We start from the raw sequence: 57671 nt of genomic DNA on the forward strand, positions 1-57671 counted from the left end.
TCCAAAACAAGCTTGCATACCTGGATTTTGAAATCCCTGGTGTACATTTTTAGACTCTTCATAAAAGACGCTCCTTTCTCCAAGAAAGTCTCGCTTCATACTGTCTAAATATATGATACACCTTTCCACGGTCTCGGGTCTCGAGTCTCGGGCCGATGGATAGAACCCGTCCCAAACGGACGGGTTCTTTTTTATTGGGGAATACGGCAGTTGAAAGGAGGGCATCCGAACGATACTTCTCATTGTCAGTGCCAGTAAGGAATCCGGATAGAAAGGGCAGGGACGGTGCAGGCGGATGGGGCTGTTCTGTTTTGGAGATGGGGGAATACACTTTAGTATGGAAAAGAAAGAATCTGCAATTTTCTGTTAAAATCAGCAAACTATGTTCTTGCTGCAGAACCAAGGAGACTGGAACGAATTGGAGTGGAAAGTCGGAACAAAAAATGAAAAATATCCCGAGAATGTCCGCATAAAATGGACTTTTCTTCAGAAAATTATTTTAAATTCAACAATTTTGTCCTGGTTTCTGATATAATATGGGAGAAATCTTGTAATATTCTTGACAATGTCTCTGAATTTCTTTTCAGAGAACATCCGGATCCTTTTGGAAAAAGAAAAATGTTGTCTCTTTCCAGTGGAACCGAAACAAAGGAGGACTCTCAATGGAAACCAAGAACGCAACAAAAAACAGTCTGTTGGACCGCTTCCTGAATACGGTAGAGCGGGTCTGCAACAAACTGCCGCCCCCGGCCATTCTGTTCTGCATCCTGTTTGTAATCACCGCCGTGGTGGGGGCCATCTGCACCCAGGCAGGCTTCGCTCTGGAAAACCCTGCTTCCCACAAAATCGTAACCTCCCAGAACTTCTTCACCACCGCCGGCATCCAGTGGCTGCTGACTACCCTGGTGAAGAACTTCACCGGATTCGCTCCTTTGGGCCTGGTAATCACCATGACTCTGGCCATCGGATTCTGTGAAGAATCCGGTATGCTGGCGGCTCTCCTCCGCCGGTGCATGAAAGGGGTGCCTCCGTCCCTGGTGCCCTTTATTGTGGCCTTCCTGGGGGTCTGCGGCAACATCGCCTCTGATACGGCCATGGTGGTAATCCCGCCCCTGGCGGCTGTGGCATATATCGGGGTCCGGAAACATCCTGTAGTGGGGATGATGGTGGGCTTTGCCGGTGCGGAAGCCGGTTTCGGGGCCAACCTGATGATTGCCGGCACCGACTCCCTGCTCCAGGGGCTCACCAACCAGGCCATTGACGGGTTCTTCGGCAAGGCCGGGGTCTTTGCGGTGGATGTGACCTGCAACTGGTACTTTATGTTTGCCTCCACCTTCCTGTGCGCTTTTATCATCGCTCTGGTTTCCATCAAGATCGTGGAACCCCGGTTCGGGGTCTATGACGGTCCGGGAGCCGATGAGGAACTGGGAGAAGTGAAGCCCATCGAAGTGAAGGGGCTGAACCGGGCCGCTTTGGTTGTGGTGGCCTACATCCTGGTGCTGGTGGCCGGATTCTTCGCCGGAGTCCTGTCCAAGGACGGGCACACCTTCGTAGGATCCCCTCTGCTGAAAGGGCTGATTCCCCTGCTGTTCGTCATGTTCAGCCTGGCCGGGCTCACTTACGGGTTCACCACCGGGTCCTTCAAGACCATCAAGGATGTAAACAAGGCCATGGTCCATCAGATGAGCGGCATGGGCGCCTTTGTGGTGTTCTGCTTCTTCTGCGGCCAGTTCCAGGCCCTGTTCAGCTGGACCCATCTGGGGACCCTGCTGGCCATCGGTGGGGCTGACTTCCTGAAGAATGTGGGCTTTACGGGCCTGCCCATGTGCGTGCTGTTTGTATTGATTACCAGCCTGGTGAACATCTTCATGTCCTCCGGGTCCGCCAAGTGGGCCATCTTTGCCCCCATCTTCATTCCCATGTTCATGCTGCTGGGGTATCATCCCGGCTTTACCCAGCTGCTGTACCGGTTGGGGGATTCTCCCACCAACTGCTTTACCCCTATGAATCCCTATCTGTGGATGATCCTCAGTGTGGCTCAGGAAAAATACATGCCTAAGGCGGCCATCGGCACCCTGGTGTCCAACCTGATCCCCATTGCCGTCTGCCTGCAGATTGCCTGGATCATCTTCCTGATTGGCTGGATGACCCTGGGGCTGCCCATCGGGCCGGGGGTGGAAATGGCCCTGCCGGCGGGAGTGCTGTAAGAATAGAAAAAATGCTGTACCGTTGATGGGGGCTGTTGCATGCGCAACAGCCCCTTAGTCTGAAGTCTGAAGTCGGAAGTCTCAGGACAGGATCCGTCTGGCTGGACGGATCCTTTTGATTCTGTAAAACCAGAATCGCAATCAATCTGAGAGATTATTTCGTCCAAAGGTTCTACACATTCAAAAAATTTGCCTGCAAATTTAACCTTCGGCTCCAGACTTCAGACTCCAGACTTGAGCCGCTATGCGGCTCTACAGCTAAGGGGGTGTTGCACGGAACGTGCGACACCCCCCTTTATTATTGACTGATTCCGGTAAACAAAGCTATAATTTAACTTTATGGAGGAAGTTATGGAACCGATCATTGAAACGAAAAATCTCACCCATACCTATGTGGATGGGCAAAATCAGGAAATGACCGCGCTCCAGGGTATCGATCTGTCCATTGCCCCCGGCGAATTTGTCGCCATTATCGGGACCAACGGCAGCGGCAAGTCCACCCTGGCCCGTCATTTCAACGGTCTCCTGACCCCTACCAGCGGACATTGTCTGGTGGGCGGTCTGGATACCGCCATAGAAGAAAATCTCTGGCCGGTGCGCCAGACGGTGGGCATGGTGTTCCAGAACCCGGACAACCAGATCGTGGCGGCCATTGTGGAAGAAGATGTGGCCTTCGGGCTGGAAAACATCGGGGTTCCCGGGCCGGAGATCCGTCCCCGGGTGGAACAGGCCCTGGCGGCAGTGGACATGTTGGATTACGCCAAACGGGCCCCTCACAGGCTGTCCGGAGGACAGAAACAGCGGGTGGCCATTGCCGGGGTGCTGGCTCTGGAACCCCGGTGCATCGTTTTTGACGAACCTACCGCCATGCTGGATCCCAAGGGCCGGAAGGAAATCGTCTCCACCGTGCTGAAACTGAACAAAGAGAAGCACATTACCATTGTGTACATCACCCACAAAATGGAGGAGGCCATCCTGGCGGACCGGATCATCGCCATGGAAAAGGGGAAAATCGTCCTGGAAGGGACTCCCAAGGAAGTCTTCACCCAGGTGGACCGGATCCGGGGCCTGGGGCTGGAATGTCCCCTGGCGGCAGAAGTGGCCGATGCCCTGGACAAACAGGGGCACCAGCTGCCGCCCATCATTACCCACAAGGAGTTGTGTGAAGCATTATGTCCATCCAAGTAGACCATATCTCCTATACCTATATGACCCACACCAGCCTGGAAAAGAAAGCCCTGGATGATGTGTCCTTTACCTTGGAAAAAGGGGAATTCGTGGCTCTCATCGGCCACACCGGCAGCGGCAAATCCACCCTGGCGGAACATCTCAACGGGCTGCTCCATCCCATGGCCGGGAAAGTGCTGGTGGACGGGGTGGACCTGGCCGCCAAGACACCGGAAGCCAAAGCCGCCCGGAACCGGGTGGGTATGGTGTTCCAGTATCCGGAGCACCAGCTGTTTGCGGAAACCATTTATGAAGACATTGCCTTCGGTCCCCGGAACCAGGGGAAGACGGAACCGGAAGTGGAAGAAGCCGTCCGCAGCGCCATGGAATTCGTGGACCTGGATTTTGACAGTTTCGCCCAGCGGTCCCCCTTCCAGCTGTCCGGGGGACAGATGCGCCGGGTGGCCATTGCCGGGGTGGTGGCCATGGAACCGGATTACCTGATCATGGACGAACCCAGTGCCGGTCTGGACCCTATCAGCCGGGACAGCATTTTCGGCCAGCTCCGGAAGATTTTCGAAAAACGGAAAATGGGGGTGCTGCTGATCACCCACAGCATGGAAGAAGCAGCCCAGTACGCCAGCAGGCTCCTGGTCATGAGCGACAGCCGGCTCCAGCTGGACGGCCCGGCCCGGGAACTGTTCACCCATGAACGGGAAAAACTGGAAGCTCTTTCCGTGGATGTGCCGGAAAGCGTGAAATTGGCGGAAGAACTCCGGCAGCAGGGACTCCCCATTGAAGGGACGCCCATTACCAAAGCCGAACTGATCCGGGCCATTGACAAAGCAAAGGGGTGGAAAGCATGCTGACAGACATTACCCTGGGACAGTATTATCCCGGGAATTCCTGTATCCACCGGCTGGATCCCCGGACCAAGATCCTGGCGGTGCTGTTTTACATGGTCATGGTGTTCCTGGCCAATTCGCCCCTTTCCTACGGGATCCTCATCGGGTTCATCGTGGTGGGGGCGGCCCTGGCCAAACTGCCGGCCGGACTCCTGCTCCGGTCCATCAAGCCCTTGTGGATCATCATCCTGCTTACCATGGTGATCCATTTTGTCACGGACCCGGGGGAAGTGCTGTGGCAGTGGAAATTCATCACCATCACCAAAGAAGGGATCGTACTGGGGGTGAAGATGTCCCTGCGGCTGGTGCTGCTGCTCCTGGTGTCTTCCCTGATGACCTTCACCACCTCGCCCATTGTGCTTACTGACGGCATCGAGGCTCTGCTCCGGCCCTTCAAGAAAATCGGGGTGCCCGCCCATGAACTGGCCATGATGATGACCATTGCCCTCCGGTTCATCCCCACCCTGCTGGAAGAGACGGACCGGATCATGAAGGCCCAGATGTCCCGTGGTGCGGACTTTTCTTCCGGGAACATCATGAAGCGGGCCAAAAACATGCTGCCCATCCTGATCCCTCTGTTCATCTCCTCCTTCCGCCGGGCCGACGAACTGGCCCTGGCCATGGAAGCCCGGTGCTACCGGGGCGGAGAAGGCCGGACCCGGATGCATGAACTGGTCTACGGCAAAGGGGATGCTCTCACCGGTCTGGTGATGCTGGGACTCTTTGCCCTGCTGGCCTTCCTGAGATGGGGGCTCCCTGCATGAAGCGGACCATCAAAGCTACGGTAGCCTATGACGGGACCAACTACCAGGGGTTCCAGCGGCAGAAAAACGGGGTGGGGGTCCAGCAGGTGCTGGAAAAGGCCCTGACAGAGGTGCTGAAGGAGCCCATCCTGATCAAGGCTGCCGGCCGGACGGACGCGGGGGTCCATGCCCTGGGCCAGGTGATTTCCTTTGCCACCGAATCCCGGATCCCTCCGGAAAACTACCGCCGGGCCCTGGAGCCCCATCTGCCGCCGGATATTGCCATCCGGGAGGCGGAAGTGGTCCGGGACGATTTCCACGCCCGGTTCGATGCGGTGGACAAAACCTACCAGTACAAAATCTACTATTCCCCCCTGCCGGACCCTACCCAGCGGAACACCACCTGGGAGATCCGGGAGAAACTGGATGTGGAGGCCATGAACCGGGCTGCGGCCCTGCTCCTGGGAAAGCACGACTTTACCTCCTTCAAGAACCAGGGGAGCCAGGATACTTCCCCGGTGCGGACCCTGACAGAAGCCCGGTGGGTCCAGGAGGGGGACCTGTACACCTTTACCATCACCGGGGATGGGTTCCTGTACCGGATGGTCCGGAACATCGTAGGCTGCCTGGTCCGGGTGGGCACGGGAAAATGGGATACAGAAGACTTCGCCAAAGTCCTGGCCGCCAAAAACCGGAAACAGGCCGGCATGGCCGCTCCGCCCCAGGGGCTGTATCTGGTAAGGGTAAGGTATTAGGGGCCGCTGACAGAGGGAGGATGCTGGACGCAATGTACAGAATCCTCCCTCTGCTATAACTTAAACCTATAGCAACCCATAACTTCCTCCTATTGGCGGGAAGTTCTTTTTTACAGTACACTGTTAGGTGAATATTTCGTGAAAAAGAAAGGAAGTTTTAAGATGAAGAAAATTTGGAAACGGAAAGTGACCGGGGCCGTTCTGGCTGCGGTGACGCTGGGGAGTACCGGGGTGGCCTGGGCTGCAGACGCACCGGAAACCGGCAAGGATGAAACCATCGTGATTACCGCCAACCGGCTGAAGAACACCAAGGCAGATACTCCTGCCGATGTAACGGTCATCACCAGCCAGCAGATCACCGACCGGGGCTACCGGACCGTTACCGACGCCCTGGAGGATGTGCCCGGGGCACGGGTCCTGGATGCCAGCGGTCCGGCCTTTGAACGGCGGGTAATCCTGAACGGGGACGACCGGGTGGTTGTCATGGTGGACGGCCGCCGGGTAAACAACAGTATGGGACTGACCAGCGGGAAATCCACCTTTGATGCCAACACCCTGCCCGGGGTCAGCATGATCGAACGGATCGAAGTGGTGAAAGGCGGGGCTTCCACCCTGTACGGGGCCGATGCTGTAGGCGGCGTCATCAACATCATCACCAAGACCCCGGAAGAAACCACCGGGACGGTCCATGTGGGCTACGGTTCCTGGGGAACCCAGGACCTGGGGGTTTCTTTCGGCGGGAAGCAGGACAAGACCGGGTTCCAGGTAGGGGTGAATCGGAACAAGGCTTCTTACCTGAAGTACAAGGATACCAACGGGGATACCAAAAGATGGGACGGCCAGTCCGATTACACCCAGGATGCCATTTCCCTGAAACTGACCCAGGACTTCACCAAAAGTGACGGCCTGACGGTGAACTACGATTACTCCAATCTGGATGGGAATTTCCATTCCGGGCTGTACACCTATGGCATGCCCAATATGGACCAGCGTCATGCAACGAAAAAGACCAACAATGTGGGCGTGCGGTATGACTGGAACCGGGATGCCGGGAACTCCGGCTATGTGCAGGCTTACAGAAATTACTACGCATACAGCAATTTCGGGACATTCTCTTATAATGACGGGGATATGAATGAAACGGACTGGGGTCTGGAAGGACAGCAGAATTTCGTCCTCAGCGATACCAATACCCTGGTGGCTGGGCTGGAATACCGGAATGCAAAAGTGGACCACGTGGGCATCTATACGGATGGGAAATACAACAACAAAGCCGTATTCCTCCAGGATCAGTGGAAATTTGCTCCCACCTGGCAGCTGAACACCGGCGTCCGGTATGATGACCACAGCAAAGCCGGCAACCGGACCACTGGCAGTGTGGCCGTGAACAAAAAGTTCAGCAAGGACAGCAATGCCTATATCAGCTGGAATTCCGTGTTCAGAGCCCCGACCACCGATGATCTGTTCTATCGGGATTCTTATGATTTCATGCGGGGAAATGAAAACCTGAAGCCGGAAACCGGGAATGTGTGGAGTGCCGGGTACAACTTCAAAATCGATCCAAAAACCGATGTGGGCATCACCGGCTTCTACAGCCAGCTGAATGACGCCATTCGGTGGGCCGACTATGGGTACTACTGGCAGGCGGAAAACATCAACAAGCAGAAGAAACGGGGTATGAGCCTGTCCGTGACCCACCACCTGAACAAGCTGTGGGAACTGAATGCCGCTTACACCTATGTGAAGGTGGAAGACGACAAGAACGACGGCAAGGGCTATGTGAAGGATGTAAGCTATGCACCCAACTACTACCAGGCCGGTGTCCGGTACCATGACACCAAATGGAATGTGTCCCTGACCGGCCGGGGTGGTTCCGGTCTGTCCGGCGAAAAGTACGGGGAACACAATTATTTCACCCTGGACCTGGCTGCCCGGTACAAGTTCACCCACAACTGGACCGGCTTTGCCAACTTCTACAACCTGAACAACGCAGCCTATGCAGAATACAGCGGTGTATTCAACAACCAGGATATCTATCCCATGCCCGGCCGTCGGATCATCGTCGGGGTAGAATATTCGTTCTGACAACAAAAAAGGAAGAGTACAGAGTGAAGAGTACAGAGCGGGACGGAAGGAATTAACGGTCCATTGCTGAAATTTGCCTGCAAATTTTTTCCTTTGGCTGGAGACGAGAGACTAGTGCAAGAAGGGGGCCACTCTGTGGCCCCCTTCTTGCATTCCCTCCCAGATATGATATAATAATCCCGAAACAACAGCATAAGTTTTGTCTTTGGGGAGGGGTGCGATTCCCTACCGGCGGTAAAGTCCGCGAGCCTCGGCACGAATCGGTGGAATTCCGATACCGACAGTACAGTCTGGATGAGAAAAGACAGTTTCGGAAAAGTGTATTTGCCGTGCTATCCTCCCCTGGATGGCATGGCTTTTGTTTTTACTGTAATCTTGAAAGCGGGTGAACCTGTGACAGACGAAGAATATATGCAGATGGCCCTGGATCTGGCGGAAAAAGCCCGGGGCTGCACCAGTCCCAATCCCCTTGTAGGCTGCGTCATTGTCAACCCGGAAGGGAAGATCATAGGGAAGGGCTACCACCACAAGGCTGGCCAGCCCCATGCGGAAATCATGGCCATGCGGGATGCGGGAGACCAGGTGGAAGGCTGCACCGCCTATGTGACCCTGGAGCCCTGTTCCCATTACGGCCGCACCGGCCCCTGCTGTGAAGCCCTGATCAAGGCGGGCATCAAAAAAGTGGTGGCCGCCGCCGATGATCCCAACCCGAAAGTGTCCGGACGGGGCTTTGCCCGGCTCCAGGAAGCAGGGGTGGAAGTGGTCCGGGGGGTGCTGGCGGACAAAGCCAACCGGCAGAACGAGGTGTTCATGCACTGGATGAAGACGGGCCGTCCTTTTGTGGCCCTGAAATACGCCATGACACTGGACGGAAAGATCGCCACGGCTTCCGGGGATTCCAAATGGATCTCCAATGAACAGTCCCGGACTTATGCCCATCGGCTCCGGAGCATCTACGACTGCATCCTGGTGGGGAAGAACACGGTGCTCAACGACGATCCTTCCCTGACCTGCCGTCTGGTGGAAGGGAAGAATCCCCTTCGGATCGTCCTGGACAGCCATTGTCAGCTGCCTATGGACCGGAAGGTGTTCACTGATGGGGAAGCCAGGACCCTCCTGGTCACCTCTCTGAAGGCGGACCGGGAAAAGGTGGCGGCCTTCCAGGCCCTGGACCAGGTGACCGTATGGCAGATCCCGGAAAAGAATGGGGCCCTGGATCTGGGAATCCTGCTGGACAGACTGGGCCAGCAGGAAAAGACCAGCCTCCTGGTGGAAGGGGGCAGCCAGGTCCACGGTGCCTTCTTTGATGGGAAACTGGCCCAGCGGATCTATGCCTTCATTGCGCCCTGCCTGATCGGGGGAAAACGGAACCTGAGCCCCATCGGAGGCCGGGGCGCCCGGAACATGGACCTGCGGGTGACCCTCCTGGAACCTCACTACGAGGCCTTCGGCACGGACCTGATGGTCACCGGTCTGTTGGAAAGGAGCTGATCCCATGTTTACGGGACTCATTGCGGAACTGGGCAAGGTGGAGGACCTGCGCCGGGAACAGAATTCCTACCGGCTGACCATTGCCGCCCAGACCATCCCGCCCCTTCTGAAAATCGGAGAAAGCGTCTGCTGCAACGGGGCCTGCCTGACGGTGACGAAATTCGACAGCCAGCGGTTCACGGTGGACGTAATGCCGGAAACCGCCCGCCGGACCACCATCGGTTCCCTGAAGAAGGGGGACCGGATCAACCTGGAACGGACCCTCCATGTGGGAGACGGTCTGGACGGCCATATTGTCAGCGGCCATGTGGACGGGGTAGGGACCATTGTGAAGATCCGTCCTGAAGGGATCGCCAAGGTCACCACCATCAGCTGCAGCCCGGACCTGCTCCGGGGCATGGTCACCAAAGGCTCCATCGCCATCGACGGCATCAGCTTGACCATTACGGAAGTGACGGACACCACGTTTTCCGTTTCCCTGATTCCCCTTACCGTCCAGTTCACCACCCTGGGCTTCAAAAAGACCGGAGACCGGGTGAACCTGGAAACGGACATTTTGGGGAAATATGTGGAACGGATGCTGGAAACCAGAAAAACCGGGGGCCTTACCAAGGAAACCCTTTTCGAAAATGGATTTTTTTAAGGAGTGAAAACCATGGATAAAAAATTTCAGTTTGATTCCATCGAACAGGCCATTGCGGACATCCGTGCCGGCAAAATGGTCCTGGTCACCGACGATCCCGACCGGGAAAACGAAGGGGATCTGATCATGAGTGCGGAGTATGTGACTCCCGACGACATCAACTTCATGGCCACCCATGCCAAGGGCCTGATCTGCATGCCCTGTGACGGGGCCATCCTGGACCGGCTCCAGATGGAACCCATGGTGGCCAACAACACGGACAACCATGAAACCGCCTTTACCGTATCCATCGACCACAAGGACACCACCACCGGGATCTCTGCCGTGGAACGGGCCTACACCATCAAGAAATGCGCCGACGAAAGCGCCAAACCGGAAGACTTCCGGCGGCCGGGACATGTATTCCCCCTCCGCAGCCGGGAAGGCGGGGTGCTCCGGCGTACGGGCCATACGGAAACCACCACGGACCTGTGCCGTCTGGCAGGGCTGAAACCGGTGGGCATCTGCTGTGAAATCATGAGCGATGACGGCACCATGGCCCGGACTCCGGAACTGATGGAATTTGCCAAGAAGTTCAATCTGACCTTCATCACCGTGGCGGATCTGATCGCCTACCGGAAAAAGACGGAAAAAATGGTCCACCGGATCGCCAATGTGGCCCTGCCCAGCAAATACGGTACCTTCCGGGCCATCGGCTATGAAAACGACCTGGATGACAAATGCCATGTGGCCATCATCAAAGGAGATGTGGCCGGCAAAAAGAATGTGCTGGTCCGGGTCCATTCCGAATGCCTGACCGGGGACGCCCTGGGATCTCTCCGCTGCGACTGCGGGGACCAGCTGGCCACCAGCCTGAAGATGATCGAAAAGGAAGGCTGCGGGGTAGTGCTGTACATGCAGCAGGAAGGCCGGGGCATCGGCCTGGCCAACAAGCTCCGGGCCTATGAACTCCAGGATCAGGGAATGGATACGGTGGACGCCAATGTGAAGCTGGGCTTCAAACCGGATATGCGGGATTACGGCATCGGGGCACAGATCCTGGCGGACCTGGGGCTCACCAGCATCCGGCTGATGACCAACAACCCGGCCAAACGGGCAGGCCTTTCCGGCTATGGAATCACCATTACGGAAACAGTGCCCATCATCATGAAAGACAACTGCTACAACCATCGGTACATGGTCACCAAACAGGTGCGCATGGGCCATGAATTACATGAAGATGTGGAGGATGTAAAATGAAAATTCTGGAAGGACAACTGTTAGCGGAAGGGCTGAAAATCGGAATCGTGGTATCCCGTTTCAACGAATTCATCACCAGCAAGCTGCTCAGCGGGGCGGAAGACACCCTGCGCCGGCATGGGGCCAATGGGGATGACATTACCGTGGCCTGGGTGCCCGGGGCTTTTGAAATCCCTCTGATCGCCAAGAAAATGGCCAAAAGCGGCAAGTATGACGGGATCATCGCCCTGGGGGCTGTGATCCGGGGTGCCACCAGCCATTACGACTATGTATGCAACGAAGTGTCCAAGGGGATTGCCCTGGTGAACATGGAAACGGAAGTGCCCACTGCCTTCGGGGTGGTCACTACGGAAAACATCGAACAGGCCGTGGAACGGGCCGGCACCAAAGCCGGGAACAAGGGCTCCGATGCGGCCATGGCCGTGATCGAAATGGTCAACCTGGCCAAACAGCTGTAAGAGGTGCCTATGGAAGATGTGTTAGTCAAGGCCACCGCCGGGGATGCCCGGATCTATGCCGTGACCACCACCCACCTGACCCAGCACATGAATGAGATCCACCACTGCAGCCCTCTGGCAGCGACAGCCCTGGGCCGTACCGCCGCCGGAGCCCTGCTGCTGGCGGCCACCATGAAGGCCGGGGAAGCGGTGACGGTCCGGTTCAAGGGGGACGGCCCCCTGGGCCAGGTGATGGCCGATGCCCGGGATTATCAGGTCCGGGGCTTTGTAATGCACCCGGAAGTGATGCTGCCTCTGAAAAACGGCAAGCTGGATGTAGGCGGCGGGGTGGGCCACTATGGGGTGGTCACCGTTACCCGGTGCCCTCTCCAGGGAGAACCCTTCACCGGGGTCTCCACCCTGAAAAGCGGGGAAATCGCCGCGGATCTTACCCGGTACCTGGCGGTATCGGAACAGACCCCTTCCAGCGTGGCCCTGGGGGTACTCATTGAGAAGGACGGCTCCGTGGCCGTTTCCGGCGGATACTTTGTCCAGCTGCTCCCTGATGCTTCGGAAGAGACCATCAAGACCCTGGAAGACAACATCCTGACCCTGCCCTATGTGACGGAACTGCTCCAGACCGGTCTGGATGCCGAAGGAATGATCCGGAAGGTGGCCAAGGGGCTGCCTGTGGAGATCCTGGAATCCCATCCGGTTTCCTTCCACTGCGGCTGCAGCCGGGACAAAGTGGCGGGCATGCTCTGCGGCCTGCCCAAAAAGGATTTCGAAGAAATCCTCCAGGACCCTCAGACCGAGGTCCACTGCCAGTACTGCAACAAATCCTACGTGTTTACCCAGCAGGAATTGAAAGATCTCCCCAGAAAACCTTGACTTTACGAACAAATGTTTATATACTAAATAGAAGCAACTGCAGTACAAGGAGATGATACCATGAGTTTGGATGCGGATAAGAATAAAGCGTTGGATGCGGCTCTGAAACAGATTGAAAAGGACTTTGGCAAAGGGTCCATCATGAAGCTGGGGGCTGCCAGCGCCAAAATGAACATTGAAACCATTCCTACTGGGGCCCTGTCCCTGGATATTGCGCTGGGGGTAGGGGGGATTCCCCGGGGCCGGATCATCGAGATCTATGGACCGGAATCTTCCGGCAAGACCACCGTGGCCCTGCACATGATCGCCGAGGCCCAGAAACGGGGCGGCTACGCGGCCTTCATTGATGCGGAACATGCCCTGGATCCGGAATATGCCCGGCACCTGGGCGTGGATATCGACAACCTGCTGATTTCCCAGCCGGATACCGGGGAACAGGCCCTGGAAATCTGTGACGCCCTGGTGCGCAGCGGTGCCATAGACATTATCGTCATCGACTCCGTAGCGGCCCTGGTGCCCAAAGCGGAAATCGAAGGGGATATGGGGGATTCCCATGTAGGGCTCCAGGCCCGGCTTATGAGCCAGGCCCTCCGGAAGCTCACCGGGGTCATTGCCAAGTCCCGTACGGCGACCGTGTTCATCAACCAGATCCGTGAAAAGGTGGGGGTCATGTTCGGGAATCCGGAAGTGACCACCGGGGGCCGTGCCCTGAAGTTCTACTCCACCATCCGGATGGATGTGCGCCGGGTGGAAAGCCTGAAGAGCGGCAACGACATCATCGGGAACCATACCCGGGTGAAAGTGGTGAAAAACAAGGTGGCGCCTCCCTTTAAACAGGCGGAATTCGACATTATGTACGGGGAAGGGATTTCTCATGAAGGATGCCTGGTGGACTTGGGTGTCCAGTACAACATCCTGAACAAGAGCGGTGCCTGGTATTCCTACGGAGACCAGCGGATCGGTCAGGGGCGGGAAAACACCAAGACCTTCCTGAAGGAACATCCGGATATGGCTGCTGAAGTGGAAGCCCGGATCCGGGCAGCAGCCGGCCTGCCGGCGGACGGGAAACCGGTCCAGGCACAGGATGGCGCCCAGGAACCGGATGAATTGGTCATGACTCCGGAAACGGACGGAGACCATGTGGAGTAAATCCAAAAAGCTGCTGACCACCCATGCGGAAGCCTACAACTTCTGCCTGGACAAGCTGGCCCTCCGGGACCACAGTACCCGGGAACTGCGGCAGAAGCTGGGGGAACGGGGCTGCCCGGAAGAACTCCAGGACCAGGTGCTCCAGAAACTGGCGGACCATCACTTTGTGGATGATGCTCGGTGTGCCCGGTCGGTGCTGGATGCCTGGCGGCGGAAGAAGTTCTACGGAAAGCAGTATCTCCGGCTGATGCTCACCCGCCGGTGCCTGTCCGGAGAGGACGCCCGGGAGGCATTGGGGGAAGTCACCGAAGAGGAAGAAACGGACCGGGCTCTGGCCCTGGCCCAGGCCCAGGGGGACAAGATCCGGCGGAAATATCCGGAAGACCCCAGAAAGGCCAAAGCCGCTCTGGCCCGGATGCTGGCCAGCCGGGGCTTCGGCACCGGCCCCATCGCCATGGCCCTGGAAGATTTTTCAATGGAATTCCAGGAACCCGAGACCGGGTTCCCTCCACTGGCTAGAGACTAGGGACTAGTGATTAGAGACTAAAAAGGGACTGTTGCCCAGGCAACAGCCCCTTTTTATTGACACCTCTGTGAAAATACTATAAAATATTTCTGTCCAATCGCGTTCATTGGGTGTTAAGGCGACCTCTGGTTGCCTTATTTGTTGTATGAGTAGGGTTTTATGAAAAATTCGCAAAAGAGGAGGTGCTCATCATAGATCCCATGAGTGTAGTTATTGCTGTAGTCCTTTGTTTATTAGGCGTTGGAGGGGGATATCTGGCTCGTAAAAATGTAGCTGAAGGGAAAATCGGCTCTGCAGAAGAGACAGCCAAACAGATCCTGGAAGATGCCAAGAAAGCAGGCGATGCCAAGAAGAAGGAAGCGCTGCTGGAAGCCAAGGAAGAAATCCACCGTCTCCGGTCCGAAATGGAACGGGAAAATAAAGAAAGAAGAGCGGAACTCAGCAAAAATGAACGGCGTCTGGTCCAGAAGGAAGAAAACGTCGACAAAAAAATGGATGCTTATGAAAAGAAGGAAGAAAAACTTCTGGAACAAAGCAACCGCCTGCGGGAAGCCCAGGCCAAAGTCGATGCCCTGTACGACCAGCAGATGGTGGAACTGGAACGGATTTCCGGTCTCACCAGTGAAGAAGCCAAGCAGGAACTCCTGGACAATGTCCGGGAGGAAGTCAAACATGACAAAGCCCGCCTGATCAAGGAAATGGAACAGGAAGCCAAGGATACCGCGGACCAGAAGGCCCGGGAAATCATTTCCCTGGCCATCCAGCGGTGCGCTGCCGACCAGGTGGCGGAAACCACGGTCACTGTGGTGCCTCTGCCCAACGATGAGATGAAAGGCCGGATCATCGGCCGGGAAGGCCGGAACATCCGGACCCTGGAAACTCTCACCGGTATCGATCTGATCATCGACGACACGCCGGAAGCGGTGATCATTTCCGGCTTCGACCCGGTACGCCGGGAAGTGGCCCGGATCGCCCTGGAGAAACTGATCAACGACGGCCGGATCCATCCGGCCCGGATCGAGGAAATGGTGGAAAAAGCCCAGAAGGAACTGGATCAGAAGATCAAGGAAGCCGGGGAACAGGCTACCTTCGAAGTGGGTGTCCACGGCATCCATCCGGAACTGATCAAGCTGCTGGGCCGTCTGAAATACCGGACCAGCTACGGACAGAACGTGCTGAAACATTCCACCGAAGTGGCTCATCTGGCCGGCCTGATGGCCGCCGAACTGGGGGTGGACGTGAACTCGGCCAAACGGGCCGGGCTGCTCCACGATATCGGCAAGGCCGTGGACCACGAAGTGGAAGGGTCCCATGTGGACCTGGGGGCGGAAGTGGCCAAACGGTATCACGAATCCGATATCGTCATCAACACCATCATGTCCCACCACGGAGACTGCGAACCCACATCCGTCCAGGCAGTGCTGGTTTCCGCCGCCGATGCCATTTCTGCGGCACGGCCGGGAGCCCGTCGGGAGACCCTGGAAACCTATCTGAAACGGCTGACGCGGTTGGAAGAAATCGCCGAATCCTTCGACGGCGTGGAGAAATGCTATGCTGTCCAGGCCGGACGGGAAATCCGCATCATGGTGAAACCGGAAAAGGTGGACGACGATGCCGCCACCATCCTGGCCCACGATGTGGCCAAGAAGATCGAAGAGGATATGGAATATCCGGGACAGATCAAAGTGGTCATCGTCCGGGAAACCCGGGCAGTGGATTATGCGAAGTAGAAATAAAAAAGGGCTGTTGCATGGGCAACAGTCCTTTTTTATTTGTGGGTCACAGCCCTATGCTTTTCTCCATCACCCGATACAGCACCACTGCCAGCACCACGGACACCACATTGCTCACCGCCATGCTGACGGCGCAGTTTATGGCGCTTACGTAAGCGATTGGTTGGGGCAGGCCCAGGATGAACACTTTGAAACTGTAGCGGATCAGGGGCTCGGTGATCACGTTCACCATGGAACCGAAGATGGAGGCCAGGGCCGCGGCCCGGAGCCGGGCTCTGTCTTCCGTGAGCCGGTCCAGTTGGCACAGGTGCTGAGCCGCCCAGGCAGTGGACCAGCCCAGGAGAAACTTGGCCAGGAAGGTGGGTGGGGCGGAAGTGGTGTACCCGGCCAGCAGGTCCGCCAGAGCCAGGCCAATGGCCCCGGACAGGGCTCCGTATCTGGCCCCCAGCACCAGGGCGGACAGCAGGATGAAGGCGTGGCCCACGTAGATTTTCCCGGTCAGTCCCAGACCCATGGGAATCTCGATCCGGAGATAGGAGAAGCAGGCGAAGGCCAGTGCGGCGAACATCCCTGCCAGTGTCAGTTTGCGTATTTGCTGTTCCTGCAATTTCATCAACTCCCTTATAGCTTTTTATTATAGCGCCGGCCCTCCTGTGAAAAAATACACGGTTTGAACGTTTTTGAAAGAAAAATGTGCTTCTTCCGGAACTTTTGTTTCTCCTTCATCCACTCCTTGTGGTATACTGGGGATAATGACGTTGGAAGGAGAGACAGAAATGGCCAATACGCGCGAAGAAGCTTGGGAACTGCTGAAAGAATACAACCAGGAACCCTTCCATCTCCAGCATGGACTGACGGTGGAAGGCTGCTTGCGGTACTTTGCCCGGGAACTGGGCTATGGGGATGAGGAAGACTTCTGGGGCATGGTGGGCCTGCTCCATGACCTGGATTTTGAGAAATATCCGGAACAGCACTGCCGGAAGGAAGCGGAGATCCTGAAGGAAAAAGGCTGGGACGACCGGCTGATCCATGCGGTGGCCAGCCACGGATGGCCCCGGTGCAGCGATGTGGAACCCAGGGAGGAAATGGAAAAGGTCCTCTATGCGGTGGACGAACTGTCCGGGCTCATCGGGGCAGCGGCCCTTATGCGCCCCAGCAAAAGCGTCCAGGATATGGAAGTGAAGTCCCTGAAGAAAAAATTCAAGGACAAGCATTTTGCTGCCGGCTGCAGCCGGGACGTGATCCAGCAGGGGGCGGACATGCTGGGCTGGGATCTGAACAAACTGTTCGAACAGAGCATCCTGGCCATGCGGTCCTGTGAGGAAACCGTGCGGGAAACCATGGAAAAAGAAGAAGGAAAGGCCTGAAGGGCCAAAAACAGGGGGAGCGGGGCCTTGAACAGGGGTCCTGCTCTTTCGTATAATAAAGAGAAAGAGAACTGCAACCAAGGAAGTGATACCATGGATCGTCATTATGCGGAACCTCATGAAGTCATGTATCATACCCAGCTGTCCCGGGAACGGCTGATGGGAGCGGATACGGCCCTGCTGCCCGGGGATCCGGGACGGGTCCGGTCCCTGGCGGAAGCCATGGGTCCTACGGTGGATCTGACCAGCCACCGGGAATACACCAGCTGTCTCACCCAGGTCCAGAACCGGCCGGTACTGGTGTGCTCCACCGGCATGGGAGGACCTTCCACCGCCATCTGCCTGGAAGAACTGGCCCGGCTGGGGATCAGACGGGTGATCCGGGTGGGGACCACCGGCTCCATCCAGGACGGCCTGGAACTGGGAGATGTGGTGATCATCAAGGCCGCGGTCCGGCTGGAGGGCACCAGCTCCCACTATGCCCCTCTGGAATTCCCGGCGGTGGCGGATTTTGAACTGACCCAGCTACTGGCCTATGCGGCCCTGGTGGAAAATGTGCCCCATCAGGTGGGCATCTGCTGCAGCTCGGATACCTTCTGGCCCGGCCAGGAACGGTACGACAGCTTCACCGGCTATGTACTCCGCCGGTTCCAGGGGAGCATGAAGGAATGGCAGCAGCTGGGGGTCACCAACTACGAAATGGAAACCGCCCCGGTGTTCGTCACCTCCCAGGCCCTGGGCCTGAAGGCGGCCAGCTTGTGCGGGGTGGTGGCCAAACGGACGGAAAGCGAAAGCATTGCCTTGCCGGAAATCTACCGGCTGGCGGAGAACCGGTTCCAGACCATTGTCCGCCGGGCATTGAACGAGTTGTTGGGAAGGGAGGAAAAGAAATGAAACGGTGCATCATCCTGATGATGGATTCCTTTGGCATCGGGGGCGCCCCTGATGCGGCAAAATTCGGAGACGCCGGAGCGGATACCCTGGGCCACATTGCCCGCTGGTTTGCCCGGCAGAAGGAGCAGGCCCCGGGAGCGTCCTTCCTGGCCCTGCCCAACCTGGCCCGGTATGGGCTGGAACTGGCCCACAAAAGGAGTACCGGGGAGGACCTGGCCCATTCCATCGGCAGTCCGGAACCCCTGGCCGGGGCCTATACCTATGCCAAAGAGATCAGCAGCGGCAAGGATACCCTCAGCGGCCACTGGGAACTGACAGGAGTGCCGGTGATGTTCAACTGGGGCTATTTTCCCGACAAGCCCCACTGCTTCCCGAAGGACATCATTGACGGGCTGATCCGGGAAGGCCATCTCCCTGGTGTGCTGGGGGAAAAGCACGCTTCCGGCACGGTGATCATCCAGGAACTGGGAGAAGAGCACATGCGTACCGGCAAGCCCATTGTCTACACTTCCGCTGATTCGGTGCTCCAGATTGCCGCTCATGAACGGACCTTCGGACTGGAGAATCTGTACAAACTCTGTGAGATTGCCTACAGACTTGTCCAGCCCTACCACATCGCCCGGGTCATCGCCCGTCCCTTTGTAGGGGAAAAGGCCGGGGAATTCACCCGTACCGGGAACCGCCACGACTATGCAGTACCGGCGCCGGAAAAGACCCTGCTGGATGAAGTGTACGAAAAAGCCGGTGGGGTCTATGCGGTGGGGAAAATCGCAGATATTTTCGCCCACAGGGGGATAACCCGGGCCTGGCATGCCACCGGCCTGGACGCCCTGTTCGACGCCACCCTGGAGGCCCTGGACGCTGCCGGAGACCGGAGTCTGGTGTTCACCAACTTCGTGGATTTCGATTCCACCTACGGCCACCGGCGGGACGCCAAAGGCTACGGGGAAGGGCTTATGACCGTGGACCGGCGGCTGCCGGAACTGGCGGCCCGGCTCCAGCCCGGAGACCTGGTGCTGGTCACTGCGGACCACGGGTGCGACCCCACCTGGAAAGGGACGGACCACACCCGGGAACACGTGCCCATGCTGTTCTTCGGACCGGAAGTGAAGCCCGGGCCCTTGGAACCCATGGATACCTACAGTGATGCAGGGCAGATCCTGGCCCATCATCTGGGACTGGAACTGGCCCGGGGGAAAGCCCAGGAGGTGCTGAAATGAAAAGATTCCAAAAGCTGCTGCTGACCCTTTGTTTCGTCCTGACGGGCCTGTTCCTGATGGTGCCGGCAGAGGCGGCAGAACAGGCGGCCGCCCCTGACCTGCTGGATCGGAAGACCATTGCCTTTGTGGTCTATGACCATACGGGAGAAGCCACTGCCTCCATGAAGGAAGTGTGGAAGCGCCAGGTACGCCAGGCCTATCCCCGGGCGAAGTATGTCTTCCTCCCTGATGCCCAGGCGGCGGAAGGGGCCAATGAGGTGCTGCTCCAGTTCGGAGGAGACGGGTACCCCATTGAAAAGGAAGTCCTGGATAAGATTGCCGACAAAACGGGAGCCACCGTGGTGTCCCTCCTGGTGGTCCGGGCCATGGACGAATTCTACATCCAGCCCATGTTCCTGGGAGGCTGGGACGATGACGGACCGGATACCCTGCTCCGGGTGGTGTCCGGGGCGGATATGTACATTTATCGGAAGGATCCGGGGAAGTACATGAAGAAAAAGCTCCGGAAGGTGGAAACTACGGATATCGCCCTGGCAGTCCATCCGGAAAAAGAAATCCAGTACGCCCTCAGCAACCTGGCCATGACCATGGAGGGGAAAGATTTGATTTGAAGGAGGTGAATGATGATCAGTCCTGAAGTTTGGAAAGGGATCCTGATCCCTTTTGCCGGAACCAGTCTGGGGGCCGGCTGCGTGTATTTTATGAAGGAACAGCTCCACCGGAATGTCCAGCGGGGGCTCACCGGCTTTGCCGCCGGTGTCATGGTGGCAGCGTCCATCTGGAGCCTTTTGATCCCGGCCCTGGAGGAAAGTGCCGGGCTGGGGAATTTCGCCTTTGTACCGGCGGTGGTGGGCTTCTGGGCGGGAATCCTGTTCCTGCTGCTGCTGGATGTGGTGATCCCCCATCTCCACATGAACACCGATGAACCGGAAGGGCCCCGGAGCCATCTGGCCCGGACCACCATGATGCTGCTGGCGGTGACCCTCCACAACATCCCGGAAGGGATGGCGGTGGGGATGATCTACGCCGGGTTCCTCACTGATCCCGGATCCATTTCCCTGGGCAGCGCCATTGCCCTGTCCCTGGGGATCGCCATCCAGAATTTCCCGGAAGGGGCCATCATTTCTCTGCCTCTCAAGGCGGCAGGGATGAACCGGCACCGGGCGTTTTTGGGCGGGGTACTGTCCGGCATCGTGGAGCCCATTGCGGCGGTGGGGACCATCCTGGCCTCCGGGGTCATCGGCCACCTGCTGCCCTATTTCCTCAGTTTCGCCGCCGGGGCCATGCTCTATGTGGTGGTGGAGGAAATGATTCCGGAAATGTCCGAAGGAGAACATTCCAATATTGGAGTCCTCACCTTCGCCCTGGGGTTCACAGTGATGATGACCCTGGATGTGGCACTGGGGTAGAGAAAATCATAAAATTTTCTATGCGTTGTTTAAACAACGGATTCTTTTCCTGCTCCGGACTATAATAAAGCCATCGAGTGAGAAAACAATCTGTTGAAGTTTTTATAAGAAAAGGGGAGTATACCTATGGAAAACAAGATGTTCTGTTATCAGTGTCAGGAAACTGCCGGCTGCAAAGGCTGCACCGTTGTCGGGGTCTGCGGCAAGAAGCCGGAAGTGGCTGCCATGCAGGATCTGCTGATCTACGCCACCAAGGGTCTGTCCGCTGTGACTACCGCCCTGCGTGCCGCCGGCAAATCCGTCAGCCGGAACGTGAACCATCTGGTGACCGTGAACCTGTTCACCACCATCACCAACGCCAACTTCGACCGGGAATCCATTATTGCCCGGATCAAAGAAACCCTGGCTGTGAAAGCTGATCTGCTGACCCAGCTGGATGACACTTCCAGCCTGCCTGCTGCCGCTCTGTGGAACGGGGACGAAAGCGAATTCGATGCCAAAGCCAAAACCGTAGGCGTCCTGGCCACCGAAAACGAAGACATCCGGTCCCTGCGGGAACTGATCACCTACGGCCTGAAAGGCCTGTCCGCCTACAGCAAGCATGCCAACGTGCTGGCTCAGGACGACGAAGAAGTGGACGCTTTCATCCAGCGGGCCCTGGCTGCCACTCTGGACGACAGCAAGAGCGTGGATGACCTGGTGGCTCTGACTCTGGAAACCGGGAAATACGGCGTACAGGGCATGGCTCTCCTGGACAAAGCCAACACCACCGCTTACGGCAACCCTGAAATCACCACTGTGGACATCGGCGTCCGGAAGAACCCGGGCATCCTGATCTCCGGCCATGACCTGAAAGACCTGGAAATGCTGCTGGATCAGACCGAAGGCACCGGCGTGGATGTATACACCCATTCTGAAATGCTCCCTGCCCACTACTATCCGTTCTTCAAGAAATACAAGAACTTCGCCGGCAACTATGGCAACGCCTGGTGGAAACAGAAGGAAGAATTCGAAAGCTTCAACGGACCCATCCTGATGACCACCAACTGCATCGTTCCCCCCAAAGACAGCTACAAGGGCCGTCTGTGGACCACCGGTGCCACCGGCTTCCCGGGCTGCCGTCACATTGACGCTGACGAAAACGGCCACAAGGATTTCAGCGAACTGATCGCCCAGGCCAAGACCTGCCCGGCTCCCACTGAAATCGAAACCGGCAGCATCGTAGGCGGCTTCGCCCATGAACAGGTCTTTGCCCTGGCTGATAAAGTGGTGGATGCTGTGAAATCCGGCGCCATCAAGAAGTTCGTGGTCATGGCTGGCTGCGACGGCCGGATGAAGAGCCGTGAATACTATACGGAATTCGCCAAGGCTCTGCCGAAAGATACGGTGATCCTCACCGCCGGCTGCGCCAAATACAAATACAACAAACTGAATCTGGGTGACATCGGCGGGATTCCCCGGGTGCTGGATGCCGGTCAGTGCAACGACTCCTACTCCCTGGCTCTGATCGCCCTGAAACTGAAGGAAGTCTTCGGCCTGAAAGATGTCAACGAACTGCCCCTGATCTTCAACATTGCCTGGTACGAACAGAAAGCCGTCATCGTCCTGCTGGCCCTGCTGTACCTGGGTGTGAAGAACATCCATCTGGGACCCACCCTGCCTGCCTTCCTGTCCCCCAACGTGGCCAATGTGCTGGTGAAGAACTTCGGCATTGCCGGGATCACCAACGTGGAAGACGACATGAAACTGTTCTTCGGAGCCTGATCAGCCATGATCAAACTGTACGATCCGGATACCTGCCCCTGCAGCCATACCCACTGCCCCCGGTACAAGGACTGTGAGCCCTGCATCGAATTCCACCACAATTCGGAGGAATATCCCCTGACCGCCTGTGAGCAGGTGGCTGAGAGGGAAAAACGGCAGGCCCGCTGACAAGAAAGAAGGCTTTTCCATGGGAAAGCTGCAAGTAAAACGGATTTACGAAGCCCCCGCTGAAACGGACGGCAGCCGGTTCCTGGTGGACCGGCTGTGGCCCCGGGGCATTAAAAAGGAAAACGCAGCCCTTACCGGCTGGGACAAGGAGATTGCTCCCACCAACGGACTGCGCCGGTCCTTCGGCCACGATCCGGAAAAGTTCCCGGAATTCGCCGCCGGCTACCAACAGGAGCTGGAAGCCAATCCGGAAGCGGGACCCTTTGTGGAAAAAATAAAAAAAGCCCTGGCCCAGGGCAACGTAACCTTGCTGTACGGAGCCAAAGACCAGGAGCATAACAATGCGGTTGTGTTGAAAAAGTGGATAGAGAAAAAAGAGACTGGTGCCTGAGCATCAGTCTCTTTTTCTCTGTCAGCGGTCAATGGTCTCCTCGATCCACTTCCCGATCACCCGGGCCAGTTCCAGCCGGACGGTGTCCAGGGCGTGGTTGCTGGGGAGGATCACTTTTTTGTGATGGCCGGTACCCGGAAGGGCTTCCAGCTCTTTCCACAGGGGCTCCACCATCCATTCCGGAGGGGCCACTGTATCCCGGCTGCCTCCGATCAGCAGCAGGTTCCGGTCCTGGAACCGGTGGGCGTTCTGGACGAAGCTCCATTGCCGGGCGTGCTGGACGCTGTCCTGCCACAAATCCTCAAACCGCCCCACATGGAGCACGGCGGCCGCCTGGGCAAACAGCTCCTTCAGCTGGCTGTGAGGCACGTGTTCCAGCCCCGCCTGGTGGTCGTAGGGACAGAAGGCCACGGTGCCCCGGAGAAAGGGCAGGAACCGGGAAGCGTTCAGCACCGTGTTCCCCCCATTGGAATGGCCCACCAGGAAGATGTTGGCCGGATCGATGGCGTAGGCTTTGGCCACCTCTTCCCGGGCCCACCGGGCCAGGGCCACTGCGTCTTCGATGCAGTGGGAGAAGGAATAGGTACCTTCGCTGCCCCAGGCTCCCCGGTGGTAGGGGCGGATCACCACACAGCCCATCCGGCGCAGGCACTGGGCCAGGTCGTCATTGTTGTTGGTGCCCGGGATACCGTGGCACAGGACCACCGCCGGGTGGGGTGCCTCATAGATCCCCGAGGGCAGGTAGATTTCCCCCAGCACCCGGTCCCCGTCAATGGGCAGGTCCAGTTCCAGGGAATCCGGCAGGGGAGCATCCTGGTAATCGGGCTCTTCCAGCACATAACGGGCATCAATTTTCATAAGTCAAAGCTTCCTTTCCAGCAGCGTCTCCGTTGAGATTCTTTTTGTACCAGTTTTTTCCGTGGAAGATCCGGGTAATCAGCATGGATACCACCGTATCCCCGCAGGAGTTCAGCAGAGTGCACCCGGGGTCGAACAGTTCAATGACCATCAGCAGGATGGGGAAGGCGCTTTCCGGCAGGTGGAATACGGAAACAATCATGGTTTCCCCGGCAGCCCCGCCTCCCGGTACGGAGGAAGTGGCCACGGAAGCGGCAACCCCCAGGAACAGGGCCAGGATGAAGTCAAAGCCCGCCAGGGGATGGCCGAACAGGGTGGTGGCCAGCACTTCCGAATAGACCACGGCGATGCAGGCACCGTCCATATGGCAGGTGGCTCCCATGGATACCACTACGGAAGAAATGTCCCGGGGTACCCCCAGCTTGTCACAGGCTTCCATCTGGAGCGGGATGGTGGCGGCGGAAGAACGGGTGCCCAGAGCCGTCAGGGCCGGAGCCAGGATCACCCGGAAATAGTTCTTCACGCCCCAGGTGCCGGCGGCCAGCCAGGCATAGAATCCCAGGAACACGAAGAAGTATACAAAGACCACGGTGTAGAACACCACCATGGCACTGCCGTAGGTCTTCAGCAGGTCGATGCCGTAGGTGCCGGTGAGATCCGCAAAATAGGCGCCCAGGCCGATGGGAGCCGCCTTCATGAGAATGGCCACCATTTTATAGCACACCAGGCTCATGGCGTTCATCCATTCCACCACCGGTTTGGCAGGTTCCCCGATCAGGGAAACGCAGATGCCGAAGAAAATGGTCAGGATGATGAGGGGCAGCACATGGAACCGGGAAATAAGGAGCGGCAGATCTCCCACCGTAAGGGTGTTGACGATCTGGTCCGCAATGGTCACCGGTTTGGCCGCTGCCTGGGTTGCTGCCGCCGCAGGAGCTGTAAAGGAGGTGGGCACTCCGGTGAAATGGGTCACCAGCAGGATCAGGCCACCGGAAATGGTGGCCGTGAGAACGAAAATGATCAGGGTATAGCCGATCATTTTCCCCACCTTACCAGTATCTTTGGTAGCGGCAATGGAGCCGGCAATGGAGAAAAAGATCAGTGGTACGATGAGACAGAACAGCAGGTTCAGGAAAATCTGTCCAATGGGCTTCAGGAAGGAAGCCTTGTCTCCCAGTACCAGGCCCAGAATGGCCCCCAGGATGCAGAAGGTGATCAGGATAATGGGATCCCGATAGTTGGCCAGGGCGGAACGGCCCGACCGGTTTGCGGTTGTCATAAAAAGTCCCCCTAACTGAGTATGAATAAGAACATGAACAAATTATAGAACTTTCCTTCTTAAAATACAAGAAAGAGTCAGATTCTTTATCAAGTGTCCCTCCAGGACGTATGAATTTCTGCTTCATGGATTTTACGTTAACCCATATATAAAAGAGGTTGAACAATCCGCCCAAATCCGGTACACTGGAACCATTATGGAAGAATACACCGAAGGATACATCAGAGCCCTGGGCCAGTTCCAGGGCAGCCGCTATGACCACAGCTTCATTGCCCGGATCCATTATGCCAGGGTCCGGCAAGCCGGGCCGGACTGCCGGTTCCGGTGCGTCTGTCTGAAGGACCGGACCCGGAGCCAGCTGCTCCAGGCGGAAGCCTGGGAGGGAGACCGCCAGGTGGGGACATTACAGGTAGAACTGCTTTTTGCCGGCTCAAAGGTAAACCATACGGAAAAAGTAGGTTTACTGAAACAGGACTCCGGACCTCCGGAAGGGTACCGGCCCTGGCGGGCCTTTTCCCCGGAAGAAGTGAGGGAGTTTTCCCGGCGCACCGGGGATACCAATCCCATCCATCTGGAGGGCCGGCCGGTGGTCCAGGGGCTGCTCCTGTGGCAGAGCCTGTTCCGGCACCTGGGAGAACCGGAAAGCATCCATATGTTGTTCAAAGCCCCCGTCCACGGGGGAGAAATGATTTACTGCAGGGAGGAAACAATCAATGAGCGAAATGAGAGAGAATTTGCATCCGTCTGTGGCCGCAACCGGCAGCCGGGAACAGATCCGGTTCATGACCGGCAGCGCCGTCTGTGTAGCGCTGCTGGCAGTGTCGGCGTACATTTCTTTTCCGCTGCCTTTTACCCCGGCCATGGTGACAGCTCTCACCATTATGGTGAACCTGGTGGCCTTTATCATGAAGCCGAAACAGGCAGCGATCATCCTGGGAATCTATCTGCTGCTGGGAGCCGTGGGGGTTCCGGTGTTCGTAGGGGGCACTTCCGGACTGCACAAGCTGATCGGACCCACCGGGGGCTTCAATCTGGGCTTCCTGGCGGCAGCTGTGGCCATGAGCGCCGTCCGGGGGAACACCCGGTCCTTTAAGAAGCTGGTGGCCATCGGCATCTGTGTGGGCATGCCCATCATTTATGTGGGGGGCTGCCTGAGCATGTATCTGGTGGCCAAAGTAGGGGTCTGGAAGACCCTGGTGATGGCCGTGTTCCCCTTCCTGATCGGGGATACCCTGAAAGTGGTCCTGGCTGCCTTCCTGGCCAACCGGCTCCAGCGCTATGGGTTCTGAGAGACGGGTCCAGGACGTGTTCCTGGTGGGAGGCCTCCGGAGCCATCTGGGCCTCCAGAACGGAATCTTTAAAAATGTACCGCCGGAGAAACTGGGTGCTGCCCTTCTCCGGCAGCTTTGTATCCGCTGTCCGGCAGCCCGGGAAGCCCAGCTGATCCTGGGAGGCAATGCCGTAGGCAGCGGGGGGAACCTGACCCGGCTTATGGCCCTCACTGCCGGATTCCCTGTGGAAACGCCGGCCCTTACCCTGGACATGCAGTGCGCTTCCGCTCTGGGGGCCCTGTCCCTGGCCTGGGGGAAGATTGCCAGCGGCCAGCTGGATGTGGTCCTGTGCGGGGGGGTGGAATCTTCCTCCATGCAGCCCCGGCGGGTGTACCAGCCCTGGGACAGCCGGTACACCCCGGAAGGCTACATGACCGCCCAGTTCTCTCCGGATACCCACAGCCCCCGGGCCATGCTGGAAGGAGCGGAACGGACGGCCCAGGTGTATGGGGTGCCCCGGGAGGAACTGGACAGCTGGGCCGTGCGCAGCCACCGGAGGGCGGCCCAGGCGGCGGAAGAAGGCCGGCTGGGACCCTGGGTGGTGTCCCTGTTCGGCAGTACAAGAGATGAAAGCATCCGGCCCCGGATGAACGGGAAACTGGCCCGGCGGATGCCCACCCTGTTCACCCGGGAGGAAACGGCGGCCCTGCTGACCCCGGAAGAACGGAACCTGGCGGGAGACTGTACCCCCACTCTGACTGCGGCCAATGCCTGCCTGACCCAGGACGGGGCAGCCTTCCTGGTGCTGGCTTCCGGTCGGCAGCGGGCTGCCTGGCGCCGGGCCGGGAAACCGGTGCGGCCTCTGGCCCGGATCCTCCACGGTACGGAAGCGGGCGTGGATCCCCGGTTCAGCCCTCTGGGCGCCCTGACCGTGGGAGAAAAGATCCTGGAAGAAACCGGGCTCCCGGTGGAAGCCATCGACGATTTTGAATACAATGAAGCCTTCGGGGTGATCTCCGCCCTGTTTGCCCGGCAGTATCCCACCTGTACCGACCGGTACCTGCCTCTGGGGGGTGCTCTGGCCTACGGCCATCCTTATGGATGCAGCGGTGCTGTGCTGGTGCTCCATGCCCTGGCAGCTCTGGAGGGACAGGAAGGGAAAAAGGCCCTGTGCGCCATTGCCGGGGCCGGAGGCACAGGAGCCGGAGTGCTCCTGGAAACTTTGTAGCAGAAAGAAGAATCAGCCATGGATTATGGAACGATACTGGAACAATGGGCCCGGGTCCAGCCGGATAAAGCCTGCCTGGTGGAAGAGGAGCAGGTCTTTTCCTATGGGGAAATGGCCCGGAAGGCCCGGGTGTACAGGGACAGCCTGAAGCAGCTGGGGATTCCCCGGCAAACTGTTCTGATCATCCGGCCCAGACCGGCGGCTCAGCTGGAAGCCTTTTTGGGCGCGGAACTGGCAGGCTGGGTGCCGGTGTTGGGCCATCCGGACCTGTCAAAAGAGGCGGCGGACGAACTGGCCCGGGTCCGGCAGATCGGGTGGATCGACGACGGAACCCTGCGGCCCGGATGCCTGGAGGCTCCAGTGCCGGCCAGGGAACTGTGCATGGGGGTCCTGAGCAGCGGCTCCACCGGGCTGCCCAAGCTGATGTTCCGGACCTATGGCAGCTGGGGGGATTTCTTTCCGGAACAGGACCGGAAGTTCCAGGTGGACCGGGACACGGTGGGTTTCTGTGAAGGGAGCATGAGCTTTACCGGGAACCTGAATGTGTGGGCCCAGCTGCTCCATGCCGGTGCCACCCTGGTGATGGCCTCCAGTCTCCGGAGCACCCGGTGGAAGGCTCTGTTGGACCGGTACCCGGTGACCCTGCTGTACCTGGTGCCGGTGAAGCTGAAGCTGCTGTTCCAGGTGCTGGAGCGGTCCTATCCGGCTATGAAGACGGTGCTGGCAGGGTCCCAGCTGCTGGATGGGGAAACAGCCCGGACCCTGAAAGCGCATTTTCCTTCCAGCCAGGTCCTGCTGTATTACGGGGCCAGCGAACTGGACTATATCACCTGGCTCACCTATGAGGAGCTGTTGGCCCATCCCCAGAGCGTGGGAAAGCCCTGCCCCGGGGTGAAGGTGGAGCTCCGGGAGGGGATGATCTGGATCGATACGCCTTACCATGTGGCTGGTCTGCCCCGGCCCTGTACCCTGGAGGATATGGGATATTTCGATAAGGACGGATATTTGATCTTCCTGGGTCGCCGGGGTCAGGTGATCAACAAGGGAGGCCTTACCATCAGCTGCAGCCGGGTGGAACAGGCCCTGCTGCAGGTGCCCGGGGTACGGGATGCCTGTGTGGTGCCCGTCCGGGACGAAAAGCGGGGAGAAGACCTGGGCGCTGGTGTGGTGCTGGAACCGGGGATCACCCTGCCCCAGGTACGAAAAGCCCTCCGGAAAACCCTGCTCCCGGGAGAAATCCCCGGCCGGTGGGAACAGCTGGACCAGCTGCCCCTTACGGGAGTGGGGAAGGTGGATTACAAGAAGGTGAAGGAGAGTCTGGCGTTCTCATACCCTCATTCGTGACAAAAGGGTGCCATCGTTTACGGTGGCACCCTTTTGCGGTATACTATATTATGTAGAAGTATATACAGGAAAGTAGGGATTCCCATGAAAAATTCCAAGATTTTAACATTGGCCATCCTGGCCTCTTTGCTGTCCACCCCTTGCGCCTGGGCGGCCCATAAGACCACGGCGGCTGCTGCCGCCACTTCGGCCCAGACGGAAACGGCGAAACCGGCCAAGGCCGAAAAAGCCGCTGCCAAGGCGGAAAAAACGACTGAAAAGACTGCACCGGCGGAAACGACAGTTGCAGAAACCACGGCGGCAGAACCGCTGCCGGCGGATAATTACAGTGCCGCCAAGATGGTCAGCGGCGAAAAGACCGCTCTGGCTGACAGCTATGCGGCTCTGGTGGCGGACGAAAGTGCCCTGCTGGTGAAGAACGGGGCGGACGTGACCCTGTCCCATGGGGCCATTACCAAAAGCGGCGCCACCACTGACGTGCTGGGCAGCAAGTTCCACGGCCAGAATGCGGCAGTGCTGGCTGCAGACGGAGCCCTTGCCATGGACGGGTGCACCATCCGGACGGAAGCGGACGGGGCCAACGCCGTGTTCGCCACAGGGTCCAAAGGCAGCGTGAAGCTCCACGATTCCAACATCCGCACCACCGGGGCTTCTTCCCGGGGCCTGGATGCCACCGAAGGGGGTACCATTACGGCGGACAACATCAACATCGGTACCACCGGTATCCGGTCTGCGGCCCTGGCAACGGAACCTTCCGGAGCCAGCGTGACAGTGAGCAAGAGCACCATCAACACTTCCGGAGAAGGCTCTCCCCTGGTGTATTCCAAGGGAACCATCAAGGTCAGCGAAGTAAAGGGCACCGCCGGAGCCAGTGAAATCGCCGTGGTGGAAGGGAACAACTCCATCCATCTGGAATATGTGGATCTGTCCGGCAACGGCAGCCACGGGGTGATGCTGTATCAGAACAAGACCCGGGACAACGGCCCTGACGGCAAGGCCCTGGGCCGGTTCGCCGCCAAAGGGTCCGCTCTCCGGAGCCTGAAGGAAGGCCCCCTGTTCTACGTGACCAACACCGCAGCCCGGATCTATTCGGAAATGACCACCATGCAGTATCTGGGGGGCACCCTGATCCGGGTGGAAGCCAACCAGTTCGGGGACGCCGGGACCAACGGCGGTGACCTGACCTTCATGGCCAACAACCAGGGGCTTTACGGCAATGTGTCCGTGGACGCCAGCAGCACCATCCTGATGGACCTCCAGAACGGCAGCCACTGGTCCGGAGCCATCAATACGGATAACACCGGCAAGAAGGTGGACGTGAACCTGGACGCCTCCTCCAGCTGGTCCCTGACCGCTGACAGCCATGTGGACGGGTTCACCGACGGGACCACGGCCCTGACCAACCTGAAGGGCAACGGCCACACCCTGTACTACAACAGCAGCAGTGCCGCCAACGCCTGGCTGGGCGGCAAGACCTACGAACTCCAGGGCGGCGGGTATCTGAAGCCGGAGAAATAAGAGTGCAGAGTGAAGAGTAAAGAGTGAAGAGGGTCTGATCATGAAACAAACGAAAAAAATCACGGCGTCTCTGCTGGCGGCTCTGGCTTTGACGGCTCCCTGCTTTGCCACGGGGGCTGCGGCCCAGTCGGCCAGTGATAAAACGGCCCAGACGGCTCCTCTGACCAAAGAAGACCGGGAACGGGCGGAACTGCGGACCAAGACCTACAAGGCCCTGCTGGATCTGTACAAACGGAAACCCCAGTCCCGGAAGGCCATCCAGAATGCTTTTGGCTATGCAGTGTTCGTGGACACCAGCTACAGCGTGGGTCTTTTAGGTGGGGGCCACGGCCGGGGACGGGCCATCAACCAGCACAGCGGCCGGGAAGTGTTCATGAAAATGGGCGAGATGAAAGTGGGTCTGGGCCTGGGGGTCCGGCAGTCCAACATCATCTTTGTGTTCGGCAATGAAGACGCCTTCAATTCTTTCATTACCAAAGGATGGACTTTTGGTGGTGAAGCGGTGGCTGCTGCCGGAGACGGGGTCAACGGGGATGCCCTGGAAGGTTCCTTCCAGGTGGCACCGGGCATGTGGATGTACCAGGTGACCACCAAGGGACTGGCCGCTGATCTTACCGTAAAGGGCACCCGGTTCTATGTGGATAAGGACCTGAATGTGAACACGGTGGTGAAATGACGGAATTGCAAACTCAGGAACAGGGCCTCCTGACCCTCCGGCCGGTGGCCTGGTACCGGGGCCTGCTGCCGGAAAAATTCGGCTTGCCCCGGCAGAGCGGCCTGGTGCCGGATCTGACAGGACGGGTGGAAATGGCGGAAGGGTTCCGGGAACGGGAAGCCCTCCGGGGCCTGGAAGGGTTCTCCCACCTGTGGCTGATCTGGGGCTTTTCCCAGAACCACACCTGGTCGCCTACCGTGCGGCCGCCCCGGCTGGGAGGCAATACCCGTCTGGGGGTCTTCGCCACCCGGGCCCCCTTCCGTCCCAATCCCCTGGGCCTGTCCCTGGTGGAACTGGACAAAATCATCTGGGAGGGCCCCCATGGCCCGGAACTGTGGGTGAAGGGGGCGGACCTGATGGACGGTACCCCCATTTATGACATCAAGCCCTACGTGCCCTACGCCGATGCCCGTCCTGACGCACGGAGCGGCTTCGCCCAGGGGGCGGACAGCACCCTGGAGGTCCGGTGTTCCCCGGACCTTCTGGCCAAACTGCCGGAAGACCAGCGGGGGCCCCTTTTGGGGATCCTGTCCCAGGACCCCCGGCCCCATTATCAGAAAGATCCGGACCGGATCTACGGTATGGCCTTCGGAGCATGGAATGTAAAGTTCCGCATTGCAGAAGAAAATGTAACTGTAATTTCCATTGAAAAGATTCAATAATCATCAAAATAAGAAAAAAAGAGCTGTTACCTGTATTTTACAGAGAACAGCTCTTTTTTTATCTGTCTTGCAATTCCCTCTTCCGACCAGATGCGGTTGTTTATCCAACCGCATCTTTTTATGTTATACTAGGAATATTAAGGAAAAAAGGAGCGTGGAACCATGTTTAAAAAAGCGGCTTTGGCGGCTCTGGCCCTTTGTTTCAGCCTGTCCGTCCCGGCTTTTGCCGAGGTGGAAAGCCAGCAGGCCCAGGTGGGGAACCTGGAAATGACCTGGCCGGTGGTACATACCAAGAACAAAAAAGCGGATACCATGATCAACAAGGACATCAAGACCTTTATGGATGATTTCCGGGCCGGGTTCGTGGACCGGAAGTTCACCTCCGGCCGGACCTGGTATGAAACCAAATACGAGGACAACCAGCTGGTTTCCCTGGTGCTCAGCGATCTGCGGACCCAGGGCAGCGACAACAAGGTCCGGACCAGTGCCGTGGTGTATGAACTGGCCAGCGGCCAGCGGCTGCCTCTGTCCGCCTTTGTACGGGTGACGGTGGCCGACCTGAACGGATACCTGGCCAACCAGTGCTACAACAGCAGCGATGTGAAGATCCATCCCATTAAACAGGTGACCCGGGTGCCGGAAGATTTCTTCCTGAACCAGGACGGGAGCATTTCCATCCTGTTCCAGACGGACGAACTGGGAACTCTCTTGGATGGTCCGGTGTACATCCGTCTGAGCCAGCCGGACCTCCGGGACCTGAACACCCGGAATCCCCGGGCCTGAGATGGTCCTGAAAAGAAATCAAGGGGGATGGCTGGTCCGCTTTCTGGCAGCCGCTGCCCTGCTGGTGCTGCCTCGGGCGGCCTGGGCAGCCTCTCAGCCGGCGCCGGACCGTCCGGTGAAGCAGGCGGCCATGACGGCCATGGCGGCGGCCGTGTGCGCCGGCAGCTATCACCCGGAAAACAGTGAAGAAGTCCGGTATCTGGAAGATTACGGCTGGAAGCTCACTCCCTATACCCTGAAGGACGGGAAAACGGAAGTGAACTTCACCCTGGCCCGGAAACCGGATCCCATCCGGGGGAAAATCTGGAATGTGCTGGCCTTCCGGGGCAGTGCCTCCAAAGGGGACTGGAAGCTGAATCTCCAGATGGAGACGGTGGACTATCCTTCCGGGAAACCGGCTGCCGGAGAAACGGCCAGCCCGGCAGTCCACAAAGGCTTCCTCCAGTACGCCCGGACGGCTCTTTCCCAGCCTCTGGATGTGGATGGGGACGGGAAGACGGAAAATCTGGGGGACTACCTGAAAACCCATCCCAGGGAACGGCTGCTGCTCACCGGCCACAGCCTGGGCGGAGCCGGGGCCACCCTGGTGGGAGAAGAACTGGCGGCCCAGGGGGTATCCCGGGCCCAGATCCCGGTGATCACCTTCGGGGCCCCGGCGGTGGGAAACCGGGCTTTTGCCCGGGAATACGGAACGAAGATCAGCCTGCTCCGGGCGGTGACCTCTCTGGACCCAGTGCCCGGGGCGCTCCAGACCGTGACCCGGTCCGGGTATCAGCAGCTCGGAGAAAAGAAAGAATATGCCCTATCGGGAAAATACACGGACTACCAGCATCCCATTTCCTATTATCTGGACCTGGCGGTACGGGATTATTATCAGGAACGGCAGAAAGCAGTGGAAGCGGGAATCTGGCCCCCGGCACCCCGGGAGCAGCGGGAGGGTACCGGTCCCTTGACGGCCCTGGTGATCCTGAGCCGGGACAACGGGGCGGATACCCGGTATTCCCCGGATCTGGGCCAGTTCCTGCTGGATGAATACCGGAGCCTGCTGCCCCGGTATGTGGTGCTGGAGTACCGGCACACCGCCGGCAGCGAGGACCTTTGGTCCCAGGAAGAGATCCGGCAGAAAGCCCGGCAGGCCGGGGCGGACATCCTGGTGGTGGCCCAGGTGGAACGGCACCGGGTGGGCCAGAGCGACAAATGGTCCATCCAGCTGGGCCAGGAAGTGCTGGGTCTGGGGACTGGCGGAGTCCACAGGGTGACGGCAGGCAGTACCCGGGTGCGCTTCGAGCAGGGAGTACTCCAGAGCCTGCTGACCCTGTGGGAAGAACAGAAAAAAGAAGTACAGAACGTCCTGCCGGAAGCCAACAGGCAGGAACCATTGTGGATATTTTTGCGGGAAGAGGGGAATTTGAATGAAAATCATTGACGGCCATATGCATTTTTTCCGGTATGAAGGCTTCGACCAGGTGGCCAAAGCCGCCGGCCATGAAAATACAGTGGAGAACTATTTGAAGGCCTGCCGGGAGAACAACGTGGTGCTGTCGGTGGCCATGGGCAACGCACCTCTGGGGCCCAGCCGGTTCGGAGGGGTGGTGCCCCGGGTGCCGGATCTGGCGGGCCCCTGCACCCTGGATCCTTACAACCAGCCGGCGGAAATCGCCTTCTGTGCCGGGCTGGAAAGCAACGCCCTTACCAAAGAGAACTGCGAAAAGACTGCCCAGGAATTCGAACCGGTGGTCCGGAACCCCCACTGTGTGGGAATCAAGATCTACACCGGCTACAACCAGGTGTACGCCTATGATCCAAGGCATTTTCCCCTGTATGAACTGGCGGAAGCCTATCAGGTGCCGGTGGTGTTCCATACGGGAGATACCGCCGGGGGCCACGGGCTTCTGAAATATGCCCATCCCCTCACCATCGACGAAGTGGCGGGCCAGTTCCCCCGGGTGAAGTTCGTGATCGCCCACTGCGGCAATCCCTGGATCTTGGATGCCATGGAAGTGGTGGCCAAGAATCCCAATGTGTATGTGGACCTGTCCGGGCTCCTGGAAGGGAAGTTCGACGGGGCCATCTTCTACGAAAAGCACCGGGATTATTTCCGCTATATCCGGATGTGGCTGGACTATGTGGACCGGTACGACAAGGTGATCTACGGCACCGACTGGCCGCTGATCAACATCCACAGTTACATCGACAACATGAAGCTGGTGGTGCCGGAAGCCCACCACGAAGAATTTTTCTACAGGAACGCCCTGCGGGTCTACACCAAGCTGCTGGGGCTCCTGCCTAAGGAGGAGAACGCATGATTACAGGAAATCTGGACCATCTGGACCGGCTGGCAGGCCAGCTTACCGGGCCGGTGAAAAAGGCCCTGGAACTGCTGGCGGAACGGGATGTAACGGAGCTGCCGGTGGGAAAGAAACTGCTGGCCGGAGAAGACATCTTTGCCAGCGTCAACGAGTATGAAACGGAACCGGCCCGGGACCGGCGGCCGGAAAAACACTTTCAGTACATCGACATCCAGATCCTGGGTGTCGGACGGGAAGCCATCGGCTACACCGACGTGGAAAACGCCGGAGAGATCACCGAAGACCGGCGGGAAGCCAATGACGTGGTGTTCTACGGTCAGGTGAAAAAGGAAAACGTGGTGAAGCTGGAAAAACGGGATTTCGCCATTTTCTACCCCTGGGAAGTCCATCGGCCCAACTGCCATTTTGACGGGAAGGCGGAAAAGGTTAAAAAAATCGTAGTCAAGGTACGGATGGATCAATAAAAGCAGGGAGTCAGCCTGCTTTTTATGTGAAAACCCTGCAACATTTCTGCGACTGTTCCGGAGGCGAAGCCCAGCGGGTGTGGATCGCCACGGTGCTGGCCCAGCAGCCGGATCTTCTGTTCCTGGACGAACCAACTGCTTTTCTGAACATTTCCTACCAGGTGGAAGTGATGCAGCTGGTCAAGAAGCTGAACCGGGAAAATGGTATGGGCATCGTCATGGTTCTCCATGACCTGGGCCAGGCTCTGGAAGTCAGCGACCGGGTGGTGGTGATCCAGAACGGGAAGAAATACGCGGAGGGCCCTCCGGAAGAACTGCTGGCTCGCCGGGGCCTGTATTATGCCTTATGGAAGAAAGAAACCGGAGACAATGCGGCTGGAAAGAGAGAGGAAACATGAACATACTGACTGCAGGCGTGGATTATTTCATCAAAGGGGGCTGGGTCATGTGGCCCCTGCTTTTCTGTTCCATTGCCGCCCTGGCCATCGGGGTGGAACGGATGCTGTTCTTCCGGAGGGCAGACAGCGGCCGGGAATTCACCAAGGCCTTCTGCACCTATGTGGAAAACAATGACTGGTACCAGGCCAAGGAACTGGCGGACCACACCCAGGGAGAAATCGCCAAGCTGGCCACCATTGTCATGGAGCGGCATGACAATTACGGGTACCTGGAAAACTTCATCAGCTACCGGGCGGAACGGGCCCTGGACAAATTCGAGAAGAACCTGCCCTATCTGAACATTATCGTGACCCTGGCTCCGGTGCTGGGACTTTTGGGTACTGTTACCGGGATGATGGGAGCCTTCACCCACCTGACCCAGCGGATGACCAACCCTATGGGAGTTACCTCCGGCCTGGCGGAAGCCCTGATTACCACGGTATTTGGCCTGTGCATCTCCATTATCGCCGTAGTGTTCCATGGATATTTTGAACGGCGGATGAAGACCATCACCCTGAACATCGAGGAAATGGGCAACACCCTTCTGGAAGCGGTGCGGAAGAAGGAAACCTGCAGCGTATGCTGCCATTCGGAACGGAGGCGGGCATGATCAAGCTGAAGGACCGGAAAAAAAACGACCTGGGGATCATGATCAGTCCCATGATCGACATGAGTTTCCTGCTGCTGGTGTTCTTCATCGTTACCACCATGAACATGAGTGAAGTGGAAACGGTGCCGGTCCAGCTGCCAGCGGCCACCCAGACCCGGATCCAGCCGGAGGCCCGGTTCAATGTGGCGGTGAAGGCGGACGGCAGTCTGTACCTGGGGACGAAACCGGTGACCCGGGAAGCCCTCATCGCCCAGGCCAAAGCCGCTGCGGCCAAAGACCCCCAGTTTTCCCTGGTAATCTACGGGGACGGGCAGGTGCCCTATGAAAAGGTCCTGGGGCTCCTGGACGATTGCAAGGCCGCCGGGATCCTCCGGGTGGGCCTGGCGGCGGAAAAGGCGGCGGACCATGGGCAGCAGTGACAGCCGGAAGGGGCTGTTGGTGTCCCTGGGGGTCCATCTGGCGGTGTTCCTGGCTCTGGGAAGCGTCGGGTTCCAGGCCTGGCAGAAACAGCAGGAACAGGATAAAGTCTACACCGTAAACATCGTTTCCGGCAGTCCCTATCATGGGTATGGGGAAGTGCCCGGGGCCCGGCTGGGGAACGGGAACCCTCCGGCTCCTGCAGCAGGACAAAAGCCGATGACTGCTGCTTCCCGTCCCCAGGTTCCGGCGGTGCCCCGGATGACGGCCCCGGATGCCATTCCGGAAGAACGGACCGCTGCCCAGAACAGCCCGGCAGCCCCTGTACCGACAGAAAATGCCAGTTCGGCTCTGACCGGCAGCGGAGAAGCATCTTCCAGCGGCCAGGCTGCCGGGGATCTGGAAGGGGGTAGTCCTGACGGAGTCTCCAATGGGGGCAATCCGTCAGGCAGCCCGGGAGAACCTCCGGGCCCGGCAGGGGCGGATGGCCCCGGCTTCGACACGGAAGCGGTCCAGTCCGATGTATCCGCCAGCTTCCTGGGAGGGCCGGCGCCGGAATATCCTGATGCGCTCCGGAATCACGGGATCCAGGGCTCCGTCCGGGTCCGGATGATTGTGGGGAAGGACGGCTCCGTGGAAAGCGCTTCGGTGGTGTCCAGTTCCGGCTATGGTCCCATGGACCAGGCAGCCCTGGATGCGGCCTACGGCTATGCTTTTGAACCGGCGTACAAGGAAGGATACCCGGTCCGGTGCTATGCGACAAAAACATTTACCTTCCGGCTGAACTGACCGGGGAGACCGGCCGCGGCTTTCGGGCGGACCGGTCTCACGGGGGAATCTGAAACATGCGGAAAGGAATGACCTGCAAAATACAGTGTAAAGGAGCGTTACCATGGATCAAACGTGGCTGAAAAGAAGAATCCTGCTGGCGGTAAGCCTGGCAGCCGTACTGGGCGGTGCCCAGCTGTGCAGTGCCGCAGAGGCATCTGATACTGCGATGGACAATCTGGAACTGGGAGAGACGGTGGTCACCGCCACCCGTACCAAGCTGGAGGAAAAACAGGTCCCCATGGCGGTCCAGGTGATCAAGGCTGACGAAATGAAAAAGAAAGGGGCCTACAACGTCCGGGACGCCATCAAGAACGCCACGGGCATCGACGTGTCCCGGAACGGCACCTCCATGGTGGGGAACAAGGTAAGCGTCCGGGGCATGGGAACCACGGAAACCCTGATCCTGGTGGATGGCCGCCGGATTGCCGGAGAAGATTCCGCCAGCACCATGAATGCCTACGAGCTGGACCGGATCAACGTGAACCAGATCGACCGGGTGGAAATCCTCCGGGGATCCGGTTCCGCCGTCTGGGGCAGTGATGCCACCGGAGGCGTGATCAACATCATCACCAAAAAGAACAAGCCCCAGGGCGGCTATGCGGGCACCCGCACCGGCAGCCTGGAATCTTCCGTGTACGGAGGCTTTGCCACCGGGGACATGGGGAAGCTGAACATGAACTTCGATTTCAACCTGACCAAGGTCCGGAAGGAGGACAACAACGGCAGTACCAACATGTACGGCCCCCGGCGGAATTTCTCCTTCAATGGGAACTACCGGTTCAATGATCACAGCGGCCTGGACTTCGGGGCCAGTTTCATGAAAGAACAGCTCACCAGCCTGTCCGGCAGCACCACCGCCGGCACCACCACCAGCTACTATGACAACAACCGGTCCGACTATCATGTGAAGTACTACGGCTTCGACCGGAAGAACGACTGGGAGATCCAGTCCTACTACAGCCGGCTGGGGAAAGTGGGCCGTACCCGGACAGCCGCCTGGGACGATTTCAACCATGCCCGGTATTCCACCTGGGTCAACGAAGCCAAGAACACCTACAAGATGGACAAAAACAACACCCTTACCTACGGCATGGAAGTGAAGAACCAGAAAGCCGGGGGCACCCGGTTCGCCAACTCGGGCGGGGGCACCCGGATCGAACGGTATCTGGGCATGACCAGTCCCTACGGGTCTGCCAGCCAGAATTCCTATGCCTTCTATCTGGAAGACGAAATGAAGCTGGGAGACAAGCTGCTGTTCGTTCCCTCTGTCCGGTTCGATCATCATGACAGCTTTGGCAGCGAATGGTCCCCCCGGGCCGGGCTCACCTACAGCTTCAGCAAGGCCAGCCGGCTGAAAGTGAACTACGGCAAGGCCTTCCGGGCTCCCACCATCTTCGAACTGTACTCCCAGATGATCCATTCCCCCATTGCCTCCATGCGGGTGATCGTGGAAGGGAACCCGGATCTGCAGCCGGAAAAATCCACCAACTTCGACATCAGCCTGGAAGGGGAAAAGGGCAAGGCCACCGGGAAACTCACCTACTTCCGCAACAAGATCTCCAACCTGATTGATTCGGAAAGAGTGTCCCTGAGCTTCAGCGGCGGGATCCGGAACTTCCTGTACAAGTACCGGAACGTGGACAAGGCCACCTTTAACGGGGTGGAAGCGGAAACCCGGTATAAGTTCGACAAACACTGGAGCGCCCGGGCCAACTACACCTACCTGGATGCCCGGGATGGGAACACCAACAAGCGGCTCACCGGCCGGGCCCTGAATACCGGCACTGTGGAACTGTCCTGGACCGATGCCAAAAAGGCTCCCTGGACTGCCACCCTGTACAACCAGTGGTACCAGAACTATCTCACCAGCGCCGACAACAAGTCCTATTCCTACAGCCTTACCAATTTCGTGGTGACCAAGGACATCGGCAGCCTGTCCCTGTACGCAGGGATTGACAACCTGTTCAACAAAAAATTCGACAGCAGCGACAGCATCTGGACCGACGGACGGGTCTGGAGAGCCGGCGCTGAATGGAAATTCTAAGGAGGATGCCCATAAAAACCATCGTACTGTATTCCAGCCGTACCGGCAACAACCGGAAGGTGGCGGAAACCATAGCCGCCGCCCTGCCGGGATCTGGAAAACGCCGCCTGGTTCGCCCGTCCCTTGTTCGAAGCCAAGTGCCTGGTATTTGGCTTCCTTCGGCAGCTGACCATTGACCGTTGACTGTTTTTTCTTTTTCTCCAAAAAAAATTAAAAAACCTGTTGACATTTTGTACCATCTTTTATATAATAACACTCGCAGCGCATGAGCGTCGCAAGAATTCCCCGATAGCTCAATGGTAGAGCACTCGACTGTTAATCGAGTTGTTGTAAGTTCGAGTCTTACTCGGGGAGCCAAGTGGCCGGATGGTCAAGCGGTTAAGACACCGCCCTTTCACGGCGGTATCGGGGGTTCGATTCCCCCTCCGGTCACCACTTCTTTTGGGCGCTTAGCTCAGCTGGGAGAGCGTCTGCCTTACAAGCAGAATGTCAGCAGTTCGATCCTGTTAGCGCCCACCATATTTTTTTTACCTTTTTTTGTTTATAACCAAGTTGGCCTGTACGTGCGACGGGGCGTAGCTCAGTTTGGTAGAGCACCTGCCTTGGGAGCAGGGGGTCGTAGGTTCAAATCCTGTCGCTCCGACCAATTTTTCTCATGCGGGTGTAGCTCAATGGTAGAGCCCTAGCCTTCCAAGCTAGTTACGTGGGTTCGATTCCCATCACCCGCTCCATTTTATTTGGCCCTGTAGCTCAGCTGGATAGAGCAACGGCCTTCTAAGCCGTGTGTCGAGTGTTCGAATCACTCCAGGGTCACCAAGTGAAAGTGCAGAGGATATTGCAGAAATCATGCAGTATCCTCTTTTTTTGTCAGCGGTCAACGGCCGAAGGAAATCAATTTTTGCAAATTGATTTTGAACGAGTACCTCTCAGGCACCTCCCTTTTCCAAATGAAAATAAAAGATTTTCATAAAATATTCATAAACAAATAATAAACTTATACCCCGGATTTTCCTGATGGAAGCAAGTTTGGAAAAAACAACTTAAAACGAATTTTATTTAGACAATCATAACTAAATATGATACAATACAGCTGAATTGCTTTAGGATTGACGCCCTGCCAGATGGATTATGCAACTGAACCGGTCCAGGGAATCCGAAAGAAAGAATCTAAACGGGAGGGGTATTATGAAGAATCAAGAACGCAGAAAGAAAATCCTGGAAATTTTGCGCAGCAGCAATGGCCCGGTGACTGGGGATCAGCTGGCCAAGGACCTGAATGTATCCCGACAGGTGATTGTTCTGGATATGGCTCTCCTGCGGAGCGCCGGTACGGCCATTGTTTCCACCCGGAGGGGGTATCAGATCAACGGCCGGAGCCTGAGCATGGACTTTGAATGCAGATACAAAGCCATGGATACGGACAGCGCCCGGGATGAACTGAACATTGTGGTGGACAACGGGGGCATGATTGCCAGCATTACCCTGGTGCCGGATTTCTGCGGGCCCATCCAGGCGTTCCTGAACCTGAAGAACCGGCGGGATGTGAAGCAGTATCTGGACAATTTCCGAAAATACAACATCCCTCTGATCGCTACCCTTTCCCAGGGGGTCCATACCCTGACCGTGGCCGCGGATTCCCAGGATGAACTGGAAGCCATCCGGGACAGCCTGAAGGAAGGCGGTTTCCTGATTGCGGAAGGGCCGGAAGAAAGCAAATAAAAAGAGGCGCATTTCAGGACGGAAAAGGTTTTTGTCGTGAAATGCGTTTTTTTTGTGTCCTGGCCTCTTTCTTTTCTCGCCAAAAATAGATATAATATCTTTCGACTGAAAACATAGGAATCGCTGATGGCAAGGAGGCTGTATGGATTTGCATGTTGAAACTTCTGCGATAAAAAATGAAAAACTTTCCCCCTATCAGTGGATGGAACGGCACTTTTTTGCCCGGCAGATTCCCCGGGACTGGGCGTCTCTCCTGGATTTGTATCTGAATTTCCACGGCCGTCTGGGCCGGGTGGAGCTGGCCCTCCGGGGGGCTCTCCTGTTGGGTGGGGCCAGCTGCCTGACCTTTTTCCTCATGGGCTGCGTGTTCATCTTCACCCTGTTTGAAAGCGGGGTGGGGGCCATTGCTCTCATGGGCCTGTGGATGCTCACCTATCTGGTGATGTTCCTGTGCGGCCTGTCTCTGTTGGCCCGCCGGTTCCACGATATGGACATGAGCGGCTGGTGGACCCTGCTGTTCCTGGTGCCCATCCTGAACCTGGCCACGTATATTTACCTGATGGTGAAAAAAGGTGACAGCGGAGCCAACCGGTTCGGAGGAGTGCCGGAATAAGGTTCTGCAGCAGGAGCAGCAGAACTGTCAACGGCAGCTGACCGCTGACGATCAGGGGGCATTGCACGTAACGTGCAATGCCCCCTTTTGTGCTATAATAATTACTGATGCAAATGTCAAGCGAGGGGAGCCCTTATGATGCTGGAATTTTTAGAGAGTGAACAAATCAACCCGGAACTGATCCAGGGGATCCGGGCGTACCGGAAGGAATTTCCCACCCCGGAAGACCTGACGGCCCGTGTCCCTGTGCCCCATTTCCATTATTATGGAAAGGATGTGTGGGAAGAGGCCATTGCGGCCCTTCTGTGCGGCCAGAATCTGCTGCTGGCCGGACCCAAGGCCACCGGGAAGAACGTGCTGGCGGAGAACCTGGCAGCGGTGTTCGGCCGTCCCATGTGGAACGTGTCCTTCCACATCAACATGGATGCCACCGGGATGCTGGGCACTGATACCTTCAAAAACGGGGAAGTGGAATTCCGTCCCGGACCGGTGTACCAGTGCGCGGTGAAAGGGGGATTCGGGGTCTTCGATGAAATCAACATGGCCCGGAACGAAGCCATGGCTGTGCTCCATTCTCTGCTGGACTTCCGGCATACGGTGGATATTCCCGGTTATGACCTGCTCCATGCCCACAAGGCCTGCCGGTTCATCGCCACCATGAACTACGGCTATTCCGGTACCCGGGAACTGAACGAAGCCCTGGCTTCCCGGTTTGCGGTGATCCAGCTGCCGCCCATTTCCATGGAATCCCTGGACCGGCTGCTCCAGGACGAATTCCCCAGACTGCGGAAGGAACCCCGGAAGGCCTTCTGTCAGATCTTCAAGGACCTGGAAAAGAAATGCCAGGAAAGCGAAATCTCTGAAAAGGCCCTGGACCTGCGGGGGATGCTGGATGCCATCCACCTGATGGAAGCCGGGCTGGAAGCCCACAAGGCCCTGGATCTGGGAATCGTGAACAAATCCTTTGATGAATATGAACCGGGGCTGATCCGGGACGTGATCAATCTCCACATTCCCGGGAACTATACCAAAAAGGACATTTTCGAGGACTGAGGAACCATGGGAAAACTCAAGTACGATGCCAAACGCCGCCGGGCTTTGAATATCGTATGGGACGTGTCCTGGGACTACCGGTTCGATCCCGATTTCCTGGCCTATACGGAACAGGGTACCCCGGATCTGTATCTGAACGCGGTGGTGGGCTTCACCCGGAAATATTATGATGTGAAGCTGATCCACCAGATGTTCGAGGAAATGGAAGACAGCGCCCTCCGGGATACCTTTACGGACCTGTTCTGGCTGGGACTGGAATACGCCACCTACGCCAAGGAGGCTCCGGTGCGGCCGGTGCTGCCCTATCTCCGGCAGCAGCATGCCAGGGCCTATTTTGACGGCACCAAACTGGACAAAACCGGAGTGGCCCACGAAATGCAGGCGGCACGGTGGCACGAGGTGCTGGGGGAGGGACTGGATCTCCATGACCCCTGGGCCAAGGGGCTCTATGCCAATCTTTGCTTCGATCCGGCCTGGGATACCAAGCAGCTGTGCGACCATTTCCGGAAGATCACCAAAAAGTACTTCGTCTCCCATTTCCTGGTCCGGGAAAGCCTGGAAAAAGTCATCATCAGCAAAGGCCTGGGGGACTTTATCGACTGGCTGCTGCCCCATGTGTTCCGGAAGCAGGAAAGCGTGTTCAATTTTCTCTATTCCAAGAAGCAGGCCATGGACATCCTGGCCGGGAAAAACGCCCACAACGGGCTCATGGCCATTATCACCGGCCAGACGGCGTCGGAAAACTACAACTATATCATCGATTGTTTCGGCGCCAGCATCTACCCGCCCCGGAAAATGCTGGATATTGACCAAGTCTGGTGCAACGGGCCTCATCAGGGGTGCCATCTCCACTTTACCCGGGGCCGGCTGGGGAGCAAAGGGGCCACCGGGGAAGCTTCCCGCTGGCTTGAGGGAGCTCACGCCCAACGGGTGAAGAACCTGGCCTACTACAAGGATCACGGGGAACAGTGCCGGAAGAGCATAGCCCGGCTCACCAGCCAGCTCCGGAGCGTCATGCGCATGGCCCAGACCCGGCTGCCGGTGCCCGCCAAGGAAGGGAAACTGGTACCCGACCTGGTGTGGCGGGCCCTGAAGGTGAATGACAGCCGGGTGTTCTTCGAACGGGAGACCGTCTCCAGCCCGGATTTCACCGTGGATCTGATGCTGGATGCTTCCGCCTCCCGGGGGGAGTATCAGCAGGTAATCGCCTCCCAGGCCTATGTGATCGCCGAAAGTCTCCGCCAGTGCGGGATTCCCTACCAGGTGTATTCCTTCTGCACTCTGCGGAACTATACGGTACTCACCCTGTTCAAGGACTATGCGGACAAGAAGCGGTGCACCAATATCTTCAACTATGTGGCCACCGGGTGGAACCGGGACGGGCTGGCCCTCCGGGGAGCCCGGCAGCTGATGGGGGACTTTACCCAGACCAAAAAGATCCTCATCATGCTCACGGATGCGGAGCCCAACGACGACAAGCCTCTGGTGGGAGACGGGCTGTTCAGCTCTTCGGAATACCGGGATGAAAAAGCCGTGGCCAACACCGCTGACGAAGCCGCCAGCCTCCGCCGGGAAGGGATCCGGATTATCGGGCTCATCAACGGAGAGAATCAGCACATCATGAAAGATGCCCGGAAGATCTTCGGGGAAGACTGTGTGGAAGTCCGGGATCTGGATAAAATGGCCGACAGCGTAGGCAAGATGCTGTGCCGGCAGATCGAGGCGCTGTGAAAAAGGGGGTGTTGCACGTTTTGTGCAGCACCCCTTTTCTGTCGGTACTCAACGGCCGCTGACCGTTGACGGGGATTTGAAAGGGTCCACCCCATTGACAATCCCGCGCCCCCTTGTTACAATGACTCCATACAACCATACAGCCAAAGGCGATGATGGGAAGGAGTACAGCGCCCCTTGCACCGGCAGAGAGGATGCGGGTGGTGGAAGCATCCGGGCAATGCGCTGGAAGTCGTCCTGGAGCCGGCAGGAGGAAAGCCCTGTCCGTCACGGCACGTTACGCCGCTTTAAGGTGCTCAAGCAATTGAGAATGTAGGTGGTACCGCGAACAACTCGTCCTATACAGCAGGACGGGTTTATTTTTTTAAGGAGGCAGAGTTATGGCAGAAGAAAACAACATCCCCAAGGTCTATGATCCGGCTGCGGTGGAGAAGAAATGGTATGCATACTGGATCGATCACGGCTTTTTCCATCAGCCGGTGGACAAGAGCCGGAAACCCTTCAGTGTGGTGATCCCGCCTCCCAACATTACCGGCAAGCTCCACATGGGCCATGCCCTGGACAATACCCTCCAGGACATCCTGGTGCGCTGGCACCGGATGATGGGGGACAACACCTGCTGGCTGCCGGGCTATGACCATGCAGGACTGGCCACCCAGATCAAGGTGGAAGAGGAACTGAAGAAGAAGGAAGGCCTGACCCGGTACGATCTGGGCCGGGAAGAATTCATCAAACGGGTGTGGAAATGGAAGGAAGCCTACGGGGACGAAATCGTCCGGCAGCTGAAGAGCCTGGGGATTTCCTGCGACTGGGACCGGCAGCGGTTCACCATGGACGAAGGCCTGAGCCAGGCGGTCCGGGAAGCCTTTGTGAGCCTTTATGAAAAGGGCCTGATCTACAAGGGCACCCGGATGATCAACTGGTGCGTCAACTGCCGTACGGCTTTGTCCGATGTGGAAGTGGAACACCAGGACGATGCTGGTGCCCTGTGGTACATCAACTATCCCATTGTGGGCGAAAAGGACCAGTACCTGACCATCGCCACCAGCCGTCCGGAAACCATCCCCGGAGATACTGCCGTGGCCGTGAACCCCAAGGATGAACGGTACGGGAAACTGGTGGGGAAGAAGATCGCCCTGCCCACCACCAACCGGGAAATCCCCATTATCGCCGATGAATATGTGGACCTGGAATTCGGTACCGGCGCGGTGAAAATCACCCCGGCCCACGACCCCAACGACTATGAAGTGGGCCAGCGGCACAACCTGGAACAGATCGTGGTCATCGGCCTGGACGGGAAAATGACCAAAGAGGCCGGCAAATACGAAGGGGAAGACCGGTATGAATGCCGGAAGCACATTGTCCAGGATCTGAAGGACATGGGCCTTCTGGTGAAAATCGAAGATGCTCCCCACTCCGTTGGCCACTGCCAGCGCTGCCACCATGTGGTGGAACCCATGGTGTCCACCCAGTGGTTCGTGAAGATGAAACCCCTGGCGGAAGCAGCCATTAAATGCGTCACCGAAGGCCATACGGAATTTGTTCCCAGCCGGTTCACCAAAACCTATCTCCAATGGCTGGAAAACATCCATGATTGGTGCATTTCCCGGCAGATCTGGTGGGGGCACCGGATCCCGGTATGGTACTGCGACGACTGCGGGGAAGTGTCTGCTTCCCGGACGGATCTCACCGCCTGCCCCAAATGCGGCAGCACCCATATCCATCAGGAAGAAGACTGCCTGGACACCTGGTTCAGCTCCGGCCTGTGGCCCTTCTCCACTTTCGGCTGGCCGCAAAAGACGGAAGAACTGGAACACTGGTATCCCACCAGCGTGCTGGTCACCGGCTATGACATCATCTTCTTCTGGGTGGCCCGGATGATCACCATGGGTGAGGAATTCATGGGGAAGGAACCCTTCAAGCACGTGTTCATCCACGGACTGGTTCGGGACGAACAGGGCCGGAAGATGAGCAAATCCCTGGGCAACGGCATCGACCCGGTGGAAGTGGTGAACAAGTACGGAGCGGATACCCTGCGGTTCATGCTGATCACCGGCAATACTCCGGGGAACGACATGCGGTTCTACTGGAACCGGATCGAAAGCACCCGGAATTTTGCCAACAAAATCTGGAACGCCTCCCGGTTCGCTCTCATGAACCTGGACGGTTATGACAAGGATGCGGAAAAAGCACCGCTCACCCTGGCGGACAAATGGATCCTGTCCCGGCTCCAGCACACCATCCGGGATGTATCCAACTACCTGGAAAAATTCGAACTGGGCGAAGCGGGCCGGCTGATCTATGACTTCATCTGGGGCGAAGTGTGCGACTGGTACATCGAACTGGCCAAACCCCGTCTCTACGACCGGGAAAACGCCGCTGCCCGGGCTACGGCCCAGACGGTGCTGTGCCGGGTGCTGGGAGACGCCATGAAGCTGCTCCATCCCTACATGCCTTTCATTACGGAAGAAATCTGGCAGCACCTGCCTCATGAAGGCCAGAGCATCATGATCGCTCCCTGGCCGGTGGCGGATGAAGGGATGATGGACGACACCGTGGAAAAACAGATGACTGCGGTGATGGATGTGATCAAGGCCATCCGGAACATGCGGGCGGAAGTGAACGCGGCTCCCGGCCACAAGGCTCCGGCCACGGTGCTGGTGGATGCCGACCTCCGGGACGTGTTCGCCGCCAACGGGGATTACATCCGGCAGCTGGGCACGGTGGACAACCTGACCCTGGGGGCCATGGATGACGCCGCTCCGGAAAACGCCATGACGGCCGTGGTGAACGGAGCCAAGGTGTACCTGCCTCTCAAGGGCCTTATCGATGTGGACAAGGAACTGGCCCGTCTCCAGAAGGAACTGGACGGAGCCGAAAAGGAAGCCAAACGGGCTGCCGGGAAACTGAGCAACCAGAACTTCCTGGCCAAAGCACCTGCTGAAGTGGTGGAAAAAGAAAAGACCAAACAGACGGAGATCCTGGCGCGGATCGACGGCCTGAAGGAACGGATGGCAACCCTGCGCAGCCTGTAAAAGGGAAAGGAGCAGACTATGGAATATGCGGACGCAGTAGACTATGTAGAAAGCCTGGGCAAGTTCGGCATCCATCTGGGCATGGAACGGATCCAGGGGCTTACAGCCCTTTTGGACCATCCGGAACGGAAGATCCGGACCGTCCATGTGACCGGGACCAACGGCAAAGGCAGTGTCACCACATTTCTGGCCAACATGCTCCAGCAGGCGGGGCTGAAGGTGGGGAGCTACACCTCCCCCCACTTTGTCCGGTACAACGAGCGGATCTGCCTCAACGGGGAAGAGATTTCCAATGAAGACTTTGCCGCGGTAACGGAAAAGACCAAAGCTGCTCTGGACCGGTTCCTGGCCCAGGGAGGAGAACAGCCCACCCAGTTTGAATTCATCACCGCCATGGCCTTCCTGTATTTTGCGGAAAAGCAGGTGGACTGTGCCGTGATCGAAGTGGGCATGGGCGGCCTGTGGGATTCTACCAACATCATTACCCCGGAGGTGTCCGTGATCACCAATGTGACCCTGGAACACACGGAACGGCTGGGGAAGACCATCGAAGCCATTGCCGCCCAGAAGGCGGGAATCATCAAACCGGGGGTGCCGGTGGTGACGGAGGCGGAAGGGAAGGCTCTGGAAGTGATCCGGGGTGCGGCGGAAGCCAACCATGCCCCTCTGTATGTATATGGGGATGATTTTTCCACCGAAGAACTCACCAGTTCCATGGACACCCAGACCTTTTTGTACCGGCTGGGAGAAAAGGAACTGGAAGTGGCCATCCACCTGCCCGGGGAACACCAGATCCTCAACGGGGCGGCGGCCCTTACGGCAGCGGAGATCCTCCGGGACAAGCACGGGGTGCCTGATGAGGCGGCCATGCTCCGGGGGATGGAGGCAGCCCGGTGGCCGGGACGGCTGGAGCGGATCCACCGGAACCCGGACATTATCCTGGACGGGGCCCACAATCCCTCCGGGGTGACGGTGCTCCGGAAGGCTCTGGATGAGTATTATCCCAAAGCCCGGCGGATCTACGTGTTCGGTATGATGGCGGACAAGGACGTGAGCCAGGTATCGGACATCCTGTTCCGTCCGGAAGACACCATCTATACGGTGCTGGCCCATGAGGGAGACCGGTCGGAGAAACCGGAAAAACTGGCCCAGCGGCTCCACAAGAATGCGGTTCCCATGGAGGATCTCACCGCTGCCTACCAACGGGCGGTGTCGGAAGCGGGGCCGGAGGACGTGGTGATCGTCTGTGGGTCCCTGTATCTCATCGGCACCTTCAAGGAACTGGGATTGGACCGGTAAGATCATGGGAAGACCGCAAGGCTGGGGTCTCCCCGCATCCTGGAACCTGAATCAGATTATTTTCGGGGTCCTTTCTCTGCTGTTTTTCATCCTGCCCCTGCATCAGCTGGGGGCGGGAATCGTGTTCAGCATCTGTTTCCTGCTGAACCTGGTGAACATCTGGAAGACCGGGCAGTTCTGGCCGGCCATCCAGATTCCCCGGACCATCAGCCGGCCCCTGTGGGCCCTGTTCATCCTGAGCGGGGTCAGCACCCTGTGGTCGGAAAACCCGGCCGCCTGCGCCCTGAACTGGCTGTGGGTGGTGGGCCAGGAGGCGGGGATCTTCTACCTGGTGCTCCGGTACGCCAGTACCGGCCGCCGGACCCTGTTCCTGACCAAGATCTTCATGATCTCTGCCGGGATCGTGGCGGCCTTCGGCATCTGGCAGTATTTCTTCGGCACCAGTCTCCAGAATATGGAATGGATCGACCACCAGGCTTTCAAGCATCTGTCCCGGCGGGCCATTTCCACCCTGGTGAATCCCAACATCCTGGGCACCTTCCTGGTGTCCACGGTGGCTTACTGTGAAGGGCTTTTCGCTCCTCTGAAGGGAGGAAAGACCCGGTGGGCCCTGGTGGGGATCTTCCTTCTCTCCACCGCCTGCCTGATTTTGACCTTTTCCCGGGGCAACTGGGTGGCCTATTTCTGGGTGCTGTTCATCTTTGCCGGAGCGTTCTATCACAAGGCTTTCCTGCCCTTCATCGGAGGGGGCCTGGGGGTGCTGTACCTGTTCTGGAACCAGCTGGCGGAACGGCTCATGTCCATTTTTTCCGTCCATGACACGTCCGCGGAACTGCGGTTCTTCTACCTGGAAAGCTCCCTGGACATGATCCGGGACCATCCTTTCGGAGTGGGCTGGTATGGATATGGCTATGCCTTCCCGGATTACAACTTCTTCATTTCGGAAGATGTGTTCATGTACCACAGCCATAACCTGTTGCTGAACGTAACGGCAGAACTGGGGATACCAGGGCTGCTGCTGTTTCTCTGTGTGATGGTCCGGCTGTTCCTGCTGGCCCGGGAAATCCGGCACCGGAACCGGACCCTGCCCTGGCTGAGGGGGGTGGCCTGCGGGTACATGGCTTCCCTGGTGGGAATCTTTATCAGCGGCCTTACTGACCATACCCTGTTCAACAGTCAGCTGGGCATGCTGTTCTGGGCAGGGAACGCCATCCTGCTCATTGCGGACCGGCTGAGCGGCGGAAGAGGCGGCCCATCAGGCACCGCATCTTCCTGTGTGGCGTCTGAAGTACGGAACAAGTAGAAGCCAAACGCAGTTAGCCTTTGGCCGGGATGGGAAACGCAGCTGACGCTGCTAACCCACCACCAGCCTTGCGGCTGGTCCCCCGCCCTTGAAAAGGGCGGATATATGCTTGGGCCTTCGGCCCAATGCTTTTGTGGCACGAGAGAGCAGCCTGCGTGATAGTATCCGCCCTTGAAAAGGGCGGATATACGCTTGGGCCTTCGGCCCAATGCTTTTGTGACACGGGAGAGCAGCCTGCGTGATAGTATCCGCCCTTGAAAAGGGCGGATATACGCTTGGGCCTTCGGCCCAATGCTTTTGTGACACGAGAGAGCAGCCTGCGTGATAGTATCCGCCCTTTACAAGGGCGGGGGACCGTTGCGCTTGCGCAATGGTGGTGGGTTAGCAGCCCACTGGCTGCGTTTTTCTTCAAATGAATCTGGCCAAAGGACAGGTTTTAGCCAGTGGTCCGAGCCTTACGACTTGAGACCTTAAAAAGGGGCTGTTGCTCATGCAACAGCCCCTTTTTTTCATAAATATGGTAAAATAGACAAAGAGACAGCGACTGCAGGGGTATATTTTCCTGTTCTTACCAGCTTGCAGACAGTTGTATACGAAAAACATGCAGCACCTATCTTTACAGGAGGCGATGATTTTGAGGAAAATAGAATGTCTGGCTATGATCCTGGCCGGCGGCAAGGGCAGCCGTCTGGGAGTCCTGACCAAAAACGTGGCCAAACCGGCGGTGCTTTTCGGCGCCAAATACCGGATCATTGACTTTACCCTCAGCAACTGCCGGAATTCCGGGATCGGTACCGTGGGGATCCTGACCCAGTACCAGCCTCTGGAACTGAACTGGTACATCGGCAACGGAAGCAGCTGGGACCTGGACAGCGGGGACAGCGGGGGCACCTTTGTGCTGCCTCCCTACATGAACGACAAGGATTCCTCCAACTGGTACCAAGGCACGGCGGATGCCATCTACCAGAACCTGAATTTCCTGGACATGATCGATCCCCAGTATGTACTGATTCTGTCCGGGGACCATATCTATTCCATGGATTACAGCACCATGCTGGCTTTCCACAAAAAGCACCGGGCCAAGGTCACCGTCAGCACCTTCCGGGTACCCCTTTCCGAAGCGTCCCGGTTCGGGATCATGAACGCCAATGAGGATATGAGCATCCGGGAATTCGAGGAAAAACCCGCCCAGCCCAAAAGCAACCTGGCGTCCATGGGCATCTACATTTTCGACAAGGATGTGCTGAAACAGTACCTGATGGAAGATGCGGCTCGGGAGGATTCGGACCATGATTTCGGGAAGAACATCATCCCCCGGTTGCTGGAAGACAAAGTGCCCACCTTCGCCTATCCTTTCGAAGGGTACTGGAAGGATGTGGGGACATTTGAAAGCCTGTGGCAGGCCAATATGGACCTGTTGTCCGACAACCCGCCCATCAGCCTCAACGACCCCGACTGGCGGATCTATTCCGGGAACCAGTCCCTGCCCGCCCACTATGTGGGACCCAATGCCTCGGTGATCAGTTCTCTCACCGGGGAAGGGGCGGTAATCCTGGGGAACGTGTTCCATTCCGTGATTTTCTACAATGTAACGGTGGAAGAAGGGGCCACGGTCACCGATTCGGTGCTGATGCCCGGTACGGTGGTGGAAAAAGGCGCGGTGGTGGACCATGCCATCCTGGGTGAACGGTGCCGGGTACGGGCTGGCGCAGTGATCCGGGGCGCCGCCGGCAGCATCAAAGTGTTCGGCAACGACCATGTGGTCACCGGCAGCGAAGGACTGGAAGCACAGGTCCAGCCGGCAGGCCCCAGCAGAAAGAAGGACGGGAAAGGAGCGGTGGTCAATGGATAACAACATCATCGGGCTCATCAATCTTCAGGGGCCCAATTACATGGCGGAACTGAGCAGGAAACGGCCCATGGCTTCTGAACCTTTTGCCGGGAAATACCGGCTCATCGATTTTGCCCTGTCCACCATGGTCAACGCCGGGGTGGACACGGTGGGGCTGCTGCTGCCCTTCCACAGCCGTTCCGTACTGGACCATGTCCGGTCCGGTAAGGACTGGAGCCTGGCCCGGAAACAGCACGGTCTGTTCTACCTGCCGGTGGACGAGGCCCGGGAAGTGACCAATCCTCAGACCGGGGACATCCGGACTTATTACAAGAATCTGAGGTTCGTGGAACGGGAACGGAACCACTACCTGCTCCTTTCCGGCTGCGATGTGGTCCACAACATCGACTACAACCAGCTGCTCCACTATCACCGGAACCGGAATGCGGATGTGACATTGGTGTACAAGACCCTGGAAGCGGACTGTGAAGGGGACGGATATGTGGTATCCGTCAACGAAAGCGGCCATGTGACCAAACTGGTGAAATCAGAAACCCTGAAGAAGGGGGACAAAATATACCTGGGGAGCATGCTCCTGGACGGGGGGCTGTTCGTGGCCATGGTCCGCAGGGCCTTTGCCCAGGATCCCAACCAGTATCTTATGGACGTGATGGCCCGGAACGTGTCCCATCCCGGAATCTACGGCTATGAATACCGGGGTTATGCCAAACGGATCCATTCTCTTAAAAGCTATTACGAAGCCAATATGGACATGCTGAACCTGGACAACTGGAAGGCCGTGTACCGGCCGGACCGGAAAATCTACACCAAGGTGAAGGATGAGGCTCCGGCCAAATACATGGCGGATGCCAAAGTCACCAACTCCCTGGTGGGGGACGGATGTGTCATCGAAGGCACCGTGGAAAACTCCATCCTGTTCCGCCGGGTGCGGGTGGGACGGAATGCGGTGGTGAAGAATTCCATCATCATGCAGAACACGGTGATCGGCGAAGAAGCCCGGGTGGACCGGGTAATCTGCGACAAGAACCAGGAAGTCCAGCCGGAAGCGTTTCTCAACGGAAAGCCGGATGCGCCCCTGTGCGTGATCCAGTATGATATCCTCTGACCTGTCCGGCTGCGGAAAAGGAAGGCGGGGTCATTACGAAAACCTGGAAAAATCCAAAACAATTTGTCAGTCTCTTCACCCAGAAGGCCAAGGTCCTGTTCAATGAGGAACCGGAAGCCCTGAGTCCCAAAAAGGTGTACCTGGTGCTGGCCAACCTGGTGAAGGACCTGATCTATGATGACTGGCTGGCTACGGAACAGCGGTACGATTCCCGGCAGGCCAAGCAGGTGTATTATTTCAGCATCGAGTTCCTGCTGGGCCGGCTGCTGGATGCCAACCTGATGAACTGCGGCATGGAGGACCTGGCCCGGGAAGGACTCCGGGAACTGGGGTTCGACCTGGATGCCATCCTGCCCCAGGAGGCGGATCCGGGGCTGGGGAACGGAGGCCTGGGCCGTCTGGCGGCCTGCTTCATCGATTCCATGGCAGCGCTCCAGCTGCCGGGCCACGGGTGCAGCATCCGGTACCAGTACGGTCTTTTTGAACAGCATATTGTGGACGGTCAGCAGGTGGAACTGCCGGACACCTGGCTCCAGGACGGGTTCCCCTGGGAAACCAAACGGTCGGACAAGGCGGTCCATGTCCGGTTCGGGGGGAACTGCTACATGCGCCCGGACGGCAAGGGGGGGCTGGAATGCGTCCATGAGGGATACAGCTCGGTGCTGGCCATCCCCTATGACGTTCCGGTGCCCGGGTACCGGAACCATACGGTGAACACCCTCCGGCTGTGGCAGGCGGAATATGCCCCGGACGGGATCCTGAGCCCCAGCCAGGGCGGGGACTTCCGGAAGATCCTCCAGTACCAGGACACCACCCAGCAGATCTCCCGGTTCCTGTATCCGGATGATTCCACGGAAGAAGGCCGGAAGCTGCGGCTGATGCAGGAATATTTCTTCGTGTCCGCCGGGCTTCAGAGCATTGTCCGCCACTACCGGGGGCTCCACCGGGACATCCGGGAATTCCCCCGGCATGTAGCCCTGCACATCAACGACACCCATCCTGCCCTTTTAATCCCGGAACTGATGCGGATCCTTCTGGACGAAGAGGGACTGGGGTGGGAGGAAGCCTGGAATCTTACGGTATCCAGCATATCCTACACCAACCACACCATTATGCCGGAGGCCCTGGAACGGTGGTCCATTCCCCTGTTCCAGAGCCTGCTGCCCCGGGTGTATCTCATTGTGGAAGAACTGAATCGCCGGTGGCTGGCCGCCTACCGGAAGAAATTTCCGGGACGGGAAGACAAGGCGGAACAGGTGGCCATCCTCTGGGGCGGCCAGGTGCGCATGGCCAATCTGGCAGTGGTGGGCAGCCACAGTGTCAACGGGGTGGCGGAGCTCCACACGAAAATCCTGAAGGAAAGCACTCTGCATCCCTTCTATGAGGTGTTCCCGGACCGGTTCAACAACAAGACCAACGGGGTGACCCACCGCCGGTGGCTGCTGGAATCCAATCCACCCCTGGCTTCTCTCATTTCTGACACCATCGGCACGGAGTGGATCCGGCACCCGAAAAAACTCAAGGACTTGATGGCCTACCGGGACGACCCTGTCTTCCAGGAAAAACTGGAACAGGTGAAGCAGGACCGTAAGGATGCCCTGGCACGGTGGGTCCAGGAGACCAAAGGGATCACCCTCGATCCCCATTCCGTCTTTGACATCCAGATCAAGCGGTTTCACATGTACAAGCGGCAGCTGCTGAACATCCTCCATGTGTATTCCCTGTATCTCCGTCTGCTGGAGGACCCGGAAGCGGTGCCTCTGCCCCAGACCTTTATTTTTGGCGGCAAGGCGGCAGCTTCCTACGGGGAGGCCAAGGTGGTGATCAAGCTGATCCATACTGTTTCCCAGCTCATCGACCGAGAGCCCCGGGTGCGGGAAAAACTGAAGGTGCTGTTCCTGGAAAACTACAATGTGTCCCTGGGCCAGCGGCTGTTCCCGGCGGCGGATGTAAGCGAGCAGATTTCCACCGCCAGCAAGGAAGCTTCCGGAACCGGCAACATGAAGTTCATGATGAACGGGGCCATTACCCTGGGGACCCTGGATGGAGCCAATGTGGAAATCCGCCGGCTGGTGGGGGACGCCAACTGCGTGATCTTCGGCCTCCGGGCAGAAGAAGTCCAGAAGTTCTACCGGGAGGGGGGCTATTCCTCCTGGGAACTGTACCGGCAGGATGAGGAAATCCGCCGGGTACTGGAAATCTTCCAGGCCAATCCCCTGTTCAGCCAGCTGTATGAAGACCTGCTCCGGCGGAACGATGAATACTTCGTCCTGAAGGATTTCGATGCCTATCGGAAAGCCCATCAGGAAATCCTCCGCCGGTATCAGGACCGGCCGGGCTGGCTCCGGGCTTCGGCGGTGAACATTGCCCAGTCCGGCCATTTCTCCAGCGACCGGACCGTGTCCCAGTATGCCCGGGACATCTGGAAGGTGAAGCCCGTACGGGTCTGAACCATGGAAAGGAGCCCTTATGCGTCTGAGTGCCATTGATTCATACAGTATGTACCTGTTCCACAATGGGACCAACGGAAACAGCTGCCGTCTCTTGGGAGCCCACCGGACCGTATGGCGCAGGAAACCCTGTGTCCGTTTTTCCCTCTGGGCTCCCCATGCCCAAAAGGTCAGTGTGGTGGGGGATTTCAATCACTGGGATCCGGAAGCCAACCCTATGGAACGGGCAGAAGACGGGGAAATCTGGAAAACCTTTGTTCCCGATCTGCCGGAAGGGACCCTGTACAAATATGCCATCATCACCGCTTCCGGGGAAACCATCCTGAAGGCGGATCCCTATGGATTCCGGGCCCAGCTGCGGCCGGACACCGCTTCGGTGGTGGCTTCCCTGAACTACCGGTGGCGGGACGGAGCCTGGCAGAAGAGCCGGGCAAAATACGATTCCTACCATGGGCCCATGAACATCTACGAAGTCCACGCCGGCAGCTGGCGGCGTCATGAAGACGGCAGCTTCCTGAGCTACCGGGAACTGGCGGATGCCCTGGTGCCCTATGTGAAGGACATGGGCTATACCCATGTGGAATTCATGCCCCTGTGTGAATATCCCTTTGACGGGTCCTGGGGGTACCAGGCCACCGGGTATTTCGCTCCCACCAGCCGGTATGGGAAGCCGGAAGATCTCATGTATCTGGTGGACCAGTTCCACCGGAACGGCATCGGGGTGATCCTGGACTGGGTCCCCGGCCATTTCTGCCGGGATGCCCACGGGCTCCGGTTCTTTGACGGGGAGCCTTTATACGAATCCGGGAATCCCCTGCTGGCGGAAAACAAGGACTGGGACACCATGAACTTCGACTACGGCCGGCCGGAAGTACGGAGCTTCCTCATATCCAGTGCCCTGTTCTGGCTGGAGGAATACCATTTCGACGGTCTCCGGATCGACGCGGTGGCCAGCATGCTGTACCTGGACTACGGGAAAAAGGACGGCCAGTGGCAGGCCAACAAATACGGGGGAAGGGAGAACCTGGAAGCAGTGGAATTCCTCCGGCAGCTGAACACGGCGGTGTTCCGGGAAAAGCCCCAGGCCCTTATGGTGGCGGAAGAATCCACCACCTGGCCTCTGGTGTCCCGGCCGGTGGATCAGGGAGGCCTGGGCTTCAACTACAAATGGAACATGGGCTGGATGAACGACATGCTCCAGTACATGAGCACGGATCCCCTGTACCGGAAAGGGTGCCAGGACCTGATCACCTTTTCCCTGTACTATGCTTTTTCGGAAAACTTCATCCTGCCCCTGTCCCACGACGAAGTGGTCCATGGGAAAAAATCTCTCATCGACCGGATGCCAGGGGACTACTGGCAGAAATTTGCCGGGCTCCGGGCCTTTTACGGGTATTGGATGAGCCATCCCGGGAAGAAGCTGCTGTTCATGGGCGGGGAATTCGGCCAGTTCATCGAATGGCGGTATGCGGAGCAGCTGGACTGGCTGCTGCTGGATTATCCCAAGCATCAGGAACTGCAGGCTTACAGCCGGGCGCTGAATCATTTCTACCTGG

Annotated in this window: 51 protein-coding genes, 6 tRNA genes, 1 riboswitch and 1 other annotated feature (1 of these 59 running past the window's edge); of the genes, 54 read left to right on the forward strand and 3 right to left on the reverse strand. The window is 58.0% G+C overall.

Annotated elements, in window-relative coordinates; genetic code table 11:
- Positions 1 to 662 precede the first annotated feature (662 nt).
- The 14 genes from FX155_RS02290 to rny all read left to right on the forward strand — a co-directional run bounded on the left by FX155_RS02290 (position 663) and on the right by rny (position 15968).
- A complete protein-coding gene (locus FX155_RS02290) occupies positions 663 to 2207 on the forward strand; it encodes an AbgT family transporter (RefSeq protein ID WP_154487694.1) in 1545 nt (514 codons plus the stop codon).
- Positions 2208 to 2558: 351 nt separating this feature from the next.
- Positions 2559 to 3395 (forward strand): energy-coupling factor transporter ATPase, encoded by an 837-nt coding sequence (locus FX155_RS02295; protein ID WP_022487156.1) that lies wholly within the window; start codon positions 2559 to 2561, stop codon positions 3393 to 3395.
- Positions 3380 to 4243 (forward strand): energy-coupling factor transporter ATPase, encoded by an 864-nt coding sequence (locus FX155_RS02300; RefSeq protein WP_154487695.1) that lies wholly within the window; start codon positions 3380 to 3382, stop codon positions 4241 to 4243. Before FX155_RS02295 ends, FX155_RS02300 begins: the two co-directional genes overlap by 16 nt.
- Positions 4237 to 5043 (forward strand): energy-coupling factor transporter transmembrane component T family protein, encoded by an 807-nt coding sequence (locus tag FX155_RS02305; RefSeq protein WP_022487158.1) that lies wholly within the window; start codon positions 4237 to 4239, stop codon positions 5041 to 5043. The genes FX155_RS02300 and FX155_RS02305 overlap by 7 nt, the downstream gene beginning before the upstream one ends.
- Positions 5040 to 5777: a tRNA pseudouridine(38-40) synthase TruA gene (truA, locus tag FX155_RS02310; protein WP_022487159.1), complete on the forward strand. Its 738-nt coding sequence runs from the start codon at positions 5040 to 5042 to the stop codon at positions 5775 to 5777. The genes FX155_RS02305 and truA overlap by 4 nt, the downstream gene beginning before the upstream one ends.
- A gap of 162 nt (positions 5778 to 5939) precedes the next feature.
- Positions 5940 to 7862: a TonB-dependent receptor plug domain-containing protein gene (locus tag FX155_RS02315; RefSeq protein WP_154487696.1), complete on the forward strand. Its 1923-nt coding sequence runs from the start codon at positions 5940 to 5942 to the stop codon at positions 7860 to 7862.
- 197 nt (positions 7863 to 8059) lie between these two features.
- Positions 8060 to 8172: riboswitch (FMN riboswitch) on the forward strand.
- Positions 8173 to 8255: 83 nt separating this feature from the next.
- Entirely contained in the window at positions 8256 to 9353 is a 1098-nt protein-coding gene (ribD, locus tag FX155_RS02320) for a bifunctional diaminohydroxyphosphoribosylaminopyrimidine deaminase/5-amino-6-(5-phosphoribosylamino)uracil reductase RibD (protein ID WP_326831103.1), read from the forward strand.
- 4 nt (positions 9354 to 9357) lie between these two features.
- Positions 9358 to 9996: a riboflavin synthase gene (locus tag FX155_RS02325; protein WP_154487698.1), complete on the forward strand. Its 639-nt coding sequence runs from the start codon at positions 9358 to 9360 to the stop codon at positions 9994 to 9996.
- Between the two features lie 12 nt (positions 9997 to 10008).
- Complete coding sequence (locus tag FX155_RS02330; RefSeq protein ID WP_154487699.1) at positions 10009 to 11235, forward strand: bifunctional 3,4-dihydroxy-2-butanone-4-phosphate synthase/GTP cyclohydrolase II; 1227 nt, start codon at positions 10009 to 10011, stop codon at positions 11233 to 11235.
- Complete coding sequence (ribE, locus tag FX155_RS02335; protein ID WP_022487164.1) at positions 11232 to 11693, forward strand: 6,7-dimethyl-8-ribityllumazine synthase; 462 nt, start codon at positions 11232 to 11234, stop codon at positions 11691 to 11693. Before FX155_RS02330 ends, ribE begins: the two co-directional genes overlap by 4 nt.
- 9 nt (positions 11694 to 11702) lie before the next feature.
- Positions 11703 to 12563 (forward strand): Hsp33 family molecular chaperone HslO, encoded by an 861-nt coding sequence (gene hslO / locus FX155_RS02340; RefSeq protein ID WP_154487700.1) that lies wholly within the window; start codon positions 11703 to 11705, stop codon positions 12561 to 12563.
- Between the two features lie 60 nt (positions 12564 to 12623).
- A complete protein-coding gene (gene recA, locus FX155_RS02345; RefSeq protein ID WP_022487166.1) occupies positions 12624 to 13712 on the forward strand; it encodes a recombinase RecA in 1089 nt (362 codons plus the stop codon).
- Positions 13702 to 14238, forward strand: a complete 537-nt coding sequence (locus FX155_RS02350) for a regulatory protein RecX (RefSeq protein WP_154487701.1) — start codon at positions 13702 to 13704, stop codon at positions 14236 to 14238. Before recA ends, FX155_RS02350 begins: the two co-directional genes overlap by 11 nt.
- Before the next feature lie 200 nt (positions 14239 to 14438).
- Positions 14439 to 15968, forward strand: a complete 1530-nt coding sequence (gene rny / locus FX155_RS02355) for a ribonuclease Y (RefSeq protein ID WP_022487168.1) — start codon at positions 14439 to 14441, stop codon at positions 15966 to 15968.
- Between the two features lie 49 nt (positions 15969 to 16017).
- Here rny and FX155_RS02360 read toward each other — a convergent pair whose 3' ends face one another.
- Entirely contained in the window at positions 16018 to 16584 is a 567-nt protein-coding gene (locus FX155_RS02360) for an ECF transporter S component (RefSeq protein ID WP_229778404.1), read from the reverse strand.
- Between the two features lie 163 nt (positions 16585 to 16747).
- Between FX155_RS02360 and FX155_RS02365 the strand changes: the two genes are divergently transcribed.
- From FX155_RS02365 to FX155_RS02400, 8 genes are all read left to right on the forward strand, one after another.
- The gene (locus tag FX155_RS02365) at positions 16748 to 17338 is read left to right on the forward strand and encodes a hydrolase (protein ID WP_154487702.1); all 591 of its coding nucleotides are present in this window, start codon (positions 16748 to 16750) and stop codon (positions 17336 to 17338) included.
- Positions 17339 to 17431: 93 nt separating this feature from the next.
- Positions 17432 to 18232, forward strand: coding sequence for a uridine phosphorylase (gene udp, locus FX155_RS02370; protein ID WP_154487703.1), 801 nt, complete (start codon positions 17432 to 17434; stop codon positions 18230 to 18232).
- On the forward strand, positions 18229 to 19452 hold the full coding sequence (locus FX155_RS02375) for a phosphopentomutase (RefSeq protein WP_154487704.1): 1224 nt from the start codon (positions 18229 to 18231) through the stop codon (positions 19450 to 19452). Before udp ends, FX155_RS02375 begins: the two co-directional genes overlap by 4 nt.
- Positions 19449 to 20063, forward strand: coding sequence for a hypothetical protein (locus FX155_RS02380; protein WP_154487705.1), 615 nt, complete (start codon positions 19449 to 19451; stop codon positions 20061 to 20063). Before FX155_RS02375 ends, FX155_RS02380 begins: the two co-directional genes overlap by 4 nt.
- Positions 20064 to 20075: 12 nt before the next feature.
- The gene (locus FX155_RS02385; RefSeq protein WP_154487706.1) at positions 20076 to 20861 is read left to right on the forward strand and encodes a ZIP family metal transporter; all 786 of its coding nucleotides are present in this window, start codon (positions 20076 to 20078) and stop codon (positions 20859 to 20861) included.
- 126 nt (positions 20862 to 20987) lie between these two features.
- Positions 20988 to 22625 carry a hydroxylamine reductase gene (gene hcp / locus FX155_RS02390; RefSeq protein WP_022487175.1) on the forward strand — a complete coding sequence of 546 codons (1638 nt, stop codon included), beginning with the start codon at positions 20988 to 20990 and terminating at the stop codon, positions 22623 to 22625.
- Positions 22626 to 22631: 6 nt separating this feature from the next.
- Complete coding sequence (locus FX155_RS02395) at positions 22632 to 22793, forward strand: hypothetical protein (RefSeq protein ID WP_022487176.1); 162 nt, start codon at positions 22632 to 22634, stop codon at positions 22791 to 22793.
- 19 nt (positions 22794 to 22812) lie between these two features.
- Positions 22813 to 23184 (forward strand): DUF488 domain-containing protein, encoded by a 372-nt coding sequence (locus FX155_RS02400; RefSeq protein WP_154487707.1) that lies wholly within the window; start codon positions 22813 to 22815, stop codon positions 23182 to 23184.
- 21 nt (positions 23185 to 23205) lie between these two features.
- On the opposite strand, the gene FX155_RS02405 is transcribed toward FX155_RS02400, so the two are convergent.
- Both FX155_RS02405 and FX155_RS02410 read right to left on the reverse strand, forming a co-directional pair.
- Positions 23206 to 24042 carry an alpha/beta hydrolase family protein gene (locus tag FX155_RS02405; RefSeq protein WP_154487708.1) on the reverse strand — a complete coding sequence of 279 codons (837 nt, stop codon included), beginning with the start codon at positions 24040 to 24042 and terminating at the stop codon, positions 23206 to 23208.
- Positions 24032 to 25321, reverse strand: coding sequence for a dicarboxylate/amino acid:cation symporter (locus FX155_RS02410; protein WP_154487709.1), 1290 nt, complete (start codon positions 25319 to 25321; stop codon positions 24032 to 24034). Before FX155_RS02410 ends, FX155_RS02405 begins: the two co-directional genes overlap by 11 nt.
- 713 nt (positions 25322 to 26034) lie before the next feature.
- On the opposite strand from FX155_RS02410, the gene FX155_RS02415 reads away from it, so the two are divergent.
- From FX155_RS02415 to glgB, 32 genes are all read left to right on the forward strand, one after another.
- Positions 26035 to 26610, forward strand: coding sequence for a biotin transporter BioY (locus tag FX155_RS02415; RefSeq protein WP_154487710.1), 576 nt, complete (start codon positions 26035 to 26037; stop codon positions 26608 to 26610).
- Positions 26600 to 27820 carry a thiolase family protein gene (locus FX155_RS02420; RefSeq protein WP_154487711.1) on the forward strand — a complete coding sequence of 407 codons (1221 nt, stop codon included), beginning with the start codon at positions 26600 to 26602 and terminating at the stop codon, positions 27818 to 27820. The genes FX155_RS02415 and FX155_RS02420 overlap by 11 nt, the downstream gene beginning before the upstream one ends.
- 18 nt (positions 27821 to 27838) lie before the next feature.
- Positions 27839 to 29164, forward strand: coding sequence for an AMP-binding protein (locus tag FX155_RS02425; RefSeq protein ID WP_154487712.1), 1326 nt, complete (start codon positions 27839 to 27841; stop codon positions 29162 to 29164).
- An 84-nt stretch (positions 29165 to 29248) separates the two neighbouring features.
- Positions 29249 to 30682, forward strand: a complete 1434-nt coding sequence (locus FX155_RS02430; RefSeq protein ID WP_154487713.1) for a hypothetical protein — start codon at positions 29249 to 29251, stop codon at positions 30680 to 30682.
- A 40-nt stretch (positions 30683 to 30722) separates the two neighbouring features.
- Entirely contained in the window at positions 30723 to 31358 is a 636-nt protein-coding gene (locus FX155_RS02435) for a YSC84-related protein (protein WP_154487714.1), read from the forward strand.
- Complete coding sequence (gene tsaA, locus FX155_RS02440; protein ID WP_154487715.1) at positions 31355 to 32059, forward strand: tRNA (N6-threonylcarbamoyladenosine(37)-N6)-methyltransferase TrmO; 705 nt, start codon at positions 31355 to 31357, stop codon at positions 32057 to 32059. The genes FX155_RS02435 and tsaA overlap by 4 nt, the downstream gene beginning before the upstream one ends.
- A 162-nt stretch (positions 32060 to 32221) precedes the next feature.
- Entirely contained in the window at positions 32222 to 32842 is a 621-nt protein-coding gene (locus FX155_RS02445) for a hypothetical protein (protein WP_154487716.1), read from the forward strand.
- A gap of 1 nt (position 32843) precedes the next feature.
- Positions 32844 to 34268 carry a lipase family protein gene (locus tag FX155_RS02450; protein WP_022487187.1) on the forward strand — a complete coding sequence of 475 codons (1425 nt, stop codon included), beginning with the start codon at positions 32844 to 32846 and terminating at the stop codon, positions 34266 to 34268.
- Positions 34255 to 35148: an amidohydrolase family protein gene (locus tag FX155_RS02455; RefSeq protein ID WP_022487188.1), complete on the forward strand. Its 894-nt coding sequence runs from the start codon at positions 34255 to 34257 to the stop codon at positions 35146 to 35148. Before FX155_RS02450 ends, FX155_RS02455 begins: the two co-directional genes overlap by 14 nt.
- Positions 35145 to 35615, forward strand: a complete 471-nt coding sequence (locus FX155_RS02460; protein WP_022487189.1) for a YhcH/YjgK/YiaL family protein — start codon at positions 35145 to 35147, stop codon at positions 35613 to 35615. The genes FX155_RS02455 and FX155_RS02460 overlap by 4 nt, the downstream gene beginning before the upstream one ends.
- A gap of 26 nt (positions 35616 to 35641) precedes the next feature.
- Positions 35642 to 36013, forward strand: coding sequence for an ABC transporter ATP-binding protein (locus tag FX155_RS02465; protein WP_326831104.1), 372 nt, complete (start codon positions 35642 to 35644; stop codon positions 36011 to 36013).
- Entirely contained in the window at positions 36010 to 36663 is a 654-nt protein-coding gene (locus FX155_RS02470; protein WP_022487191.1) for a MotA/TolQ/ExbB proton channel family protein, read from the forward strand. Before FX155_RS02465 ends, FX155_RS02470 begins: the two co-directional genes overlap by 4 nt.
- Positions 36633 to 37082 carry an ExbD/TolR family protein gene (locus FX155_RS02475; protein ID WP_229778405.1) on the forward strand — a complete coding sequence of 150 codons (450 nt, stop codon included), beginning with the start codon at positions 36633 to 36635 and terminating at the stop codon, positions 37080 to 37082. Before FX155_RS02470 ends, FX155_RS02475 begins: the two co-directional genes overlap by 31 nt.
- Entirely contained in the window at positions 37069 to 37869 is an 801-nt protein-coding gene (locus FX155_RS02480) for an energy transducer TonB (protein ID WP_154487717.1), read from the forward strand. Before FX155_RS02475 ends, FX155_RS02480 begins: the two co-directional genes overlap by 14 nt.
- 103 nt (positions 37870 to 37972) lie before the next feature.
- Positions 37973 to 39955, forward strand: coding sequence for a TonB-dependent receptor plug domain-containing protein (locus FX155_RS02485; RefSeq protein ID WP_154487718.1), 1983 nt, complete (start codon positions 37973 to 37975; stop codon positions 39953 to 39955).
- A gap of 282 nt (positions 39956 to 40237) precedes the next feature.
- Positions 40238 to 40312: transfer RNA gene (locus FX155_RS02490), tRNA-Asn, on the forward strand.
- 3 nt (positions 40313 to 40315) lie between these two features.
- Positions 40316 to 40390, forward strand: a tRNA-Glu gene (locus FX155_RS02495).
- 8 nt (positions 40391 to 40398) lie between these two features.
- Positions 40399 to 40474 (forward strand) — tRNA-Val (locus tag FX155_RS02500).
- Between the two features lie 50 nt (positions 40475 to 40524).
- Positions 40525 to 40601, forward strand: a tRNA-Pro gene (locus FX155_RS02505).
- Positions 40602 to 40612: 11 nt separating this feature from the next.
- Positions 40613 to 40686: transfer RNA gene (locus FX155_RS02510), tRNA-Gly, on the forward strand.
- Between the two features lie 8 nt (positions 40687 to 40694).
- Positions 40695 to 40771: transfer RNA gene (locus FX155_RS02515), tRNA-Arg, on the forward strand.
- A gap of 369 nt (positions 40772 to 41140) precedes the next feature.
- On the forward strand, positions 41141 to 41674 hold the full coding sequence (locus FX155_RS02520; protein ID WP_022487195.1) for a transcription repressor NadR: 534 nt from the start codon (positions 41141 to 41143) through the stop codon (positions 41672 to 41674).
- Between the two features lie 142 nt (positions 41675 to 41816).
- Positions 41817 to 42287 carry a DUF805 domain-containing protein gene (locus FX155_RS02525; RefSeq protein ID WP_022487196.1) on the forward strand — a complete coding sequence of 157 codons (471 nt, stop codon included), beginning with the start codon at positions 41817 to 41819 and terminating at the stop codon, positions 42285 to 42287.
- A 135-nt stretch (positions 42288 to 42422) separates the two neighbouring features.
- On the forward strand, positions 42423 to 43340 hold the full coding sequence (locus tag FX155_RS02530; protein WP_022487197.1) for an AAA family ATPase: 918 nt from the start codon (positions 42423 to 42425) through the stop codon (positions 43338 to 43340).
- 6 nt (positions 43341 to 43346) lie between these two features.
- On the forward strand, positions 43347 to 45071 hold the full coding sequence (locus tag FX155_RS02535; RefSeq protein ID WP_154487720.1) for a hypothetical protein: 1725 nt from the start codon (positions 43347 to 43349) through the stop codon (positions 45069 to 45071).
- A gap of 143 nt (positions 45072 to 45214) precedes the next feature.
- Positions 45215 to 45415: a binding site (T-box leader), on the forward strand.
- 36 nt (positions 45416 to 45451) lie between these two features.
- Complete coding sequence (locus FX155_RS02540) at positions 45452 to 48106, forward strand: valine--tRNA ligase (protein WP_154487721.1); 2655 nt, start codon at positions 45452 to 45454, stop codon at positions 48104 to 48106.
- Positions 48107 to 48124: 18 nt separating this feature from the next.
- Complete coding sequence (locus FX155_RS02545) at positions 48125 to 49405, forward strand: bifunctional folylpolyglutamate synthase/dihydrofolate synthase (RefSeq protein ID WP_022487200.1); 1281 nt, start codon at positions 48125 to 48127, stop codon at positions 49403 to 49405.
- 4 nt (positions 49406 to 49409) lie between these two features.
- A complete protein-coding gene (locus FX155_RS02550; RefSeq protein WP_154487722.1) occupies positions 49410 to 50708 on the forward strand; it encodes an O-antigen ligase family protein in 1299 nt (432 codons plus the stop codon).
- A 634-nt stretch (positions 50709 to 51342) separates the two neighbouring features.
- Positions 51343 to 52560: a glucose-1-phosphate adenylyltransferase gene (locus FX155_RS02555; protein WP_022486967.1), complete on the forward strand. Its 1218-nt coding sequence runs from the start codon at positions 51343 to 51345 to the stop codon at positions 52558 to 52560.
- A complete protein-coding gene (gene glgD, locus FX155_RS02560; RefSeq protein WP_022486966.1) occupies positions 52553 to 53665 on the forward strand; it encodes a glucose-1-phosphate adenylyltransferase subunit GlgD in 1113 nt (370 codons plus the stop codon). The genes FX155_RS02555 and glgD overlap by 8 nt, the downstream gene beginning before the upstream one ends.
- Before the next feature lie 95 nt (positions 53666 to 53760).
- Positions 53761 to 56115 carry a glycogen/starch/alpha-glucan phosphorylase gene (locus FX155_RS02565; protein ID WP_370834560.1) on the forward strand — a complete coding sequence of 785 codons (2355 nt, stop codon included), beginning with the start codon at positions 53761 to 53763 and terminating at the stop codon, positions 56113 to 56115.
- A gap of 19 nt (positions 56116 to 56134) precedes the next feature.
- Positions 56135 to 57671 carry the 5' portion of a 1,4-alpha-glucan branching protein GlgB gene (glgB, locus tag FX155_RS02570; protein ID WP_154487724.1) on the forward strand. The gene runs 431 nt beyond the window's last position, so the window shows 1537 of its 1968 coding nt (coding positions 1–1537); the start codon lies at positions 56135 to 56137; the stop codon falls past the right edge of the window.

The organism is Acidaminococcus fermentans (assembly GCF_009696675.1).
In the GTDB taxonomy this organism is placed as follows: domain Bacteria; phylum Bacillota; class Negativicutes; order Acidaminococcales; family Acidaminococcaceae; genus Acidaminococcus.

Coding starts and splice junctions, on each gene's coding strand:
- hcp (WP_022487175.1), top strand. CDS start 20,988: ATGGAAAACAAGATGTTCTGTTATCAGTGTCAGGAAACTGCCGGCTGC.
- FX155_RS02530 (WP_022487197.1), top strand. CDS start 42,423: ATGATGCTGGAATTTTTAGAGAGTGAACAAATCAACCCGGAACTGATC.
- ribE (WP_022487164.1), top strand. CDS start 11,232: ATGAAAATTCTGGAAGGACAACTGTTAGCGGAAGGGCTGAAAATCGGA.
- FX155_RS02425 (WP_154487712.1), top strand. CDS start 27,839: ATGGATTATGGAACGATACTGGAACAATGGGCCCGGGTCCAGCCGGAT.
- FX155_RS02315 (WP_154487696.1), top strand. CDS start 5,940: ATGAAGAAAATTTGGAAACGGAAAGTGACCGGGGCCGTTCTGGCTGCG.
- FX155_RS02330 (WP_154487699.1), top strand. CDS start 10,009: ATGGATAAAAAATTTCAGTTTGATTCCATCGAACAGGCCATTGCGGAC.
- FX155_RS02545 (WP_022487200.1), top strand. CDS start 48,125: ATGGAATATGCGGACGCAGTAGACTATGTAGAAAGCCTGGGCAAGTTC.
- FX155_RS02475 (WP_229778405.1), top strand. CDS start 36,633: ATGCTGCCATTCGGAACGGAGGCGGGCATGATCAAGCTGAAGGACCGG.
- FX155_RS02455 (WP_022487188.1), top strand. CDS start 34,255: ATGAAAATCATTGACGGCCATATGCATTTTTTCCGGTATGAAGGCTTC.
- FX155_RS02300 (WP_154487695.1), top strand. CDS start 3,380: ATGTCCATCCAAGTAGACCATATCTCCTATACCTATATGACCCACACC.
- FX155_RS02470 (WP_022487191.1), top strand. CDS start 36,010: ATGAACATACTGACTGCAGGCGTGGATTATTTCATCAAAGGGGGCTGG.
- truA (WP_022487159.1), top strand. CDS start 5,040: ATGAAGCGGACCATCAAAGCTACGGTAGCCTATGACGGGACCAACTAC.
- FX155_RS02375 (WP_154487704.1), top strand. CDS start 18,229: ATGAAACGGTGCATCATCCTGATGATGGATTCCTTTGGCATCGGGGGC.
- FX155_RS02420 (WP_154487711.1), top strand. CDS start 26,600: ATGGGTTCTGAGAGACGGGTCCAGGACGTGTTCCTGGTGGGAGGCCTC.
- FX155_RS02430 (WP_154487713.1), top strand. CDS start 29,249: ATGAAAAATTCCAAGATTTTAACATTGGCCATCCTGGCCTCTTTGCTG.
- FX155_RS02380 (WP_154487705.1), top strand. CDS start 19,449: ATGAAAAGATTCCAAAAGCTGCTGCTGACCCTTTGTTTCGTCCTGACG.
- FX155_RS02520 (WP_022487195.1), top strand. CDS start 41,141: ATGAAGAATCAAGAACGCAGAAAGAAAATCCTGGAAATTTTGCGCAGC.
- FX155_RS02480 (WP_154487717.1), top strand. CDS start 37,069: ATGGGCAGCAGTGACAGCCGGAAGGGGCTGTTGGTGTCCCTGGGGGTC.
- FX155_RS02325 (WP_154487698.1), top strand. CDS start 9,358: ATGTTTACGGGACTCATTGCGGAACTGGGCAAGGTGGAGGACCTGCGC.
- FX155_RS02400 (WP_154487707.1), top strand. CDS start 22,813: ATGGGAAAGCTGCAAGTAAAACGGATTTACGAAGCCCCCGCTGAAACG.
- FX155_RS02405 (WP_154487708.1), bottom strand. CDS start 24,042: ATGAAAATTGATGCCCGTTATGTGCTGGAAGAGCCCGATTACCAGGAT.
- FX155_RS02290 (WP_154487694.1), top strand. CDS start 663: ATGGAAACCAAGAACGCAACAAAAAACAGTCTGTTGGACCGCTTCCTG.
- FX155_RS02360 (WP_229778404.1), bottom strand. CDS start 16,584: ATGAAATTGCAGGAACAGCAAATACGCAAACTGACACTGGCAGGGATG.
- FX155_RS02460 (WP_022487189.1), top strand. CDS start 35,145: ATGATTACAGGAAATCTGGACCATCTGGACCGGCTGGCAGGCCAGCTT.
- FX155_RS02550 (WP_154487722.1), top strand. CDS start 49,410: ATGGGAAGACCGCAAGGCTGGGGTCTCCCCGCATCCTGGAACCTGAAT.
- FX155_RS02525 (WP_022487196.1), top strand. CDS start 41,817: ATGGATTTGCATGTTGAAACTTCTGCGATAAAAAATGAAAAACTTTCC.
- FX155_RS02535 (WP_154487720.1), top strand. CDS start 43,347: ATGGGAAAACTCAAGTACGATGCCAAACGCCGCCGGGCTTTGAATATC.
- hslO (WP_154487700.1), top strand. CDS start 11,703: ATGGAAGATGTGTTAGTCAAGGCCACCGCCGGGGATGCCCGGATCTAT.
- FX155_RS02485 (WP_154487718.1), top strand. CDS start 37,973: ATGGATCAAACGTGGCTGAAAAGAAGAATCCTGCTGGCGGTAAGCCTG.
- glgD (WP_022486966.1), top strand. CDS start 52,553: ATGGATAACAACATCATCGGGCTCATCAATCTTCAGGGGCCCAATTAC.
- FX155_RS02540 (WP_154487721.1), top strand. CDS start 45,452: ATGGCAGAAGAAAACAACATCCCCAAGGTCTATGATCCGGCTGCGGTG.
- FX155_RS02435 (WP_154487714.1), top strand. CDS start 30,723: ATGAAACAAACGAAAAAAATCACGGCGTCTCTGCTGGCGGCTCTGGCT.
- FX155_RS02445 (WP_154487716.1), top strand. CDS start 32,222: ATGTTTAAAAAAGCGGCTTTGGCGGCTCTGGCCCTTTGTTTCAGCCTG.
- udp (WP_154487703.1), top strand. CDS start 17,432: ATGGATCGTCATTATGCGGAACCTCATGAAGTCATGTATCATACCCAG.
- FX155_RS02305 (WP_022487158.1), top strand. CDS start 4,237: ATGCTGACAGACATTACCCTGGGACAGTATTATCCCGGGAATTCCTGT.
- FX155_RS02385 (WP_154487706.1), top strand. CDS start 20,076: ATGATCAGTCCTGAAGTTTGGAAAGGGATCCTGATCCCTTTTGCCGGA.
- FX155_RS02365 (WP_154487702.1), top strand. CDS start 16,748: ATGGCCAATACGCGCGAAGAAGCTTGGGAACTGCTGAAAGAATACAAC.
- FX155_RS02415 (WP_154487710.1), top strand. CDS start 26,035: ATGAGCGAAATGAGAGAGAATTTGCATCCGTCTGTGGCCGCAACCGGC.
- recA (WP_022487166.1), top strand. CDS start 12,624: ATGAGTTTGGATGCGGATAAGAATAAAGCGTTGGATGCGGCTCTGAAA.
- FX155_RS02450 (WP_022487187.1), top strand. CDS start 32,844: ATGGTCCTGAAAAGAAATCAAGGGGGATGGCTGGTCCGCTTTCTGGCA.
- FX155_RS02350 (WP_154487701.1), top strand. CDS start 13,702: ATGTGGAGTAAATCCAAAAAGCTGCTGACCACCCATGCGGAAGCCTAC.
- tsaA (WP_154487715.1), top strand. CDS start 31,355: ATGACGGAATTGCAAACTCAGGAACAGGGCCTCCTGACCCTCCGGCCG.
- FX155_RS02295 (WP_022487156.1), top strand. CDS start 2,559: ATGGAACCGATCATTGAAACGAAAAATCTCACCCATACCTATGTGGAT.
- rny (WP_022487168.1), top strand. CDS start 14,439: ATGAGTGTAGTTATTGCTGTAGTCCTTTGTTTATTAGGCGTTGGAGGG.
- FX155_RS02410 (WP_154487709.1), bottom strand. CDS start 25,321: ATGACAACCGCAAACCGGTCGGGCCGTTCCGCCCTGGCCAACTATCGG.
- FX155_RS02395 (WP_022487176.1), top strand. CDS start 22,632: ATGATCAAACTGTACGATCCGGATACCTGCCCCTGCAGCCATACCCAC.